Below are 43874 nucleotides of genomic sequence, written 5' to 3'. Positions count from 1 at the left end.
TAGCTTAAGTAATATCCTTAAAATTCGAAATGAGGTGTAGTTATGTCAAAAATCAGCAAGGTTGTATTAGCAAGTACCCTAGCACTCACTGGAATTGTTGGACTGTTCCCGGTTAATATTTCCAAGGCAAATGTTGCAGATTCTCAAGCAGAGGTTGCTAGTATCACTCCTCAACAAACTTATGCCGATGCGAAAAAAGGGCAGTCAGCCAAAAGTAGTAATATTAACGGTGCTGGGCAATATGGCCGTATCAATCTTACTATAGAAAACAATGTAACTTCCGCTACCGCTCGTGTCATGAAAGTGGTTAGCTGGGGATTTGATCAAGAAGTCGCTTCGGTTAGTATTAATTACGAGGATTCCTATAATGGTATTAGAAGCGCAACAAAAGATGTTTGGTTAGAGTCGGGTACGCTCTATTACATCGAGCTAAATGTCTCTCAAAACCAAAATGCAAGTGCTGGACTCAGCAATTATACTTGGTAATCTCGATAGACTACTTTTAGCTATGTAGGATATGTCATTGTAAAAGATACAGATAAAAAAAGTCTGTTAGTCATAGAAAATGATGAAACGAAGTCGAATGACAGTACAAACTACGAAGCAGAGTGGCACTTCCCAAAGAATGATAGCAAGTCAGATAAAACGACCATTACTCCGTAAACAAAGAGTGATGGTCGTTTTGTTATCTTCAACGATTCCTGTCGGAAATTCCACAATATGATATAATCTTCCAAAATAAAGGGCTTTACCAAACATGCGGAGGAACAAGATGGAGCAAAAGAAATATACGGACATCATACGTCTCGGCCATCAAACGACAGAAGGTGTATTCAAGGAAGGCGATTCCATTATCATTCAAGAAAAGCTTGACGGAGCGAATGCAAGCTTTCGATACGATGAAGAAACAAACTGCATCCGGGCATTCTCTCGAAATATGGAATTGCATGAGGAAGAGAATCTGCACGGCTTTTTCCAATGGACACAACAGCTCCCGAAAGAGGAAATCGTGGCGGGCATGGTTTACTTCGGAGAGTGGTTGAATCCGCATAAAATCAAATATCCTCAGTATGAAAAGCAGTTCATTATATTTGATATGTACGATACCGCTGCCTGCGAATATGTGGATTTCCCTATCGTGGAAAGGGAAGCGCAGCGGCTTGGCTTGCATCTCGTGCCGGTCTTTTATCGGGGGGAATACCAAGGGGAAGAGCATCTCAAATCGTTTGTCGGCAAAACAGCGCTAGGTGGCAAGCTTCGGGATGAAGAAATCGGTGAGGGCATTGTCGTGAAAAATGCCGATTACCGGGATCATTTTGGACGGCAGCTATTTGTCAAAATCGTCACGGATGTATTTTGTGAAGTCAAACGTCAAAAGCCACCGAAAGACCCGAATCAACCGAAATCGGAAGAAGTGTTGTTTGTAGAGCAGTATGTGACGCTCGCACGTGTGGAGAAGTTTCTCTACAAATTGATTGATGAAGGTGTACTGGAAGAGACATTTGACGTAAAAGACATGGGGGTTATCCTGAAAAATCTGAATCTCCGCATTTATGAAGATCTCCTCAAGGAAGAGGCGGATGCCCTGCCTGATGGATATGATGAGAAGGAGCTCCGCAAAGTGATTAGCAAAGTGATTCCGCTTTTTGTGAAGGAGATTTTCTCGGAGAAAGCGGCAGGTAACCCATGACTAAAAGTTGATTTCAGTTGACGTGCCCCGCTGTCGTAACGTTTTGGGCAAAATGTGGTATGATAGTGCATGAAGGGGCGTGAATCGGTGAACGATCTGATCAAAACGCAAGAAACAGCCATACTGGTTGGTTGCTATTTAGATAACCGGGATGAAGAAAGAACCCGTCTTTCCATGGAAGAATTGCATGAGCTGGCCGATACTGCTGGTGTAGAAGTATTGGACGTCATCACGCAAAATCGGGACCGGGTTGATTCTGCCTGGTATTTGGGGACAGGAAAAATTGATGAAATCGCGCAGAGAGCCGAAGAACTGGATGTGGACGTCATCATTTTCAACGATGAGTTGTCTCCGAGTCAGACTCGTAATTTGGATAAAGTTTTTGATTGCAAAGTGATTGATCGCACGCAGCTCATTTTGGATATTTTCGCAGGACGTGCACAGTCGCGCGAAGGGAAAATCCAGGTAGAGCTGGCGCAGTACAACTACTTGCTGCCGCGGCTTGCCGGGCAAGGGAAACAGCTTTCCCGTCTCGGAGGCGGTATCGGTACGCGTGGTCCGGGTGAAACCAAGCTGGAAAGTGACCGTCGTCATATTCGCAAGCGGATCAGTGAACTCAAGCAACAATTAGAGGATACCGTTCGGACGAGACAATTGCATCGGGAGCGTCGGAAGAAAAACAATGTGTTCCAGATTGCGTTGGTCGGTTATACGAATGCTGGGAAGTCGACGATCCTCAACAAGCTTACGAATGCAAACACGTTGCAGGAAGACAAACTGTTTGCCACTTTAGACCCGACGACTAGGCAATTGGAGTTGCCGAGCGGACTCGATGTGCTTTTAACAGATACGGTTGGTTTTATTCAGGACTTGCCAACGAGTCTGGTCGCTGCATTCCGTTCGACACTGGAAGGTGTGAAGGAAGCGGACCTCATCCTGCATGTGGTGGATAGTCATCACCCTGATTTTCAAGTACACATGGAAGTTGTAGACAAGATTTTGCGCGAGCTAAAAGCAGAAGAAATTCCGCAGCTAGTCGTTTTCAACAAGGCAGATATGCTTGCAGAGGGTTCTTACTTGCCGCGTGCAGACGAATCGATTCTGATTTCTGCCATGCGGGAAGATGACCTGAAGCAACTGCTCAGCCGGATTGAGTCATTTGCTCTGCAATCTTTCAATGAGATGAAGCTGCGCGTTCCTGTTGAGCGCGGAGACATTCTCTCCCTTCTGCATCGGGATGGGGTAGAGATGGAACAAGAATTTAATGAAGAGGAAGCGGCCTACTTGATCACCGTCCGTGTGAACAAGGATAATCCGATATACGGCAAGATTGCTCCTTTCCTCCTGGATAAACCAGAGACTGTTGAAGAGAGTTGGTAAGTAACAGATGTTTTCATATTTTTCCCATGGAGAAAAGCTTCGCCCCCTCGTAATGGAGGTAGAAGCGACGATCTCAGAGAGACATCGTCAAATTTCTGCTTTGGTGGATACGAATCAACTGAAAGTATTGCGTTCCTTCCAAAAGCATGAAGTCAATGAATTTCATTTTTCAACATCCACTGGCTATGGCTATGATGATTCTGGACGTGCAACGTTAGAATCGATTTACGCCGAGGTGTTTGGTGGAGAAGCGGCATTGGTGCGTAACCATATAATCTCGGGTACGCATGCGATCGCAATTTCTTTGTTTGGCATTCTTCGTCCAGGCGACGATCTTCTCTATATTACGGGCAAACCGTACGATACGCTTGAAGAAGTAGTAGGTGTGCGCGGAGAAGGGCAAGGCTCACTCAAGGATTATGGCATCGGCTACAGCTATGTGCCTTTGACGCCAGAAGGTGAAATTGATTTTGTCGCAGTTGCACAAGCGATTACACCAAAGACGAAGGTCATTGGGATTCAACGTTCGCGAGGCTATGCAGATCGACCTTCTTTCACCATTGCGAAAATCCAAGAAATGATTCGGGTTGTAAAAGAAATCAAGCCTGATCTGATCGTATTTGTAGATAACTGCTACGGAGAGTTCACGGAGGAGCAAGAGCCATTGCACGTAGGTGCAGACATCATGGCAGGCTCTCTCATCAAAAACCCGGGTGGCGGCCTAGTCAAAACAGGTGGTTATATAGTAGGACGCGAGGATTTGGTTCAGCTTGCTTCGTATCGGATGGCAGCACCGGGAATTGGCGCAGAGGGTGGTGCATCGCTCTATTCGCTACTGGAGATGTACCAAGGCTTTTTCTTGGCTCCACACGTAGTGGGAGAAGCTTTAAAGGGAGCGGTATTCTCTTCGGCAATGCTGGAACGTCTGGGCTTCAAAACAAATCCACTGTGGCATGAGCCGCGGACTGACCTGATTCAATCCGTGGAATTCGGCAGTGCGGAACGACTGATTACGTTTTGCCAAGGGATACAAAAAGCAGCACCAGTTGATTCACACGTCACTCCATATCCAAGCGAAATGCCTGGATATGCTGATCCTGTGATTATGGCAGCAGGTACGTTTATTCAAGGGGCGAGCATTGAATTCTCAGCAGATGGCCCGATTCGTCCACCGTACTTGGGCTTCGTTCAAGGCGGGTTGACGTACTCGCACGTAAAAGTGGGGATTTTGACGGCGTTGAACGGGATGCTGGAAAAAGGCTTACTCGAAATACCGGGTGAATAGGATAAAATCGCAAGGATTGAACGGCATTCTCTGGATGAAGGAGGATGCCGTTATTTCATGTAAAAAAACGTACATAACTTTCTGTGTAATATTATCTAACATCTATTGACAGGGATTTTGTTATAAAATAGAATAAGACTAAGAAATACGAAACAGGAGGGACAAGTCATGAGTGATGACCTTCGCCGGAATATGGCCCTCTTTCCCATTGGGATCGTCATGAAGCTGACGGATCTCACTGCGAGGCAAATCCGTTATTACGAACAAAACGACCTGATTCAGCCCGCCCGCACAGAAGGGAAGCAGAGGCTCTTTTCTTTCAACGACGTAGATCGCTTGTTGGAGATTAAGGCTCTGATTGAAAAAGGACTGAATATTGCTGGGATCAAGCAAGTCCTGCAAATGCAAGAGCCTGCTTTGGAACAAACAGAGATTACGACGACGTCCGAAGAGAAACGCAAGGACATGTCCGACAAAGAGCTGCATCAGCTCCTAAGGCAACAGATTATGTATCGCGATGCCACTCGCCATGGCGAGGGTGCATTGATACGTGGAGAGCTTTCCCGCTTCTTCCACTAGATAGAAAGCTGATATAGAGACAGGAGGAGAGAAATGTGAGCAAGTTTACAAGAGAAGACATCATGCGCATGGCCCAAGAAGAGGACGTAAGGTATATCCGACTGCAGTTTACCGACCTGATGGGGATCATTAAAAACGTAGAAATCCCGCTGTCCCAATTGCCAAAAGCACTCGATGGCAAAATGATGTTTGATGGTTCTTCCATCGAAGGCTTCGTTCGCATCGAGGAATCCGATATGTACCTGGTACCTGATCTGGATACATGGGTTGTATTCCCGTGGGGCAATGAGTTTGGTAAAATTGCACGTCTGATCTGTGATATCCACATGCCAGATGGCTCTCCATTCGAAGGAGATCCGCGCTACATCCTGAAGCGTGCCTTGAAAGAAGCCGAAGAAATGGGCTTCACAGCTTTCAACGTAGGTCCAGAGCCTGAGTTTTTCCTATTCAAGCTGGATGCAAAAGGTGAGCCAACGCTGGATCTGAACGACCAAGGCGGATACTTCGACTTTGCTCCACTCGACTCCGGTGAAAACTGCCGTCGTGATATCGTATTGACGTTGGAGAAAATGGGCTTTGAAGTGGAAGCATCTCACCACGAGGTAGCTCCAGGTCAACACGAAATCGACTTCAAGTATGCAAATGCACTCCAAGCAGCTGACCAAATCTTGACGTTCAAACTGGTTGTTAAAACGATCGCACAAAAACACGGTCTGCATGCCACGTTCATGCCAAAACCGCTGTATGGTGTAGCTGGTTCCGGTATGCACGCGAACCAATCGCTGTTCCGTGGTAAAGAAAATGCTTTCTATGACGAGTCTGATGTAATGGGACTGAGCCAAACAGCGAAGCATTATCTGGCAGGTATTTTGCAGCATGCTCGCAGCTTTACGGCGATCACGAACCCGCTCGTAAACTCTTACAAGCGTTTGGTTCCTGGTTACGAGGCTCCTTGCTACGTAGCTTGGTCTGCGAAAAACCGTTCTCCATTGATCCGTATCCCTGCTTCCAGAGGCTTGAGCACGCGTATTGAAGTACGTAGCCCAGACCCAGCAACGAACCCATACTTGGCGTTGGCAGTTATGCTGAAAGCTGGTTTGGACGGAATCAAAAACAAGCTTACGCCACCTGCTGCTATTGATCGCAACATCTACGTGATGACCGAGCAAGACCGCGAAGCCAACGGAATCGAGAACTTGCCTGCTACTTTGAAGGAAGCAATCGAGTGCCTGAAAGCAGATCCGGTGATTTGCGAAGCGTTGGGCGAGCACGCATTGGTGCACTTTATTGAAGCGAAAGAAATTGAGTGGGATATGTTCCGCACACGCGTTCACGATTGGGAGCGCGAGCAATACATGACTGCTTATTAATAAGCGAAACCCCTTGTGCCTTTATGGTCAAGGCCCCGTTTAGTGGACAGTAAGAAAAAAACGGGCCGTTAAGCCACTAGCTGGCGTCTGAATTCAACAGGCGTCAGCTTTTTTAATTTTCTCTGCGGGCGGAAGCTCTCCATCGAGGCATTGTCATAACAGTTGCCTCTTCTAGACATGCTGATTTGGGCGCCAACCTTTGGCAGCATGTCGTGGTAAGCGTAGGACGTGTATTGGAATCCTTGATCGCTGTGAACGATCAGTCCAGTCACGCCTTTCGTCTTTTCAAAAGCTTTCTCAAAGGTCTGTAGGACCAATTGATTGTCCTCTCCGAGTTTCCTATACTTCCGCATCCAGACCTTTAGTCGGTCCTCATCATGAATTTTCAATTCTTGCAATATCACCCGTTTGGAAACACCCTTTAATCTCATCTGAATTGCGTGCAACTTAAGTTATTCACTATAATGCTTAAACTTCTGCCCATTCTTTGCTGGCATAAAAATACACCCCCTAAAGTTTTCATCGGTAAACCGTAGGGGTTTTCCAATGTCTACTTTAAGGGGTGCACTTCATTTAAGGAGACGGGTTTTTAACTTTTGTCTACGGAATTTGCGGGTACACGAAACAAATACTTTATTTGACTACGAGGTACAATTCGTAGCCAACGATTCGCTACTTCTGATTATCTTCAGGAAGTAGCGAATATTCTAAACCCATAAAACTAGCTACAGAGAGCTCTTCTTCGTTTATGACCTGAAATCGGTAATTAGCAGGAGACAGTAGCGCCTGGTTATCAGCTTCTGTCAAATTTTCTTTTAGCTTTAGCTGTTGCGAAATCGTATACCGATTCTCTTTACTGTTTAACTCAATTTGAACGTGTGAAGGAGTCTCAGCAAGCAAACTTTTAATGGTCTCGTTACCTGGCATATCTGCAAACGTAAAGTAAATGGGTTTTTCTGTATGCATCATTTTTTCTCTCAATTCGTCCGAAATTAAGATTCGTAATGTAAGTTCTGCTGAATTACCGTTTTTTGTTATTTGAAGCACGGATGTTTTCAAATTCTCACCAGTAATTTCTTCGAAATAATCGTAGACGCTTACATATGACTTCTCTTTAGGGACTGTTACTGATGAACTACTCTCGTTACAGCCACTAAGAAGAACGATGAACAGAAGGAGAAGGATATGGAGAGATCGGATCATAGATCTTTTGATTTTTTACTAGAATACTCTTTGTACGAGTATTTGACGTTAACGTAGTTAGAATCTACTACTCTGCCTTGAAAATATTCGACTATGTTTCCAGTTGTTTTTACGGCTTTTGATCCGTATTCAACAGTTGTAATTGTACGCTTTGGTATGACCCAACTGTGGGTTGTTTCTATAGTGTCTTCTTTTCCAAATGAAACTTCTGCATTAATCCCCACTTTTCCCTCTATTAACCTCCAGTTGACTTTCGACTCGGCTTCCAGACCTATTTTTCCGGTCAGAAATGTTTTTCTTGTAACCTTCCTTGAAAAGGTATCGTTCTCGTTACTATCGTTCTCAATATCAGCTTCATAAGATTTTGATTTGTATAGGTCCTTCTTAGACTGTTCATACACTTTGCCAGTCATATCATTGCCTAAGGGACCAATCTTAGATGAATCACTCTTTGAAAGGGCATTTGTAAAATCATACTCTACTGGGTTCTCATATACATGTTCAACAATTTTTAGTTTACCTATTTTAATAGGCTCACCTTGAGATACTGCGAAGGCAGAACCAGCCCCAGATACTACTAAACTGCTAAGTAAGACAGTTGCGATAGAAAAAGACTTAATATTCATTCTCTTCCCCCTAGTATATTTAACGCAATTTTCAATACCGGAATCATCATAACATATATTTCCAATTAATGTATATAACTGGATTGTTTTGTGCTTGGAGAGCTTGAGCCGACAATGACAATTAGGAAGCAGCGAGCGTGGTTCCTTTCAACTCAGTAGATTAACTGCTTGGATAAAAGCGGGAGGGGTTCGTGATCCTATTAACAAACAAGCATAATAGAAAAAACAAATACTAAATGAAGACAAGAGCCCTCCAATGTTGAAGGGCTCTAAGCAGCATTATATCGGGCTTTTCTACCACAAAATGATGAAAAGATTTGATGTCATTTGAAACAACACTAGGTGAAACGGTTGATTTTATGCGATTTCTAGGGGGTATTAAAACCAATTGAAAGCCAAGAATATGTTCCGCACACGTGTTCACGATTGGGAGCGCGAGCAATACATGACTGCTTACTAATAAGCGAAACCCCTTGTGCCTGTAGGTGCGAGGGGGTTTTTCAATTTGTGTGCAAATTTCATTTTTTAAGAGGTTTAACATTTTTGCCCACGGTTTGCCCACTATTTGTTTCTGAGTACACACTTTCCATGTAGTTATCAAGCTTGTCCATGTCTTGAGACGTGTTTTCGTCACGGAGCGGGTTAAGGAGAACGTGCGGACGGTCGTTGCTTCTAATGAGTCTGTAGCCGTTACGACAATCTTGTTACACATTACGGGTTTGTAAATCTTATTTCTCCAGAAACAGGTATATATTGATTGTTATTATCTTTACTGCGATTTTTGATTTCAAAATAGTATTTGCCTGCTTTAGGGATTCTGAAGGTATGAACCATAGAATTCCTATTTCCCGTCCTTGTAACCTCGTGAACTAGTTCATGATTGGTTGGATGGAGGATGCCACAGACTGTAAGTTACTTCAGTATTCCCAGCCTGGATTGAGTAACATATAACGTGAATCTACCTGAATTACTTGCATCAAAGTGCTTACTCTTCGGTAGTCAGCACATTGGTAAATGGAAAATATGTGTTGAAGCAGGTTGAGGAGAAACTTGCTTGTTAAATGTATTTTCTTGTTGAGCAAAAGCGGAAGGGGCACTGATGGCTAATACAGCAAAAGCCAAGATCACAGACAGAAACTGAAAACGATAGTGATGTGGTTCGGCGGAATTATTAGCTGTTTTCGACTCCAAGTAACGACATAAGAAAACGACCTCTCCATACGACTACAACACTCCTTTTTCTAGGAACGTAAAAAAGCAGAACCTATAAAAGAATGGTAATGAAAAATGAACCGAGCCATACTGAAACACTTGTTAGGCAATACCTCCAGATACTTGAGGACTTTCGGGCAAAAAGAAAATTGGTTCCCAAACAAATTAATAAGTAAATCAGGATAACCAAATACCCTAAGGGACTAGTACTTGGAGACCGGCTACCATCAAGTGCACCACCAGTCATTATGACAAATATGAGAACATAGACTCCTGCGATCCCAAGGAGGATGTTCAAGGCGACAGCAGATAACTTCATCCACAAAGGTATTCACCTCAAAAAAGTTGTTATTAGTTTGACGCGCTTTCATCAATAATGTTGTCTTATGCTACAAAACATAATACTCATCTTGTAATTAAGTCTCGTCATCTGCCAGTAATTCCCGGAGCATCCGTTCCTTGTTATTTAGAAACTCTTTATAGTAAAAATAATGATCAGTTTCTTCTAGTGATTTCATCTGAATACCACTAGCAGTTAACTCGTATATCACACTATCCGGATAGGCCATGAGAATGGGAGAGTGAGTTGATATAACAAATTGGGAGTTTGTTTTGATTAGAGAGTGGATTCTAGAGAGCATAGCCATTTGACGGAAAGGTGATAATGCAGCTTCTGGTTCGTCCAATATATACAGTCCATTGCCACTAAATCGATGAAGAAATGTGGCAAAGAAAGCTTCTCCATGAGAGAGACGGTGCAGAGACTTGCCGCCATATGAGTCAATAATCGGTCTACTATAGGAAGGAGCTCGATCCATCTCGTCGATATTTGTAGCCAGATTGTAATAGGTTTCGGCTCTGAAAAAGAATCCATCTTTTGGTTTTCTAAAACCTCGAATGAGCCGTATAAATTGGTGTAGCTCAGAATGAGTATCTTGAGTAGAAAAAGAAAAATTAATAGTTCCACCTTCTGGATTAAATCCTAAAGCAACGGCAATTGCTTCAAGGAAGGTAGACTTACCCATACCATTTTCACCGATGATATACGTCACTTTAGGATGGATATCTAGACTTTCAAAATCAGTAAGAAAGGGAAGATTAAATGGGTAGGACAAAAAAGAGGGAACATTTTCTCTTTTCAAATGTATGCTACGTAAGAATGTGTCTTTTGAACTCGTTGTCAAATTTCTATGCTCCTTTCTTTACTATTTTTTATTTCATTCATTATACGCGAGCACTTCGAGGGATCAAAGTTCGTGTGCTTCCATAAAAGAAAGCTGATTTATCAAAATGTGTAGGGAAGAAAGATGGACCTTATAACCAATACCCTATCCAGTAAATTGCTCCGCTGATAACGACTAATGCGATGAAAAACATTATTCTAGCTCTAACCTTTTTGGGACTGGGAGAAAAGATAATTTCCGCTCCAACCCACAAGAAAAGGAGCAACGCTAATAAAACTTTAGATAGTAGCAACAATGTAAATCACCTCCAATTTATGGTTAATTATACCTTGTATTAGCTTGGAGGAATGCTGGTTATAACCAATTTAACACGAAAGTTATTGAGGGAAACGAGGTAAGAAAGGATTGAAAAAGAAAGGGAATATGTATAAGCCCCGTTGGTTTGGGGCCTTGAACCTAGCAATTGCAAGGGAAAGGAAAGAGGTTTATTACGAAATTTAATGGAATGGTGATGATGGTGAACGTTTCATTGCTACCAGTGTAGACCCGAACGCGAAAACCATTTGGTCCGACACTGAGAAGACAGCCGGTAAATGTATCAAATATTGTTTTTACTACAACAATTCTGTTGATTAATCGGACTGCTTTTCTACGATTCTTTCTTTGTATGTCCAAGGACACTTTTCTCGATGAAGTTGTAACACCTTTTTGTGCCGCCAATTCTGACACCTCCTTTTAAACAATCTTTAATACTATATGGTATAGAGAATGCAAATGGGGGAAGCTTGGCAACTGATACAAGCCTACGGTAAACGCAAATGTGCGAATTGATGCGCAAATTCATTTTAGAAAGGCTTATCCAAATTAAAGACAAAGTTTAAAGGGCGATTATGTAAAAAGGGCAGCTTATATAGCCGCCCATAAACATTGAAAATTACTCGCTACTGCAAGCAACAATTACTAAAAGGACGAAGAGAACCAAAATTAATGAAAAGTCATCAAAAAAGCCAGCGCTCATTAATGTCACCCCTTAATTGTAATTAAGGATAACCCTAAAATTAAGGTATGTCATATAACGAACTATGTATGGGCGTTTGTACAAGAAAAATAAAATGGGTGTAAGAAATGTCATTTTTATGGTGATTAACGCAAAGTGTACTTAGTCAATGACGAAGAAATCATCAAAAATCTCTCCGCGGTATCTTCACTTTGGTCGTTTACCTTTCATTTCCCGCAATAGTTATGGAAAAAAGCCCTTTAATAAAAGGGCCAGTAATTACGATAAGTATCTGTGTCGAAAACAACATCAATCTGAATGCCAGATTTTTTGTTCACTCTGCTTTTACGCAATAGCGAACATACTCTTCAATTCATGCAGTCTGTGTTTCTTTCCAATCATGACCGAGTGCTAATCAGTCGTTATAGCAACAAATGATAACTACGATTTTACAACAATTGAAGTTAACAAAACCGTAATTGTATGAGTAGGCTTCAATTGTACTTTAGATGACCAAGAATGTTGATGAGCTTGCCAAATGGGTCGCGGACGTAGAAACGCCGAACACCCCATGGCTCATCTGCTGGCCCATATTCAATTGGAAACCCTGCTTTCTTCATCCGTTCGAGCGCTGTATCGACGTCATCAACTTCAATTGATAGATCGGGAGTAAGAGTGTGGGAACCTCCCTGTGAAGCAAAACTAATTTGAACGCTCATTTCTTCGGCAGTCCCGTAAGTTGCGATCCAACCATGATCCATCAATAAATTTAGGCCGAGCACGTCCTGATAAAAGCATTTAGCTGCGGCGATATCCTGACTCTCTATATTGGCGACGATTCGTTTGACCTTCATTTCGTACCCTCCCGAATTATTGGGTTTTTGATAATCTATTGATTATTTTATATGAAATATACGTGAACGTGATTAACAAAACACACGATTTGTTACATGTGCAACGGTATTACTGGATAAGATCTTTTTGAGCCAAATCAATTGCGACAGCTATGGCAGTTGTGATGCGATTTCGGCGAATGCGTCAAATAGCCCCCACCTTTATCAAGATGAGGGCCGTCTAGACTGCTGCCGGTTGATAAACTATCGTGGCAACTTGCGATTGCTTCCTCTTCAACGGATTTACTGTTCGTGTTGTGCAATAGAGGTGCAACTTGAAACTCTGTCCAAAATAGTTCGTGCTTACCTTTACTGCTTCTGGTCGTGCAGGTGCGTCATCAGAGTGTCGAGCGCATCTGACCAGAGGTCGTACATGTACTTATCTCCGGGGTGATCGGCGACTCCGTGTAGGTGGAAGATCATCTCGGTGCGGTCGCCCTGTGCGATGAGGGTTAGGGTCACGACAGGGGAGTTGGGATCGTTGACGAGCTGTTCGAAAGGTACGACGTCGAGAAACACGCCTCCGGTGGGATACTCCTCGCCGGTCTCCAAGTTCACCATCATGTATCGATAGTTAAATATCTCCTTGATCAAGGTTCTCATTAAATATGACCGCAATGTGTCGTCATTTCAAGCTGCTTGGAAAGAGCATTGAAGAGATTGAACGGATATGTGTAGGGTCTTAACAAAAGAGAATTAGAGAATAGGTGGACCCCTCGAATTTGAGGGGCATGTACACGTCAAATTTGAGACAGGAGTTAAAGACCTGTAACGCTTGCGCTATTACGCCGGAAATTAGCAAGGAGCCCTATCTCTCTCCGCACACATCACATTCAACCAAGGTCTGGAGACTATCTCTTACATCACAAGCAGTTGGACTCGACAGCTCTTCATTTTCTCACGTTCTTCTTCCGGATATACCAGCCGCGTTTATGAAAGGAGATGGACCTGTAATTCTGGGCCAGTCTGATGATTCGTTTACGAGTAAGTGATGCCGGTTTTGAAGATAAGCTTTTGTTAAGGGAACTTCTTACAACCAGATGACCGGGGTAGTGAGCTTTCACGAAGTTACCGTAAGTTTCGAACTCGGAGAAGCCGGCATAACTCTGCTTGTTGGTTTTCTTAATAATCGCCCAGTACCACCTAGTTTTATGCCTGGCCTCAATTTTAGACTTCAGCCGGGAGAGCTTCGATTTGTCGAACAGCATATAGTGGGCAACGAAAGAGCGCGAAGCGGTTGCCCTGGTTCCCATTAATTTCTTATAGGTGCGAAAATACTCGGGACGACTCCAGTTACGGCAGTAAAAAACGGTTTTCCCGTTGACGAGAAAAACATGAGGGCGGATGAGAATGGTGTCGGCGTCAATCACAAGATAATACCTTTGCTTGGTCAAGTTTCCTCCCGCCAATTTTAACAATTGTTGGAGTAGCCAGCCCGAGCGATTGGTACGTTTGGTTTGGTAGTGAATGTTTTTTTTTGTAATGGGGAGGACGCGTCTTTCATTGATGAAGGTGCAGTTTTTACGCCGGCAAAGGGCTTGGATTCGTTTGCTTGGTGGCGATACAACCATGATCTTACCGACCGGATGCTTCACTTGCTTCCGTATACTGTCAATGACATAGGGAAGAGTGCCAAGGTCTTTCTCAATAGCTGGGATCAGGACATCAATTTTAATAGAGCTGTTGAAAGTGCTTTTCGCTGAACGTGTCAACTTCTCAACTCCTTTTCGCTTAGCAGCTTTAAGCATATGTGTCTAAACAGGTTAGCCAGAGTGTCCGACTTTCCAGATAGAATATGATTTTCTTCCTTAAGGTGAATATGACAGATATGGAAATCCTGAGAAATGGATGTTTGTCTGAAATTCTCCTCACTTTGACTCGTCGGAATCGTTGACCTACAACAATGGCAGCTTGTTCCGACTTCGATGCTACTAACGGAATACATACGTTTCTTTGAGGGGAGACCGGAACAGATGGAGCTAGCAGAAAACCAGGAGCGCTGTGATAGCCGTGACGAAATCCGGCGAAAGCGGCAAATGAATGCATTCACATTTTAACAGTCTGTGTAGGGAGGAAAGCTCATGGCTCGAGTTGAGGTAACGGGTCGGCGGTATGAGCTGCCATCGATTAAAGGACAGGGTTGGGGGAGTTTCATGATTACGGCAACGATGCATTTCGTTGGGGGTACCTTGGGGAGTGTGACTTGCCAAAATTTATAGCTGATGCAGGATTAAGCCGAGGTTACATGTGAAGCAAATTGGCACCGAGTAAAGGCGTGGTATATCAAGGTGACGAGACTATCCATAAAATAAAATCAGAACCAATTCGGAGATGTAGCGAAGGCCTACTGACGGTGGAGGAAGCCAGAGAAGAATGGGAACTGGTTGCGTTAGAAAATTGTCGTCGAAAGTCACTCACATGTAGTGATACTGATCCGTATGGAGCTCGGGTTCTCTTCTCCGAATGTTCTGCCGGAGCATATCAGGATCACATGCAAGCGTGCCTGAAAAAGAGCGATTTAACTTAACAGTACCTACGAGAAGTGGAAAGACGTAAGAAACGTCAACACACCTCTTAACCAACGTAAGAGGTGTGTCTATTATCAAACTTTGTTAAAATGTAAATTTATTTGTCGAGTAGGGAACCGTCGGGAAATACATTCTTTAGAGAATCAGCAAGTACAATAATTTTATTCCATTCTATAAAACCCAAGGGGCCGCATCATAACAAAAGAGAAATTAAGTAAAGCTACTCAAGGAGCGAAACCGTAAAATAGAAAAATAAAACAAACATCAAAACGTATCCGGCCATTGTTGCAAAGGGGGTATACATTTTCCCGTGATAAACCCAACCGCCATGCCAATTGTGACAGCAATGATCGTCGCAAGTTGTAAATCACTCACCAGATATACTTGATGATCATGCTACTACCTCGACAAAGACATCTGACAGCCACTTTGACCACCTCCTGCAATAACATAAGAAGTGGTCAAAGGAAGTTGCCTGACGTTGGATCGGTATTTTCGCTAATTATTCGCAAATGGGTTGCATGATTACTTGCGTTTTGGATAGCGGAACCGGTGTGGGAGTGATGCGAGGCGAAAAGCGGTGCCGTATTCAGAAGGAGAAGAAATAGCGGTAATGGAGGATAATAATGTTGGTTAGAAGCTGTTAGTAGTGTTTGGGTTGCGCCAATGACCGGAATCTGAACAGTTACCGCTACTGTGGGTATTGTCGTTGGCCTTACGTAGAATCATCTCCATAATAGGTTAGTTGATTTTATGATTCTGTACCAAACCACTATTTATTTTAACAAGCAGTACCAGAACAGGTAGCGGTACATGAACGGAAATCATGGTCCGAATACAAACGATGCTGTCGATGGCTTGGTTCCGATTACGACAGTAGCATCGAACTCGTCAGACCTTGTCACCCGTGTAATCAGCCCGCAACGAGTGAAGATATCGACTGTCTGAGGTGTCTGACGCTCGCTTGTCTCTATTAGTAAGTGTCCACCAGGCGCCAGCCAGAGTGGAGCTGTAGCCACTATTCGTCTCTGGACGTCAAGCCCATCTGTTCCCCCGTCGAGTGCTATTTTCGCCTCATGTATGCGAGCTTCAGGTGGAAGAAATTCGATGGCTTTGGTGGGAACGTAGGGAGCATTCGCAACGATGATGTTAACGCGCCCCCTCAGTATGATAGGAAGAGGCTCAAATAAATCTCCTTCGTATACGCGCCCCCCTGCGGTAGTAATATTCCGGCGAGTGCATTGCACCGAGGCTGGATCAATGTCAGTAGCATACAATTCGATATGTTCCAAGTAAGCAAGAACCGCACCCACCGCCCCTGAACCGCAACATAGGTCAAGCACTACCGACTTTGGACGGATGAGGGCGGCAGCCTGTCTAGCAAGAAAGGCTGTACGTTGTCTGGGAACGAAAACTCCCTTATCCACAATAATCCGCAGTCCACAGAACTCAGCCCATCCGATAATGTGTTCGAGAGGCATGCCAGTTGTTCGCAGTTCTACCATGTCCGAAAGTTCAGTTGTTGTCCCTGCCGAAGCGATGAGTAACCTGGCCTCATCTTCAGCGAAAACACACCCAGCTTCCTGAAGTTTAGTGACGATAATAGAAAAAAATTGATCGTCATGATCCCCATAATCATTCAAAGAATAAATTCCCTCACTTCAGAATTGATGTCATTTTATGTATTAGATTTTATTTTATCTAAGGAGCCAACACAACACATGATTTGAAAAATAGGAGAGTTTGTGTGGGTGAGATCATTTCTGCATCCTGAATTTCAAGGTAATCACTGCTACCTTGAGGCAATAGTAACCACTTCAGTAGGAATTTTGAACTGTTTGGAGAATACGATGTATCAATCATTGGAATAGGGGGACGTTCATATGGGCTTATTAGACGGTCTAATGGGTAACGCTTCGGAAGTTAACATTGCAGATGTTCAAAGAGAGTATGCTCAAATCTTAGCGAAAAATGAGAACATAGAAAAGGCGTACAAATTAATTCGTGATATGTTTATCTTCACCAACAAGCGGTTAATACTGGTTGACAAGCAAGGCATTACTGGTAGAAAGATAGAGTACCACTCCATACCTTATAAAAGTATTAACCATTTTAGCATTGAAACAGCCGGAAATTTTGACTTGGATGCAGAATTGAAAATTTGGGTTTCTGGAAGTGCAGTACCGATCCAAAAACAATTTAACAAAAATTTGAATATTTATCACATACAGAGTGTGTTGGCTGAGTACATTTTGAATGAGTAGCAGACAGTGGTCGGAATTCAACCAGAGACTGGTTATTCAGTTTCGTTTGCATACAAATTGAGGAAGCTGCAATCTTCCCATTGCACAAGTCTAATATACTTGATAAGTACAACATTTTCCCACCAAACGGAAAATACAAACTATTTACCAATATTTATGCATGAACTAGCCGAACAATCAAACCGATAAAAGTAAGGTAATATGAAATCTAGTGTAGATTCTCTTGGGGATAAGGCGTACGACTTAATCTGTGCAGATGAGTCTGCGCTATTTTTTTGGCAAGAGAAGGTTTGCATACCTATATATACTTGTAGTAAATATTGATCTGATAACCTACTATATACATGACTACTTTTTTATTCACGTATTACTTCTTGTGAACCCCAATTTGCTTAAAGCAATTGGGGACTTTTTTGTATCGAGGTGACTACAGGTTTATTTCATTTCTCCGATGCGGCTCGAACAGGTAGATAAGTCGTTATTCGAGCCGTTACATTTTACATAAATATCATGCTGTACAAAAATAGCCTGAGTGAGGAGCTAGGCATTCATGAACGAAGAACGGACGTATTCGATTGCAGAGCGGACGGGACTTTCTACGGATACTCTTCGATATTACGAGAAAATAGGATTGCTTGCTTCGCCGAAGAAATCATGCAAGGAGTAGATTTAGCCGGTAAGGTTGCGATTGTGACTGGCGGATATTCTGGTATTGGCTTGGAGGTATCGAGGGTATTTGCGAAGGCAGGCGCCCAAGTGGTCGTACCGGCCCGTTCGCAGGACAAAGCCAAAGTCGCAATGGAGGCCGTTCCTGAAGCGGAACTAGGCGAGCTTGATCTTGCCGATATTTGGCGACTTTACCTTTTTGACTTAGTCAGAGTCTTCAAAAACTTGAGGCACCTTCCTTTTAGATAGGAGGTGCCTCGCCGTGTTATTTAGTCAATTCCATCCCTTCAAAGGATTGGATCTTATTGAATGCTACATTATCTTTTCTAGAAGTAAATGGCCCCATGGTAAAGTCCTTATCTTTGGACCATTCTTAGTATAAATAGAGAGAATGTTCGTTTTTCAACATGCATATCAATTGATGCTTTGAAAATAGGGAAGAAGGTGATTCTTGCTATTTGAATGCTGTTCTTCTTGTATTAATCATCGAAAAGATAGGCGCTCAATAGCACTCCAATGATATTTAATTTGATTTGCTAGCGAAAGCTGAAGAGGGACCAAAAACTGGGGCTAATCTTGACGGGTGCAGCTTGTGGCTAAGGCCAAAAAATTCACAGAAGTTCATAATCAGTGGGCTCCACTTCTCGGGATCGATGTAGTTCTTCTCGCCAGTCATTAGGATTTGTTCATCAACATGAACGCGTATTATCTTTACTTCAATAGCTTTTAAAGAGCTGGGCAGTTCAAAATTATGGACTTGTTCTACCACTGCCTCTAATTGCACTGGGCATTCAGCAACGCGTGGAGGCCGAATCAGGTCCGAATCTTGAGGGGTGAGCCTAGCCGTTCCGAATTTATCCGGTTCAAATCGATATCCCACATTAGCCTTGCGCTCCGGGACAGGATTTCGTCCAGTTAGTAAAGCTAGACGATCCACCGCATGAGCAAGATCAGGCGAAGGAAGATTCAAAACACATTCGCGTTCGCGCAACAAATTGGTAACGGTTTGAGATGAGCTACTCATTCCAAGCATGCAAGATTGGTTAAGCCACCATGCAGAAGACATAGGGGTAAGGTTGACAGAATTGTCCTCATTTAATGTACTGATGAGTACAACTGGCGTCCCAAAGTATAGAATTTTTGGTTCAACTACCTTGTGCATAATCGTGCTCCCTCCACTATGAAAAGAAATGTTTTCCATCGTCTCAAATAAGAGACCTATTTCAAATTATAATGACTATTCTTTTCGTTATTTTGCTGTTTCATTTCAATTGAAAGGGAGTAATCAATGGCTTGCGTGATCCAGAACATTCCCCAATCTGCAACATGGGACAACTTCGTTTCGTTATAAACATAAAAAATATAAAAACATTGACATATACGCTAGAATATGTGATTATCTTCTCTGTCACTTATAATGATAATCATTATCAAACAATACTTCACACCAAACATCACGTGACAAGGAGAAATGAACGGATGAAAATAGGAACACGAATCGTACTGGCCTGCTTGGTTGCAGTAGTCACTGTCGTATCAGCGGGTTGCGGAAGCAGCCAAATGGCTTCGGAAGAACCCAAGAAGTCTGAGACACGCGTAGTCAAGCACTTGATGGGGGAAGTGACAATCCCGGCGGAACCAAAGCGGATTGCAGACGTATCGGGGGCAGCGGAGGAACTATTAATTTTGGGACACAAGCCGGTTGCTACGGCCAATACATACAAGACAAAAATCATGTCCCACGTAGCGGATAAGCTGACAGATGTAAAAACGGTTGGCTGGATGTGGGATGACTCTATCAATCTGGAAGCGGTGGTAGAAACCAAGCCAGACCTGATTATTATGAATAACCGCCAGCAAAAGATGTACGAGCAACTATCCAAAATTGCGCCGACAGTCGTTCTGGAGACAGACATGGACAAATGGCGTGATAAGTTTAAGGAAATCGGCCGCTTGCTTGGACAAGAAGAGGACGTGAACAAGTGGCTGGCTGGCTATGACGAGAAGACGAAAGGGATGCGCGAGCAACTCAAGCAAGCGTACGGCGACCAGACCTTTATGTTCCTGGCTGTAACGCCAAAATTGTTCCGCGTCTACGGAAACTATGGGTATGCAGATATCTTGTTCACTGATCTCGGCCTGAAGCCGGCAGAAGGAACACCTACGAATAAAACAATGGAAATGATCGAGCTGGAAGGACTTACGAATTTTCAGCCAGATCATATGTTCCTCGTCAATTTCGGCGGAAAAGCAGATGATGTTTACGCAGAACTGAAAAAGAGCCCAGTATGGAAAAGCAACAAGGCAGTTCAACAAGGCCATCTCTACGAAGTAACCAATGAAACATTCAACATCAAAGCCTTTGGCCCAATTGGAAAGGAAATCCTCTTAGAAGAGATTGGTAGCATGTTGCTGAAAAAACAATAACCATGCGATTGACACAAACGATAGGGACTATTCGAAAGGTGTTTCCCTTATAAGCGAAACCCCTTGTGCCTGTTGGTGCGAGGGGAAAAAATCCCGCGAGATCTTCAGCGACGGCAACGATCGTAACACTCTTCATCCAATCGCTTAAGTCTAGATACAGGAGACATCACGTGTATTCATGAACGTCATCAAGGTAAGATGCAAGCTTCGTTCTGCCTCACTCTTGAGGAAAAGGAAAAAGTGGCCATTCGACTTTTCACAGGATGAATGAGAATGGACTAGGCGAAGAGGTTGACGAAGAAAGAGCGATGCAAATATGTATAAAGCCCGTCTTCACAATCAAGACGGGCTAAAAGCTATTCATGTTTTATTGAATCGTAAAAGTAGCTACGATAACATTTTGATCCTCATAGGAATAGGGGGCTTGAAATTGTACGTAGCGATACCCGTCCGCATCAGCTTTAATAATGATACCTGTCGTACCGCTCCAAATCTGTTTATTTTGAGCATTATAGACTGTGTAATTCGCAAAGCTACCTTTTGCACTGATACGGAGCTCCTGCCCTTTCTTTAGATAAATCGCTTCTTTTGGACTTAACTGCCCAGGAGTAAGGGAGTAATATTTGGTGAATTGTTGTTCTTGTTTTTGCTGCTCCAAGGTTACTGTGTCTGCTTCACCTTGTACTTGAGCATTGGGAGAAGCGGAAGCATATACAGGTGCGCCAGAGAGGAGTAAAGCAAGCATCGAAATAGAGAGAAGCTGTTTTTTCATCCTAGTACACTCCTTTGTATCAATTGTGATCAAATTCTAAATGCAGGAACTAAAGGTAATTATACTCAAATTGAATGAAATGGTAAATAATTACATAAAAAAGATGATTGCTCGCCTATGCAGCATTTCTCTTCGGCAAAAGGAATGCATCTCGAATGCATACTTATTAAAGCTAATTAGCAAGCGAACTGGCAATTTTCTCGACTTACCTCCATATAGTGACCAAACAATAGAATGTGCTTTGTCTCAGGTATGATTACACATTTGCTTCTCGTTATGAACGTAGTCTTCGATCGAAGTGAAAACGATGTCTGGTTCTCAGGGTTTCTCAACAACCGAGGGAACTTTCTACAATTTGTAAAATATTGATCTATCAACTATTGGAATTCATGCCTATGAGAATACGATAGTGGCAGGCAATGAAAGAGGCGCTAAGCTTCAATACGCTTAGCGCCACGAGGAGCGGTTATTTCAGTACATTCAAAGCACGACGTAGTTTCTTTGCAAACTCTAAGGGTGGCTCAACAGATTCAAGATGCAAATACATGAGACGTGGCTTGTCGAAGAGCCAGTGATTGTGCAGGGCAGTAACGATAAACCCTTGTTTACGAACAGCGTCAATAAACTCTTGGACTTCGGATTGAAGGAGTGTAAATTCACCCGTATTCAAGGTATTTCCTTCTTTATCGAGGGATTCAATGGTAATTTCGTGCTCAGTTTCATATGGCTTGCCCAAGATTGTTGCATGGAGATTACGCTTAATCGTGATAGAACAAGTATCATTTGACATGCCTGTCCCACCCAGAATTTTGGCTATACGATCGCATAAACTTTTCGGTATCTTCAAGTGTGATCCTCCTTTTCTTGTTTTCATGCATTTTATGTAGAAGAGAATAAGAAGTTCTGGACAGAGGTAAAAAAGGGTGCATGTACAAGTGAAAAAGATAACGATACCAAACATACTGGTAAGAAGCAGGGCTAGCTCTATGAAAAACGAACGGAATGTAAAGGTTTTATGGGGGGGAATAAATGAATTTTCAGTTGATGACAATTCCAGATGCAAAGCAAGTTACAACTTGGAAATATCCGCAGGAATATTCCTTTTATGATATTGATCATAGTCCAGAAGCACTTCAAGAACTATTAGACGGACCTATTATGCAGTTCGAGATAATCATGGTCAGCTTACGGGCTTCTTCTGTTTCGGGCTTGATGCACAAGTCCCAGAAGGTCGCAAGCAAAATCTTTACAAGGCCGAAAATGTGTTGGATATCGGGCTGTTGCTAGCTTTAATCGTAGAGCAATCAAAGTATATTCAAGAGCGAGATGTAAAGAAACGGCCTCATTCGTAAACAATGGGACTCCCTTTATCGTGATGACGATGGAAATGGAGAATCTTGGATAGGCAGAGTACATGGTTGTACAAAAAATGCCCCTAGCAAGGGGCACGAAAGATTCTAACCATTACAATAGCAAAAACAACAGCAACGAACTTTTTCATAATAAACACCTCATAATTAGTTTCGCTAATATGTGAAGATTAAATAATATTCTGAAAGTATGTAGTTTAAACAAAACAAATAAAGCGATCCAGCAGGCTAGCTGATCGGGAAAGGGTTGCGTCCCTCCACATTGACTACGCTGGAAGAACGGTATGAAAAGCCTTGAAAACAAGGTGCGGCATTTCAATGATTTCGCTATCAATCTGGAGGATAGCAAGCATAGGATAGACCTAGAATGCAAGCTGGTAGGAATATTATGAACAGTATTGCAAGGGATAGAGGCGTATCTGAACACGCTTACATGAGTACGAGTTGGTAGGTTCCTTACATGAAGACGTGAAAGGCGTTAAGCCGCTCGGGGAAAGAACCGGGCGGCTCTTTTGTTGAAATCGTCGTAGGACAGAGTGTCCAAATCCAACCTCTCCACCATACTGCACTCCTTCTACTAAAGGGTAACGCGGGAGGAGTGGACAAAAAGATGGGCTCAAAGCTTACTGATGTCAAAGAGGGAGAAAGAGGGCAGCTTAGCCGCCCATAACATTGGACAGAAATTAGCACTCATCACAACTGCAAGCAACAATTGTTAATAAAACGAAAAGAACTAAAACTAAAGCAAAATTGTCGTCAAAGAATCCCATCGATATCACCCCTTCAAGTGTATGAGGAATAACCTCAAACTCAAGCTATGCAAACTGAGGAGCTATGTAAGGGCGATATCACAGTAAGTGGAAAATTTGGGCATGCAACAAACTGTCACTTGTCATGTCCAACAGTTCAAGAATGTTATTTCAGCAGGGGGATACACGACGAAAAAAGCTATGCCTTAGCCTCATTCAGGTCATGGCATTTAGGATTGCCTTTTTGAAACGTAGCTCCCTCTACCAAGGGCATAAGCATCTGCCATGATAAATAATGCATGAGTCTCCGCAAGGCTCAATTGAATAATTTGAACCTAACATTTTCATGAGCTTCTTCAGCATGATCATTCACCTCCCTGGTAGGCATTTCCATGTATTACCATCTTATCGTGAGTAAGTGATTATAAGAACATGAATTTTATTTCATATATTGTGTCCGGTGTCATAGTTTTAAGCTGGTATTCGGAGATTTACGCTGCATCAAAATAGAAAAGAACATGATCGCTGCAGAGAATATGAAGCCAATAACACTCATCAGCGCATCATAGGGGTGATACTGATAGGTAAATACTTGAGCAGTAGAGAGCCCCCACAAAAGTGTAGGAATTGATAGGAAGATATGTATTTTTCCATGATGCGTGAACCTGACATAGGTAAGAGTCAATGGAATATCACTTGAAAGAAGTGATTTATTGGCCAAAAGAATAAAGAACCAAAAAGCAAAGGCCAAACTAATTTTTAAAGCCAGTTAGAAGCTAGTTGCTCGTAATTTAACCAATGAAAAAAAGAAAAACATCATGCCGATCGTTAAACAGTCGGTGCATGATGTTTGATTTAAATAAAAACCGATGCAGAATTTACTTTTCATATATCTCATTGTATCTTTAGTCCGTTTCTTTCCAAGCGCCATCTCAGTCTTTATTGGATGTGTTGGTGTTAAACGCTATAAATCGGCCATCCGCAATACCCGTCAGCTTCGCATGGTACACGTTGTTCTTTTGCGCTGCTAACACCAGGTAATGAAAGCGATAGAAATAATGCAGTAGCAATACCAAACAGAGCAAATTTTTTCATAAATCTTCCCCCTAGTAAGTTTGACTTCCCAAAAAAGTTTACGCGCGGTGAGCTGCTCATGTAGCGAAACGTATCCAACCATTGTGTACAGTGTTCCGGTATAAAAAACGAACGAAATTAGGATGATAGGTAGACGGAAAAAGACCATCCCTCTGCGGCGCACATAGCTTTTGGGACGGTCTTTTTAAGTACTATCTAATATTACGCGGGACACATGCAATGTTTTCCTGCTGGTATACACTCCCGTGGGCATGGGCGGATTGAGTTAGCACCAATTTTTTGAAGTAATTTCTTTAACATTGTTATTCACCTCCTGAAATGGAAAAATAAAACTTTTCCTTTAATAGTAACACACGCGCACTCTAATTAACATGCAAAATATCAAAAATTCAGAAAATACGTCGATGTCGTAGTTATTAAACTACGAATTGTGATAACAGAGAGGGGAAATTGTTGCATGCTGACTGATATCTGCGACAATGTAAGCATTATCGTTCGATGATCGCTAACTTGAATCAGCAGCTAATCATGAACAAACGTTTAAGGGGGAGTGATATAGTTGATATAGGGTATTTGAAACTCATCACAAACTGACGTATAATCGGTATTATTTATTAATCACTAAAAGGGAGGCGATCTTGCAATGACGTCAGTCAATCGTAAAACGGAAATCATTTCTGCTGCCATTGAAGTCTTTGCTGAAATCGGATATTTCCGGGCAACAACAGCGCAAGTGGCAGAGCGTGCAAAGATTTCCCAGCCGTATATTTTCAAGTTTTTTGCATCGAAGGAAGCTTTGTTACAGGCAGCCTTGGAGGCGTCGTGGGAGCGGATCATAGACTCTTTCCGTCTCGTTGTGGAGTCCGCATCCAAAGAGCAATTGGAAACAGATTTAATCAAGGCATATGAAAAGATTTTGGCTTCCCATCAAAATGAGATACTTCTTCAAATGCAGTCCCAGACGATTCAAGAGCCTTCGATTCGAGAGGCAATGCGCGAAGGGTTTCGGGAGGCTCGTCAGATCGTCCTAACAGCTTTTCGTGAAGCGGGCATTGCGAGCCCAGAAGAGAGAACGCTTATTTTCCTGGCAAGAGGAATGCTGTGTAATATTTCAGCAGCTTTAGGCATGCCGGAATTGATGGAGGTGTAACGGAGAAAAAGTTGCGACAATTAGTTATTGACTAATCACTAACTAACGAGTTATAGTTCAAATTAGTTAGTGATTGATCAATCACAAATAAAACGAGTGGAGATGATCCCAATGAAAAAAGCGATTGTAGTCGGGGCGACAGGCGGAACGGGAGCGGCAATTTTGGCGGAGCTAATCAATCGAGGGGTTGAAACGATTGCTTTTGGGCGTTCTCTACAAAAGCTAGAGCAAATGGCGTCAGAGCTGGGGAATCCAGAACATTTGTCACTGGCCGTCGGGGATGCATTCCGGTCTCAAGACATCGTAGCAGCATCGGAGGGAGCGGATGTACTATTCCATTGTGCAAACGTCCCTTATCACGAGATGGTAAATAAGCTGATCCCACTTGGCGAAGCGATCATGGAAGCCGCCAATAAGAGAGGTTTGAAGGTTGTTGCGGTAGACGGCATTTATCCATACGGGAGAAAGCAGATGGAACCAGTGACGGAGGAGCATCCAAAGCAACCGCATACGAAGAAAGGAAAAATCAGGCTGGCATTTGAACAGATGCTGTTTAGCAGTCGCTGGGATCATGCACGAACGATGATTGTCAGATTACCGGATTATTACGGACCTACTGCTAATCAGGCATCGTATTTGGGTTCCACACTCGAGGCAATTGCGGTTGGAAAACCGGGGCTTTTCATTGGGAATATGCATGTTCCTCGCGACTTTGTTTACTTGCCGGATGCGGCGAAGATGATTGTAGAGTTGGCCAGTCGAGAGTTTGCCTATGGACAAAACTGGCACATTCCAGGTGGAGGCATCATTTCCGGTCGAGACATCGTCCGAATCGCCCAAAAAGCAAGTGGCACCGTGAAACCTGTCATTCCTCTTGGGAAAATTGGTTTGTCTTTGCTGGGGATGTTCGTCCCGGTGATGAAGGAGGTTGTCGAGATGCTATACTTAACCGAAAAACCATTGATCCTTAGCGGAGAAAAATATGAACGGCTTATTGGACCGATCCCAGTAACCAATTTCGAGGAGGGTATTACGGCAACGATCAAAGATTTACAGAATCGTACTTCCATGAAATAAATGATAGCTGGTAGTTATTGATTAATCACTATCATATGATCTGAAAAAAATCTTTAAATATTCCTTTACAGGAATATTCTCTTCGGTGTATATTTTACCTAACAAGATGATCACAATAACGCTGAAGGGGATGAGAGGAACGTAGAATCCATTATGTAACGAGGTGAGAGACATGTCAGGGATGAATCCGGGCATGGACATGGCGACGCTGAGTGCTTTGGCTGAACCGAATCGTATGAAAATCGTCGAACTTTTGCGCGACGGTCCTCTAACTGTAGGGGAAATCGCAGACCAACTGGGGCTTCGCCAGCCCCAAGCCTCGAAGCATTTGAAGGTGCTTAGTGATAACGGGATCGTGGATGTGAAGGCCGAGGCCAATCGCCGAATTTACAAGCTCAGGCCCGAGCCCTTCCGAGCGTTGGATTCTTGGGTGAAGTCGTTCCAGCGTGCTATGGAAGAAAGATTTGATAATCTGGAAGACTATTTGCGGGAATTGCAGAATAAGGAAAATACTTGAGAGCCATTCAAATGAATGAGGAGGAATTACTATGTCAAGAAACACAATGGTTTCAAGGGTAGAGAACGAGCGGGTGTTGGTACTGGAGCGTGTATTTGACGCGCCCAGAGAGCTCGTGTTCAAGATGTTTAAAGAGCCTGAGCATCTCAAGCGTTGGTGGGGACCGAAAGGCTGGGAACTCCCGGTTTGTAATGTCGATTTCCGTCCAGGCGGTGTTTGGCACTACTGCATGAAATGTGTAGATAAGAATCAAGGTGATTTTTACGGTATGGAATCTTGGGGCAAAGGCGTTTATAAGGAAATGGTTGAGCCAGAGAAAATCATTTATACCGATTACTTTTCAGATGCAGAAGGCAACACCAATGATACTATGCCTTCGACAGAGGTTATGATGGAGTTCATCGATCTGGGTGGCAAGACGAAGCTGGTCAGCCGTTCTGAATATGTATCTGCGGAAGCCCTCAAAACTGTCATGGACATGGGCATGCTAGAGGGTATCACCCAAACGTGGGATCGTTTGGAAGAGAGTCTGTACGAGATCAAGTGAGGGACATATCGAAAAGGCCGCCTGGGATGGAGACCCGGCGGCTTTTTCATTTTCGTTGCAGATTTACTTCACCATCAGCGAGATAAAATCGTTTAACTTATCCAACGAAATCATATTTTGATTGCATGTCACACTGTCTTGGCAAATGTAGTTTCCTTTTTTCAAATACGTTCCATCTCCAGAACCTTTGGCTTCGAGGACGAACATGCCGAGTTCCTCAAAGCGATTACAGAGCGCACAGACGCCTTTTTTATTTACGTTTGTAAACTGTCCGTGAATGCCGATCAGTTTTCCTTCGTGGTAAGCGACAATATATTTCTTTTCCGTCGCAGTGTCTAGCCAGCTCACATAAGAGATTTCTGAAAAATCGATCTCAGCTAAATTCGAGACTTTAAGCTTCTTTACTTTAGGAAAGAGCTTCTTAATGGAAGTCTCTGTGAGAGCAGGGAATGGAATCACAAACGGTGAAAGCTGCTGCAAAAACTGCTTTCCTTCTGCCTTTTCTTTAATCGAATCAATCGGATGCAAAATTTCTTTTTGTTCTTCTGTCATGTTCGGGAACAACTGAAAGATTTCTTCATGGGCAATTTCTTTGCGAGCCCGAATCACGTTGACATCTGTACTGGTCGCATAGGCGTTCATGATTGCTTGAACACGCGATTTAATGAAGTGATACTGATGCGTATGGATAAAAGGTTCCATGTTGCGGTTCCTCCTGTTTCTGTCTTGTAAGGTGGGTTCCTCTTTACTTTAGTGTGTTTGCAAGAAAGGAGAAAGGGAAAGGACATTTCCCAAAAAAACTCGCCATAAAAAAGCACTGACAACCTGAATGGAAAGGTCGTCAGTGCTTTATAAACGTCTATTTGGTATACACGATTTTTTTAATCGTCTCTGTAGACAAAAAGTATTCCTCCGCTAACTGAGAAATAGCCGTCCCGGCCCGAAAACTGCTTTTAATAGCCGTATTCCGCTCATCCAGGAGTTTTCTCCCGCCTGTGCGCGTTCCCCATTTTTGATGGGTTACTTTTGTCTTTGGAATATAAATGGTTTCTCCTTGCACGTACTTTTGAATTTCTGCAAGTAACGATTCAGGAAGGATTAAATTTGCTTTCACACATTTCATTTCTGCTCGCTCCTTATTTATAGATAGGCAAATAAGGGGCAAAGCCAAGAAATAGGAAATGAGATACGCAAATGAAGGCGATGATTCGATTAAACGTAAGACCACCTCATGCAAAGTATCGCCTCACTATTTCTAGGCTTTGCATGAGCCGCTGCGGTATGTGGCAAATTGAGAGCATTCGCCATTGGTACACCCCCCTCGAGGTCCATTTAAAAAACGGTGTCCCTTTTCCTTTTCGGAAAGGGAGTATTTGTAATTATATAAGAAAATGACGTTTTTGTATAACGATACTTACAAAAATGTGAGCGGATATGGAATGCTCATTTACAACCTTTTGAAAGTCCAATATAGTAAAGGTATCTAATGTGAAAAGAGGTTTTGATTGTATATGATGAAACTGATAATCGCTAAGTAAAATTCGAATGAATTTTATATGGGAAAAGGTTACATGAAGGGCGTGCCCTTGGTTTATTTTTTATACCTTTTTTCAAGAGCGATTAGAAGGCCATTATATCTCATCAAAACAAATTTCACGTTTGTGCATGATATCTATTCTGTTTGGGATAGGTATCTTCATTACAACGATAAATTTGACCATGAGAAGAGAATTCTTCTTGTGGTCTTTTTTATTGGAAAGAAGGGATTGCTGAAAAGAAATGAATGATAACAGACAGCACAAACAACAGAATGGGAGGTTTTTACATGAGTGAATATCGATTGATTAGCGACTACAAGCATATCAAAACATATAAGGAAAGCTTTCATGACCTCGCCAAACAGATCTTTCAGCTCGATTTTAAAGAATGGGATAACAAGGGCTTCTGGAATGACAGCTATGTCTGCTATTCCTATTTGGATGGGGATCAGGTTATTGCTAACGCTTCTGCCAGTAAGATGATCGTGACATCCAATGGGAAGGACTATCAGGCACTTCAGATCGGAACGGTCATGACGCATCCAGCTTACCGCAACCAAGGGTTGGCAGCGAAATTGATGAACCATATTCTTGAAACATGTGAGCAGGAATACGATTTTATTTATTTGTATGCCAATGATACCGTACTCGATTTTTATCCGAAGTTCGGATTTGAGAGAGTACAGGAAAGTAGTTTTCGCTTAATGGCATCTGATTTAAAAGAGAAAGTAGGACAAAAATCAGTCTTGCGCAAGCTAGATGTTGATAACGAGGCTGATTTTATCGTCATGAAGGAGTTTGCTGCTAAACGTATCCCCGTTTCATCGAGACTGGCCGTCAAGGATAGCGAGCATCTGTTGATGTTTTACTTTCTTCTTGTTTTTCGGGATGCGATCTATTACGTCGAGGAGGAGGATGTGATTGTCTTATTGGAACGAGAAGACGACCAACTGCATGTATTTGATCTTGTAAGTAAAAAGCCAGTTGATACAGAAGCGGTCATTTCCCATTTGGTAACGGCTGAGACAACGATCATTCATTTTCACTTTATGCCGGATAGTGAGAATGAGAAAATCCAATCTGTTTTAATGACAACGACGGATGACGTCTTATTTGTTCGTCCCTCGTTAAAAATGGAGACAGAACATTTTCGTTTTCCACTTACTTCACACGCATAAAAGGTTTGAAATGACACATCAGGTGAAACAGTAAAATAGAAGGGATGAGCAGACGTCCAGTATGGAAGGATGTGAGGGGAAAAGCATGTGCGGCCGTTTTACTCTCGTAACGAACTTGGAGAAATGGAAGGAACGATTCCAAATCGAAGTCATTCCATTTGATGCAAAGCCACGGTACAATATTGCACCAGGTCAGTTCATTCCAGCGATTATTGCTGATCGTGGCGAACGACGTATGGGTCAGTTGAGATGGGGGTTAGTGCCGTCCTGGGCTGCCGATGAGAAGAGCAGCTACAAAATGATCAATGCGCGTTGCGAGGCATTAAATGAAAAGCCCGCATTCAAACAGCTTTTTGCCCGAAAACGATGCATCCTTCCTGCTGACAGCTTTTATGAGTGGATGAACGCCATCACAGGGAAGCAACCGATGCGGATCATGATGAAAACCGAGGAACCATTTGCTTTTGCTGGCCTGTATGATACGTGGATGAATCAAGAGGGAGAAAAAGTACATACCTGCACGATCGTTACAACAAAGGCAAATGAGCTCATCGAGAATATACATAATAGTAAGATCTAATTACATACTTTGTCATACAGATGCTTCAAATCACAAAAATTATATAATGTGGTACATAATATGTGTATACCTGATCATTAAAACGAAATGAGGTTCTAAAATTGAATGAAAAATCGATTTCGACTTTATCATAAACCAGAAAGTATACAAAGCCGTTTTTCTATCCTTGTTTTGGATGAAAATTCGGAACCTTTTTTACCACTTATGTATTATTATGATGATCAAATTGGTCGGATAAGTAGAAGCTCAGTTACTACATATCTGCATTTGTTAATACCTTTTTTTGATTGGTTGACAGACCAAAGTAGTTATCAAGGAAAAACAATAGAATGGAAGGATTGCACGGCTGCTATCCAAGTTGCTATTAGGGACTACCTTATATCTGAAATGAAATGTAAGGTAAGAGATAAAAATGGCATAGAAATGGTTTTTTTGACTCAACAAAGTCCTCAGTCTATACGTATGTTTTTATCAGGTCTCAAAGGCTTTTACCGATCTATGATTCGATTAAAGCAATATACACATCCGCATCCTTTATTAGAATCAAATGCACCCCTCTTTAAAGAATTAGCTTTTTCCCTGAATGGTCAAAGAAGTAATCGACCAAGATTACCTGACATTGCCGGGACTGAAAACCCAAAAGAATATCGTAAGTATACAGATTCTTATTTTAAAGTAGTTAATGAAGAATGGAAGCCACATATCCTTGATGATCCGGAGTTGCCTGCCAAAATATTAATTGCGGGAAAGTTAGCCAGATGGAGTTTGCGAGAGGAAATCATACGTCGGTTGTTATTTGAAACTGGGGCAAGAGTCTCAGAAATTATTGAAGTAACAATCGGTGATTATCGAGCAAGATCCTCTATTCGAGAAATGAATACATTCAGTAAAGGTAGTCATGGCAGGAGGATTAAATTTTTGGCTTTTAGTCATGAAACTGCTATTTTATTAAAACGGTATATCAACGGAGAAAGAAAAGGAAATGATCGAGATCATTTATCCTTCGATACATTGCCTGATAATGCCCCACTGTTTCTAACAACGCGTGGTACACCTTACACCTATTCATCTTGGTACCCACACTGGAAAAAAGCACTTCTAGAAAGTGGTTTAAATGTTAACCCACATAAAACTAGACACTGGTACGTTACGCAGATGCTTAGAACTATCTATGAAACGTCCATGTCTGACGGTGAGACACAACGCCGTATTAATGAATTGATTAAATATATGAAATGGGAAAGTAACACAACGATTGATACATATGAACATTACTTTGATGTAAAGCGACATATAGTTGCGCAAGACTTTCTTTTTCAGAAGATGAAAAAGGACGAGCAAGTATATATTAAGCAGAAACGAAAAAAATGTCTTAAGCAAGGCTGCCAAAAATCTAAAGATACCACTTCAATTATTTCGGTTTCTAATGACGCAAATGATGAGGAAATCCGCGATCTAATTGAGGGATTGGAGTAAATATGAAGGTTCAAGAACCCAAACAAGTTAGTGAGCTTTTTATAAACAGTATAGCCGAGCATCTTCGCGATTTAAGGGATAAGAATGGTATTTCACTATGGCAACAGGTACACCAAAAAAATATTAACTATTTTAATAAAAACTGCATTGGCTATCCTTGGACAAATCATTTGGCATTAGTAATGTTAGTTAGAGCTCTTAATAATCAGGATCCTCACTCAATTAAATGTACACAAGTATCCCTACATTCGCGTTTTAAAGATCTTTTCGCCTATTTTGATTTAACCACAATGGAACAATGGGAGCCTGACAGGCATATGTACGAATACTTAAAGAAAATAGTCCTCCCAGAGCACACAGATCATCAGAGGTATCGTTTCTTTGTCAATTATCATGCCTCACTGATTTTAGAAAACCAATGGTTTACTACAAAATTAAGTGAACAACAGAAAACAAATATAAAGCCCTTTCTACTCCCGATAACGCTTATAAACAAAGAAGAATTTTCATTTAGTAGGACAATTATTGAAAAACAGCAAGCCTGGCGAAAAAATGAAACCGATGCGATTGTACCCCATTATGTCAAAATTCGTGCTGAAGCACATTTACGATGGAATCGATTAAACCGATTAAGGAATAAGTATAGAGAAGTCGTCAACAAGATAACTTCCAAAACAAGTTTACCCATAGAATTTTGGTATGATGACATTGACACTAACCTAGAACATCAGAATGGAGAACGGTTTTATTTTCGACTCTGGGATAGAAGCTCCTTTGTGTTGGCACATCCCGAGAATTATAGCTCGGATACCCTTGGTCATGCGAAACGAAGAACCAGTTCTTATGCTAAAGAAGAGTTTTTCTTGGAGTTCATTAAGGCTGAAGATGTAAAGACCGGATCAAGTGTTGGATGTGAGGGTTTTTGGTTCTCCGATCTACTTTGTTATAAAGTTATTGGCAAATGGTATGCAGGTTGTCCTGATGAAGAAAAAGATATTAAGAAGCAGTTTTTACTCCAATGGGGATATGGAGACGAGCATAATAAAGAGCTATATCCTGCTCCTTTTGATGCAGAAATAGGAGGTCTTTTAAAACAAGGTCAATTTGTAACGATGAATCAAGAGAACGCCGAAGGCGTTTTAATTAATGTTGAGCCACTATACGCTGCAGCAACTTTTGGAGTAGCAGCCGTTGATATATTAACAACAACCGGTGCGCGTGCAAATGAACTGCTTCAGATTAGCTCCACAAAAGAGTGTATAGTCGTAGCTAATGACACATCCTTAGTGCCCCCACTAAAAAGATATATTTTGCGAGTTGTACCAAAGGGCCGCGACACATTAGAAAATTATTATGTTAGTGAGGAAACCATTAAACTCCTTTCAAAAATCAAGAGTCTTTTAAGAGAACATTATCAACAAGAAAAGATACCCTGTGTTAAGTACAGAGATCAGAGAGACCATTTGTTTGACAGTAAACCTTATTTTTTTCAGTATAAACACAAGCATTTCAACAAAAAAATCATAAATATCTGTGTTCGATTTCTTTTGCATGGAATTGTTATGAAAACTCCAGAAGGTAAACAAGTAACACTTAAATCACATCTCTTGAGACATGCGTTCGCAACCCACGCCGTTCAGGTCGAAAAGTTACCGATTGATGTTGTCGGTGCATTGCTTCATCAGAAAAACTTAAGGGTTACAGAATATTATTCAGAGCCGACACCTAGTATGATTTCACAACACGTTCATGATTGGCTCAGCGTTACCGCCACCCATCTTAATGTCAGTGAAGCTATTTTAAGAGCACCTACAGAACTGCAAGAAACGATTAAAGAATTGAGCACAAAAGCCGGTACGCTTACACAAGTAACCGGGGGTATTTGCTCAATTGATGCCCTATGCCCTATTAAGTTTGCTTGCGTGGGGTGTAGTGCCAAAGTACCCGTTCCAGAAAAGAAGAATGAAATAGAGGACATGAAGTCTTGGGCAATTGAAAGTAAAGCTTTCTTTGATAAAAAAGGTCAAATACTAGAATCCAGAAAACTAAATGAAGTGATTCGAAATTGTAACAAGGAACTGCAAGAAATTGAATCGATAGTAGGGTACCGAAAGGATGAAAAATATGACCCAGAGGTTAGAATTAGAACGCCCCTGGCTTCAAAAAAACTATTCTAATAAACAAGAACGAACACTTAATTTAGTAATTAAGGGAGTGGACTTTCTTAAACAAAATCAGAAGGTTGTTAGTTTAGCAAATCTTGAACATGCAACGAAGGTTATTGATCCAATGGGAAGAGGAGTTCATCGGAACACGATAAGAACAAACGTTATAGCATATGATTACTATAAAAATCATAGCTCTTCTTACCAGAAGAGATCCCAAATAACAAATAAACGGGGTTCGTCGCATTTAAATGTGGATTCTAACGTGAATTTTGAACATATTAAACCTGAACGTAATCTTGAGAATGTAAAAAAGAGATATCGAAAAATGACAAAGCAAGAGTTAATTAATAAATTAATTCAAGCAGAACAACATATTGCGGAGAAGCATAAAGAATGGCTCATTAACCAATTTGAAAAGTTGAAGTAACTGCAAGATACCTATTTATTTAAATGATTTACGCAAAGTATATTATTCCATGTTTGCAAGCAAAAAGCCGGTTATTCCTTAGCATAGGATAACCGGCTTTTCATATGTTTCTTAATGTACTTTTTCACTATTGGATGTTCAGAGAAAATAAAGAAGTCGACTGATGTTGTTGATCTGAGATATTTCAGTATAAAAAAGTTCATTCAATACCATAGAAAAAATAACAAGCTATCCAATCTTTCCATACAGAAAAGCCAGTCATAAAACACGTTAGTTCAACAATTTTCCGGTTACTTATGATACAGTGCGGCGTATTGTGTCTCAGTATAACGCTTTGGAGAAGAGTGAAGTGCGATTTGTGGTTGTCGAATTTACCACTTGCGCGGATATGTTTTCGTTTCTTGACAGATAAAACTTAGTTGAAAAACCTTCGATACTGCTCTGGTTTTATCACAAGTGGTTTCTTATATTTTCTTCTCCAATTTGTATTAATTTATTCAATAAATCGCTTGTGATAACTGGCTTAACCCGATTGGAGATAATGTTTTGATATTCATTATGGATTTTTATTCCTTTGTCTTTTCCATAACACTCAACAAACGGGTTTTTATTTGCTTCATGTGTAGAAACAAAAATTTTCTTTAAATCCTTATCCATTGTACAAAACAAGAAAACTTCATTTGAGTGGTTATCTTCCCAATACAAGGTACTCCAGAAAGATAGATAAGTTAAATCCCATGCCTGATTTCTACATTTCTTTAATATCTCATCGACTTGCTTAATGTTAATCTGTTTAATTTTTCGTGAAAACAACATACACGCATAAACCAAGGTATACTGACAAAACAATAAGTTATTATTGTTCCACTTAATGAACTCAATCAACTTTTCAGTATTTCCTAATTCTTGATTTGCTAATAGAAAACTTATATGTAGCATTTCAGCATAGTGCATCTTATAATGGTCGCTCTCAACATTAAATATATAAGAATTCAAGTCTTTTGAAAGTGTCATCTGTGGTATGGTTTCTGTAATCCCCAAGGCTAGATCTAGCCACTGAAGAGGAGAATAAAAATTAAATAACTCAAGGAATATATTATTCTCTTTACTAGCCTTCAAATCATCATTTAAATTGTAAGCATATTCATTAAGTGCAATCCCTGCAGTAATTCTCACTCCATTAAAGTTAGCCCAAAACATGATGCTTCCTATTACTTTTAGGAGATAACTATCATTAAGAGTACCGTGTAGACACAATTCAATAAGTTTAGTGAGGATGTTTCTATCAAGGATTAGAATAAATTCTCTGCCATTGTAATTTGTGAAATCAGGAATTCCTTTAGGAGAAATTCTGGGATGGAATATTAGTTGGTTTTGGAGGAGGAACATCGTTACTTCTTTAATATGTTCTTCAGAGATCTTAATAATCTTCATATCTTCTCCTCGTTTTTATTTTTAGTAAGATTCAATTTGTAGATAACATCCTGTATTCACGCCGTCTGACGTCAGTCGGAAGTGTTCTGCTTGCTAAAATTGTAATCAATCTGTGAACCGAAGTCGTCAGTTTGATGTGCGAATAGGTGTTTAGCTAGTGAAAAATAAAGCCATAGCACAGAAAAAGAGGACAATAATCTACCCGAATAGGTAAAGAGCACATCTTTCTGAAATGTGCTCTTTCTTGTTTTTGAAATTTTATCTTGAATCAAATGCTTTTAGAACATCCTCTACAAGCCTCGAGATGATCTTCATTTCATTAATATTGCGTTCTTTCAAAAGTAAACCAATATAATCGGCTATCTTGTCTTTTTCTAATTGATCACTTGATTTGCTTTTATGGTATGTGTCAAACAATGCCCCTGGATGCACATCCAATGCTTCTGCGATACGTTCTAACGTATCAAGGGAAATATTCTTTTCTCCTCTCTCAATAGAGCCAATGTACGATTGAGGTTGATGTACTCGTTCACCCAATTGTTCCTGCGTTAATCCCCTATTTTTTCTTAACAACCTAATTCTGGTACCAACATGAGATGCTATGTTAGGCAAATCTCCACCACCTCTCTTTATCAGAGTAGGAAAGTGGACGATGTGGTTGAATACACTCTATGCATATATTTCTAATTGATTTTAGATGTTTTAAAATCTATATTGGAAATTAGAATATCGATTTTAAGGAGACTATCATCATGAATACACTACCTAGCCAAATTGTCATTGAAAATGTCTTGCAATGCAAAATTCGAGGTAAAGTAGCCTATCAAAGTCATTTCCCTGCCTCAGTAGGGCTTCAGCTAACTTATGTTAAACCATTTGATTCAACTATTGTGAAGGGATATCAACGGCCAGTAGACTTAAAGCGCTGTAAAGACTTCTCTAAATACTTGTCTATGGGAGAAGATGCTCTTTTTACGCCTATTCTTTTAAATGCCGCGTCAAATTGGGAATTTTTTAGCTACGATCGTCAACGGCCCGCATATGGTCGACTCATATGTAGAGGAAAGGCGTCACTAATGGATGGTCAACATCGTATGGGTGGGATTCAAAATTATATTCGGGAGACAAACGCCGACTTAAATGTACCTTTTCTTGCGTTTCATTGTTTGGACGAGGATGAAGAGATAAAGTTATTTGACACTATCAACACAAAAGCAAAAGGAATTGGTACATCACTTAGCAAATTCTTACGTCGCGATTCAGATGACATTAGCTGGGTTGCTACGGAATTAATTGCACTAAAGGAAAGCCCTTTTTTTCATATCGGAAGCATTATTGGCAAGCGTAGCAAGGGCCGTCATGTGACTCTACAAAATCTATATAGATCGCTACATTACCTAACGTCGGATAATTTGCTGTCTAGTTTATCCAAAGAGGAGAAACTTGCAGCATCACTGTGTTATTACGATACCATAAGACAGACATTCTCTGATGAATGGAATGATTACAAAGGCTATAGGTTAGTTCATATTGTTTGCTTAGATGCACTCTCTATTGCCGGACGTGACGTACTATCCAATTGTCTTGTAAATGGAAAGAAGCAATTAGATCACTCTGAAATTCAACGACATGTAAAACGATTATCATTAGATTGGTCAGTTGAAGGGCCTCTAAAATATCTGAAAGGTATAAGTGGTTCCAGAGCGTTAGCCTCAAACTAAAAAGAACAAATGCTTCCCGAATAAAGGGAAGCATTTTTTTAGTGGCTTCGATATCAAAAAGAAAACTATAATAAAGAATAATTAAAATAACGAATCTAGTTTGTAAAAAACAACTATGCTCATACCTTTTCATTGACTGTTCGAATAGTCTCCTGCTTTTATACCTGATTCCTATTTTTTTCGATTCCTCACACGATTCATCATGATAAGTTAAGTGTTTTACTGGTACTAGACTACTATTTTTATTACTGAACAATCTGAATACATGGCTTGTTAGTAATGACAAAGGAAAATGCCGAAATATGTAGAATTATTAGGTGGAATTTATTGTTATTTTTATGAGGGAGAGTGCTCAATGCGGATTAATAAAGTAAAAATAAAGAATTTTAGGCTTTTAAAAGACGTAGATCTAACACTCGAGCAAAAAACAACTGTAATAGTTGGACGCAATAATTCTGGTAAGACCTCTTTCACTGAGGTTTTTAGACGGTTGTTATCAGATAACACTCCAAGATTTAACTTAGAAGACTTTTCAATCTCAGTTCAGGATGATTTTTGGAATGCCTTTATTCTAATGAAACAAGGGAAAGAGGATTTAGAAATCAGGGAAATCCTTCCGTTTATAGAGGTAACACTCTCTCTCAATTATGATATAGAAACTGATGATTTTGGTCCGCTTAGTGAATTTATTGTAGATCTTAATCCAAGCTCCACAGAGGTAATCGCAAACATTAAGTATCAGCTGAAGGATGGAAAAATCAATTCGTTTTTTGAAAATCTTCACTTCTCAGGAGAGTCGGATAAACTAGCGGATGAAAAGAAAAACTTCTTTAGAATGATGAAAGAACGGGTACCTCAACTGTATTCCGCGTATATATATGCTATAGATCCAGGAGATGATACTAATCAAAAGGCTATAGATATTTCTAAGTTTCGTACCCTTTTACAAACGGGATTTATTAACGCCCAGCGTGGTTTAGATGACACTACCCATAGAGATAGTGAGGTTTTAGGCAAGGTAGTCGAGCGTATGCTAGATATTGCAAAAACGGAGACTGCCTCACCAGAAGATAATCAAACTGCTTCAGCTCTAGAAGAAGCAGTTAAAGACATTCAGGAAAAACTTGATACTGATTTTAACGAACATCTCAATAAGCTGCTCCCAGCGCTTTCTCTCTTCGGATATCCGGGCTTAAATAATTTACCACTACATACTGAAACAACTCTTGATGTCAGAAGACTTTTAGAAAATCACACTAAAGTCCGTTACCCAGGAATAAATGGCATTAACCTTCCTGAAACTTATAATGGGTTAGGATCTAGAAATTTAATATATATATTATTCCAGCTCTTTGAGTTCTTTAAATCGTATAAAACTCAGAAAACAGCCCCTAACTTTCATTTGGTTTTTATAGAAGAGCCTGAGGCACATTTACATCCACAGATGCAAGAGGTCTTCATCAGGAAATTAACTGAAATTGCTGATGATTTTTCCAAAAGCTTTAACAATGGATCACCTTGGCCAATTCAATTTGTCATAACAACTCACTCTACACATATAGCTAACGAAGCACCATTTGAAGCAATAAGATATTTTTTAAGTACGAGATATGGGGAGATTTACACCCGAGTGAAGGATTTGAGAAAGGGTTTTTCATCTGATTCCAATAACGAAGAAGACAAGGAATTCTTACATAAATATTTAACTTTAACAAGGTGCGATCTGTTTTTTGCGGATAAAGCAATTTTAATAGAGGGTCCTACTGAACGGTTACTCATGCCAAGAATGATTAAAAAGATTGATGCAACAAAGCCACCTGAAGAAAGTTTATCTAGTAAGTACTTGTCGATCGTTGAAGTCGGTGGTGCTTATGCTCATCATTTTTTTGCATTCCTCAACTTTTTAGAGCTACGTACTTTAATTATTACAGATATTGATACAGTAAAACCAGTTGTTCAAAGTAACGGAACATATCGTAATAAATGTGTGGTGGCGGAGGGTACTCACACAAGTAATACGTGCATTAAAAAATGGTTTGGTGACAATGAGATAACACCAGAAATACTAATAAATAAATCAAATGAAGAAAAGTGTAACGGTTTTATACGTATTACCTATCAAGTTCCAGAAACAACTGATCCTGCAAGTGAAGAGATAACTAATGCAATTAACCAAGTTGCTGCAACTATAATTTCGGATATCGATATGCCAGATACCGATATTATGAAGGCTTCAGAGGGTAGTGAAACAATAGAGGTGGTGCAGGAATCGGTCCTGTTACAAGGGCCGACTGGAAGAAGTTTTGAAGACTCATTCATGTTAGCGAATAAGGATTTGTTTGGTATTGTAGGAAATACCAGTATAGAACTAGCACAAGATGCTTGGGAAAAAGCTAAAAAAATTGATAAGACCAACTTTGCTCTCGATTATGCTATTAATAACACTGAATGGAATGTTCCTACCTACTTAAAAGATGGTTTATGTTGGTTGGCCGCAAATCCTGAAGTAGGTGCTGGTGATACCCCTATAGATAGCACATCAACCGAGGTGAGAACAGATGAATGAGACGTTTACTATGAACCCTGCAGAAAAGGCTGCTAAAGAAGCTCTCGACCGTGTATACGCATGTATAGAGCAGCGAAAAAGCTTTGTACTTGAGGCTGGGGCGGGTGCAGGTAAAACATATTCGTTAATCCAGGCATTAAGATACTTAGTTCTAAATCAGGGCTATGCCTTACAACGAAAAGACCAGAAAATTGCTTGTATCACTTACACTAATGTAGCTAGGGACGAAATTGAATCTCGTACCGATCGTAATCCGGTGATTTTTTCAGCAACGATTCATGCTTTTTGTTGGTCATTAATTAAGGATTTTCAACCTAAATTACGTGAAATTTTACCACAACTGGATAAATGGCCTGATAGACTTAGCGATGTTGGAGAATTAAATAATCATTATATAAAATATGATTTAGGTTACCCAAAAGTTGAGGATAAACAAATATTACTTGGTCATGATGATGTTTTATCTTTAACGATACGATTTATCGAGGATATTAAATTTCGAAAAATATTAAACCATCGATTTCCTATCATTTTCATTGATGAATATCAAGATACAGATATAAAGTTTGTGGATTCTATAAAGAAACATTTCTTAGATTTAAATGAAGGACCGCTGTTCGGCTTCTTTGGGGACCATTGGCAAAAAATATATGGCTCAGGATGCGGTATTATTGAGCATTCAAATGTAGAAAATATAGGTAAGCGAGCTAATTTTCGCTCGAGTAAGACAATTGTTGAATGTTTGAACCGAATGCGACCTGACTTAACGCAAGAAGTAAGTGATCCTTCTGTGGAGGGTTCAATACTTGTTTACCATACGAATGATTGGCAGGGTGTACGACGCTCGGAATCTCACTGGAAAGAAGACCTTCCCTCTGACATTGCTCATATGTATCTTGAGGAGACTAAACGTGAGCTCACTAAAAGTGGGTGGGATTTTTCACCGGATAAAACGAAGATTCTTATGTTGACTCATAATTTACTTGCCCAAGAACAAGGGTATCGCAATATCGCGGATGTCTTCTCTCGAAACGAGTCATATATAAAAAAAGAAGATGACTATATTGCATTCTTTGTTAACACACTTGAACCAGTATGTGTTGCTTACGAAAATCGAAAGTTTGGTCAAATGTTTTCTGCTTTAGAGGGGAAAACGCTAGTTATTCGTTCTCATAAAGATAAGAATGAATGGGCAACCCATATGAATACACTTCTTTCTCTTCGTAAGAATGGAAACATTGGTATGGTTATTGATCATTTACGTAAAACGAAATTTCCACCTTTACCTGAAAAAATAGGACGAATTGAAACAGGTCTTGAATCGTGGAGTACCATGAAAGAACTGGATGAAAATGAAAAAAAAACATTTGAAAGGATTACTAAACTTAAAGCAATTGCTTATAAGGAAGTCATTGCTTTGGCAAATTTTATTGAAGAAAGAACGCCATTTGCAACAAAACATGGTGTTAAAGGAGCTGAATTCGATAATGTGTTAGTGGTTATCGGTCGGGGCTGGAGTATGTATAACTTTTCACAAATGTTGGAGTATGCTTCAATCGGTGTTCCATCCGGAAAAATGGACACCTACGAACGAAATAGAAATTTGTTTTATGTTGCGTGTTCACGTCCAAAGAAACAGTTGGCACTTCTCTTTACACAAAAATTATCAATTCATGCAATAGAAACCCTATCTACTTGGTTTGGCAAGGAGTCGTTTCGTTCTTTGGTGCTAAACCACGGAGACGAGATATCAGAACAAGGGTAAAGCTTTTACTGAATAATGATATAAACTATAAGGTAACACTTTATGTTACTTAAGTGTTCTTACCTTAAGATAAAACTGAAGTGAATACCATTGTTAACTGATGCTGTTGATCAATAATAAAGACATTTAATTTAGTCTAAAGTTGTTTAATTATGATAAAAATATCCGTCAATGAGTGGCGGGATTCCGTGGTCATTGGAGCTAATTTAATGAAATTGTATAATTTGTACAATGAAAAAATTCTATCAATTGATCGTAAAAGCAGGGGGTAATGATGGACAGGACGGAAGTTATAGCAATATCCAAAATCGCGACACTAATCAGTGAGGAAAAAATCATCAGAACCGATGATAACTCAGTGTGGGATAAAATACTATCCAATGCGGGACAAAGCGAATTATATGAGCGGTATGAAGAAAATTTGCAGCCATACACTTACAATGGAAAGTATGAGAATCCCAATCGGAAGTTTAAGGAGTTTTTCACGGCCATCAAAACGATTCTTAAGACCGTATACATGGAATCAGAGAACAGTGGAGAGTTCCAAAAACTCATGGAGGCAATCGTAGATGCCATCGACTTTAACCTTATCCTAGAAGGAAACCATGAGGAACTAGAGGAAGGCAATTACTATTACAATTTTAAGCAGTACATGGAACGTGTAGACGATCGGTTGGCGAAATTAGCGATGGAAACCATGCCATCGCCCGCTTACAAGGAATTCGTCTTAAACTTGAACATACTAAATCTGGACATCCAATTCGAAAACCGTAAGCTTAAGTTGCGCCCCTTGACGGAAGACGTAGAGCATGCTAATCAAACAACTAGCGTCATTATGGACTGGTTGAAGCATGATCATCCAGCCATTGCGGATGTTTATAAAGAGGCGCTCGAATCATACTCTAACGGGCAGCCAGTGTCATGCATTGCCAGTTGCCGTATCATCATGACAGGCCTGTTTTCGGAATCAAAGGACGAGCAGACTAAGTGGGCCAATGGGCTTCGGAACGTTAGTACGGATCAAAATATCCAAAACGTAACCGCAAAGGATATTATAGACAATAAGGCCAATCGAAACTTCAACTATCCTAGATTTCGATCGATCTATGGCCTCTACGTGATGACATGTGACTTAGGAGCGCACAATCTGGAGGGACCAATTATAGACGGAAGCGTACAACGCGAAGTCGCAACTATGAATGACGCGCTCCTCTGCTTACGAATGACACAGGACGTTCTCTTATGGGTTAAAGCAACGAAGCAAAGGTGAAGCCTTAATTGGGGGACAAATAGCCGAAATCGAGACATCAACTTCGAGGGGAACTGCCCCCCAGATAAATAGTTTTTAAACAGCATTATTTCTAACCCGGCCCGAATAACAGTCCGGGTTTAATGCATTTTTTGCCTGCGATTTAGTTAATTTTAATATCAGAGAACAGA

Annotated in this window: 44 protein-coding genes; 25 read left to right on the top strand and 19 right to left on the bottom strand. The window is 40.9% G+C overall.

All coding sequences use genetic code 11. The annotated features are described in order from the left end of the window. The first annotated feature begins 42 nt into the window (after positions 1-42). The 6 genes from HP568_RS18480 (at position 43) to glnA (ending at position 6304) form a co-directional block, all read left to right on the top strand. On the top strand, positions 43-486 hold the full coding sequence (locus HP568_RS18480) for a hypothetical protein (RefSeq protein ID WP_173629882.1): 444 nt from the start codon (positions 43-45) through the stop codon (positions 484-486). A gap of 286 nt (positions 487-772) precedes the next feature. After that, complete coding sequence (locus HP568_RS18475; protein ID WP_173629881.1) at positions 773-1690, top strand: RNA ligase family protein; 918 nt, start codon at positions 773-775, stop codon at positions 1688-1690. Between the two features lie 87 nt (positions 1691-1777). Then, on the top strand, positions 1778-3070 hold the full coding sequence (gene hflX / locus HP568_RS18470; RefSeq protein ID WP_048033361.1) for a GTPase HflX: 1293 nt from the start codon (positions 1778-1780) through the stop codon (positions 3068-3070). A gap of 7 nt (positions 3071-3077) precedes the next feature. Continuing rightward, positions 3078-4355 carry a methionine gamma-lyase family protein gene (locus tag HP568_RS18465; RefSeq protein WP_048033360.1) on the top strand — a complete coding sequence of 426 codons (1278 nt, stop codon included), beginning with the start codon at positions 3078-3080 and terminating at the stop codon, positions 4353-4355. A 168-nt stretch (positions 4356-4523) separates the two neighbouring features. Next, on the top strand, positions 4524-4934 hold the full coding sequence (locus HP568_RS18460) for a MerR family transcriptional regulator (protein WP_007719086.1): 411 nt from the start codon (positions 4524-4526) through the stop codon (positions 4932-4934). 35 nt (positions 4935-4969) lie between these two features. Beyond that, positions 4970-6304, top strand: coding sequence for a type I glutamate--ammonia ligase (gene glnA, locus HP568_RS18455; RefSeq protein WP_048033359.1), 1335 nt, complete (start codon positions 4970-4972; stop codon positions 6302-6304). Between the two features lie 68 nt (positions 6305-6372). Here the strand turns inward: glnA and HP568_RS18450 are convergent, their stop codons facing one another. The 8 genes from HP568_RS18450 to HP568_RS18415 form a co-directional block, all read right to left on the bottom strand. Next, entirely contained in the window at positions 6373-6657 is a 285-nt protein-coding gene (locus tag HP568_RS18450) for a DDE-type integrase/transposase/recombinase (protein WP_375154941.1), read from the bottom strand. A 319-nt stretch (positions 6658-6976) separates the two neighbouring features. Then, positions 6977-7351: a hypothetical protein gene (locus HP568_RS18445; protein ID WP_235617491.1), complete on the bottom strand. Its 375-nt coding sequence runs from the start codon at positions 7349-7351 to the stop codon at positions 6977-6979. A gap of 152 nt (positions 7352-7503) precedes the next feature. Next, positions 7504-8133 carry a hypothetical protein gene (locus tag HP568_RS18440; RefSeq protein ID WP_173629878.1) on the bottom strand — a complete coding sequence of 210 codons (630 nt, stop codon included), beginning with the start codon at positions 8131-8133 and terminating at the stop codon, positions 7504-7506. A 1628-nt stretch (positions 8134-9761) separates the two neighbouring features. Beyond that, on the bottom strand, positions 9762-10529 hold the full coding sequence (locus tag HP568_RS18435) for an AAA family ATPase (protein ID WP_173629877.1): 768 nt from the start codon (positions 10527-10529) through the stop codon (positions 9762-9764). Between the two features lie 934 nt (positions 10530-11463). Continuing rightward, complete coding sequence (locus HP568_RS18430) at positions 11464-11547, bottom strand: YjcZ family sporulation protein (protein WP_082195952.1); 84 nt, start codon at positions 11545-11547, stop codon at positions 11464-11466. Between the two features lie 473 nt (positions 11548-12020). After that, positions 12021-12380 (bottom strand): VOC family protein, encoded by a 360-nt coding sequence (locus tag HP568_RS18425; RefSeq protein WP_048033355.1) that lies wholly within the window; start codon positions 12378-12380, stop codon positions 12021-12023. 348 nt (positions 12381-12728) lie between these two features. Next, positions 12729-13022 (bottom strand): SRPBCC domain-containing protein, encoded by a 294-nt coding sequence (locus HP568_RS18420; protein ID WP_173629876.1) that lies wholly within the window; start codon positions 13020-13022, stop codon positions 12729-12731. Between the two features lie 287 nt (positions 13023-13309). Continuing rightward, positions 13310-14131, bottom strand: coding sequence for a DUF6492 family protein (locus HP568_RS18415; protein ID WP_048033354.1), 822 nt, complete (start codon positions 14129-14131; stop codon positions 13310-13312). Between the two features lie 369 nt (positions 14132-14500). On the opposite strand from HP568_RS18415, the gene HP568_RS18410 reads away from it, so the two are divergent. After that, complete coding sequence (locus tag HP568_RS18410; RefSeq protein WP_173629875.1) at positions 14501-14638, top strand: hypothetical protein; 138 nt, start codon at positions 14501-14503, stop codon at positions 14636-14638. 1133 nt (positions 14639-15771) lie between these two features. Here HP568_RS18410 and HP568_RS18405 read toward each other — a convergent pair. After that, positions 15772-16590: a putative protein N(5)-glutamine methyltransferase gene (locus HP568_RS18405; protein ID WP_173629874.1), complete on the bottom strand. Its 819-nt coding sequence runs from the start codon at positions 16588-16590 to the stop codon at positions 15772-15774. A 240-nt stretch (positions 16591-16830) separates the two neighbouring features. Between HP568_RS18405 and HP568_RS18400 the strand changes: the two genes are divergently transcribed. From HP568_RS18400 to HP568_RS18390, 3 genes are all read left to right on the top strand, one after another. Then, positions 16831-17211 (top strand): PH domain-containing protein, encoded by a 381-nt coding sequence (locus HP568_RS18400; protein WP_048033352.1) that lies wholly within the window; start codon positions 16831-16833, stop codon positions 17209-17211. 550 nt (positions 17212-17761) lie between these two features. After that, entirely contained in the window at positions 17762-17878 is a 117-nt protein-coding gene (locus tag HP568_RS18395; protein ID WP_254551335.1) for a MerR family DNA-binding transcriptional regulator, read from the top strand. Then, positions 17866-18126: an SDR family NAD(P)-dependent oxidoreductase gene (locus HP568_RS18390; RefSeq protein ID WP_254551333.1), complete on the top strand. Its 261-nt coding sequence runs from the start codon at positions 17866-17868 to the stop codon at positions 18124-18126. The genes HP568_RS18395 and HP568_RS18390 overlap by 13 nt, the downstream gene beginning before the upstream one ends. Positions 18127-18400: 274 nt before the next feature. Here HP568_RS18390 and HP568_RS18385 read toward each other — a convergent pair whose 3' ends face one another. Next, positions 18401-19039 carry a flavin reductase family protein gene (locus HP568_RS18385; RefSeq protein WP_173629873.1) on the bottom strand — a complete coding sequence of 213 codons (639 nt, stop codon included), beginning with the start codon at positions 19037-19039 and terminating at the stop codon, positions 18401-18403. Positions 19040-19356: 317 nt separating this feature from the next. Between HP568_RS18385 and HP568_RS18380 the strand changes: the two genes are divergently transcribed. Next, positions 19357-20304, top strand: coding sequence for an ABC transporter substrate-binding protein (locus HP568_RS18380; RefSeq protein ID WP_173629872.1), 948 nt, complete (start codon positions 19357-19359; stop codon positions 20302-20304). Between the two features lie 367 nt (positions 20305-20671). Here HP568_RS18380 and HP568_RS18375 read toward each other — a convergent pair whose 3' ends face one another. Both HP568_RS18375 and HP568_RS18370 read right to left on the bottom strand, forming a co-directional pair. Further along, positions 20672-21076, bottom strand: coding sequence for a hypothetical protein (locus HP568_RS18375; protein ID WP_048033348.1), 405 nt, complete (start codon positions 21074-21076; stop codon positions 20672-20674). A gap of 466 nt (positions 21077-21542) precedes the next feature. Then, the gene (locus HP568_RS18370) at positions 21543-21923 is read right to left on the bottom strand and encodes a DUF1259 domain-containing protein (RefSeq protein WP_053079598.1); all 381 of its coding nucleotides are present in this window, start codon (positions 21921-21923) and stop codon (positions 21543-21545) included. A 182-nt stretch (positions 21924-22105) separates the two neighbouring features. Here HP568_RS18370 and HP568_RS18365 point away from each other — a divergent pair, with 182 nt between their 5' ends. Then, a complete protein-coding gene (locus HP568_RS18365; protein WP_048033346.1) occupies positions 22106-22363 on the top strand; it encodes a hypothetical protein in 258 nt (85 codons plus the stop codon). A 766-nt stretch (positions 22364-23129) separates the two neighbouring features. Here the strand turns inward: HP568_RS18365 and HP568_RS18360 are convergent. The 3 genes from HP568_RS18360 to HP568_RS18350 all read right to left on the bottom strand — a co-directional run bounded on the left by HP568_RS18360 (position 23130) and on the right by HP568_RS18350 (position 24290). Beyond that, positions 23130-23216, bottom strand: a complete 87-nt coding sequence (locus tag HP568_RS18360) for a YjcZ family sporulation protein (RefSeq protein ID WP_016743434.1) — start codon at positions 23214-23216, stop codon at positions 23130-23132. A gap of 442 nt (positions 23217-23658) precedes the next feature. Continuing rightward, entirely contained in the window at positions 23659-23946 is a 288-nt protein-coding gene (locus tag HP568_RS18355) for a hypothetical protein (RefSeq protein WP_254551331.1), read from the bottom strand. 206 nt (positions 23947-24152) lie between these two features. Continuing rightward, positions 24153-24290, bottom strand: coding sequence for a hypothetical protein (locus HP568_RS18350; RefSeq protein ID WP_157966789.1), 138 nt, complete (start codon positions 24288-24290; stop codon positions 24153-24155). Positions 24291-24933: 643 nt separating this feature from the next. Here HP568_RS18350 and HP568_RS18345 point away from each other — a divergent pair. From HP568_RS18345 to HP568_RS18330, 4 genes are all read left to right on the top strand, one after another. Next, a complete protein-coding gene (locus HP568_RS18345) occupies positions 24934-25440 on the top strand; it encodes a TetR/AcrR family transcriptional regulator (protein WP_048033345.1) in 507 nt (168 codons plus the stop codon). 111 nt (positions 25441-25551) lie between these two features. Continuing rightward, a complete protein-coding gene (locus tag HP568_RS18340) occupies positions 25552-26517 on the top strand; it encodes an SDR family NAD(P)-dependent oxidoreductase (RefSeq protein ID WP_173629871.1) in 966 nt (321 codons plus the stop codon). A gap of 172 nt (positions 26518-26689) precedes the next feature. After that, a complete protein-coding gene (locus tag HP568_RS18335; protein ID WP_173629884.1) occupies positions 26690-27034 on the top strand; it encodes an ArsR/SmtB family transcription factor in 345 nt (114 codons plus the stop codon). Between the two features lie 31 nt (positions 27035-27065). Next, entirely contained in the window at positions 27066-27581 is a 516-nt protein-coding gene (locus tag HP568_RS18330) for an SRPBCC domain-containing protein (protein ID WP_048033343.1), read from the top strand. Between the two features lie 63 nt (positions 27582-27644). Here the strand turns inward: HP568_RS18330 and HP568_RS18325 are convergent, their stop codons facing one another. After that, a complete protein-coding gene (locus HP568_RS18325) occupies positions 27645-28283 on the bottom strand; it encodes a FusB/FusC family EF-G-binding protein (protein ID WP_048033342.1) in 639 nt (212 codons plus the stop codon). Between the two features lie 157 nt (positions 28284-28440). Beyond that, positions 28441-28704: a CD3324 family protein gene (locus HP568_RS18320; RefSeq protein WP_007718970.1), complete on the bottom strand. Its 264-nt coding sequence runs from the start codon at positions 28702-28704 to the stop codon at positions 28441-28443. A 702-nt stretch (positions 28705-29406) separates the two neighbouring features. Here HP568_RS18320 and HP568_RS18315 point away from each other — a divergent pair. The 5 genes from HP568_RS18315 to HP568_RS18295 all read left to right on the top strand — a co-directional run bounded on the left by HP568_RS18315 (position 29407) and on the right by HP568_RS18295 (position 34948). Then, entirely contained in the window at positions 29407-30297 is an 891-nt protein-coding gene (locus HP568_RS18315; protein ID WP_173629870.1) for a GNAT family N-acetyltransferase, read from the top strand. Positions 30298-30358: 61 nt separating this feature from the next. Further along, entirely contained in the window at positions 30359-30877 is a 519-nt protein-coding gene (locus tag HP568_RS18310; protein WP_254551329.1) for an SOS response-associated peptidase, read from the top strand. 105 nt (positions 30878-30982) lie between these two features. Beyond that, a complete protein-coding gene (locus HP568_RS18305) occupies positions 30983-32353 on the top strand; it encodes a tyrosine-type recombinase/integrase (RefSeq protein ID WP_173629869.1) in 1371 nt (456 codons plus the stop codon). A gap of 2 nt (positions 32354-32355) precedes the next feature. Further along, on the top strand, positions 32356-34530 hold the full coding sequence (locus HP568_RS18300; protein WP_173629868.1) for a site-specific integrase: 2175 nt from the start codon (positions 32356-32358) through the stop codon (positions 34528-34530). Beyond that, on the top strand, positions 34478-34948 hold the full coding sequence (locus HP568_RS18295) for a hypothetical protein (RefSeq protein ID WP_173629867.1): 471 nt from the start codon (positions 34478-34480) through the stop codon (positions 34946-34948). Before HP568_RS18300 ends, HP568_RS18295 begins: the two co-directional genes overlap by 53 nt. A 450-nt stretch (positions 34949-35398) precedes the next feature. Here the strand turns inward: HP568_RS18295 and HP568_RS18290 are convergent, their stop codons facing one another. Together HP568_RS18290 and HP568_RS18285 are read right to left on the bottom strand one after the other, a co-directional pair. Then, positions 35399-36382: a hypothetical protein gene (locus HP568_RS18290; RefSeq protein WP_173629866.1), complete on the bottom strand. Its 984-nt coding sequence runs from the start codon at positions 36380-36382 to the stop codon at positions 35399-35401. Between the two features lie 258 nt (positions 36383-36640). Further along, positions 36641-36994, bottom strand: coding sequence for a helix-turn-helix domain-containing protein (locus HP568_RS18285; protein WP_173629865.1), 354 nt, complete (start codon positions 36992-36994; stop codon positions 36641-36643). Positions 36995-37134: 140 nt separating this feature from the next. On the opposite strand from HP568_RS18285, the gene HP568_RS18280 reads away from it, so the two are divergent. From HP568_RS18280 to HP568_RS18265, 4 genes are all read left to right on the top strand, one after another. Further along, the gene (locus HP568_RS18280) at positions 37135-38103 is read left to right on the top strand and encodes a DGQHR domain-containing protein (RefSeq protein ID WP_173629864.1); all 969 of its coding nucleotides are present in this window, start codon (positions 37135-37137) and stop codon (positions 38101-38103) included. Positions 38104-38458: 355 nt separating this feature from the next. Next, a complete protein-coding gene (locus HP568_RS18275) occupies positions 38459-40669 on the top strand; it encodes an ATP-dependent nuclease (RefSeq protein ID WP_173629863.1) in 2211 nt (736 codons plus the stop codon). After that, complete coding sequence (locus HP568_RS18270; RefSeq protein WP_173629862.1) at positions 40662-42434, top strand: UvrD-helicase domain-containing protein; 1773 nt, start codon at positions 40662-40664, stop codon at positions 42432-42434. The genes HP568_RS18275 and HP568_RS18270 overlap by 8 nt, the downstream gene beginning before the upstream one ends. 271 nt (positions 42435-42705) lie before the next feature. Beyond that, positions 42706-43704: a hypothetical protein gene (locus HP568_RS18265; RefSeq protein WP_217366656.1), complete on the top strand. Its 999-nt coding sequence runs from the start codon at positions 42706-42708 to the stop codon at positions 43702-43704. The last annotated feature ends 170 nt before the right edge of the window (positions 43705-43874 follow it).

The organism is Brevibacillus sp. MS2.2 (assembly GCF_013284345.1).
Taxonomy (GTDB): Bacteria; Bacillota; Bacilli; order Brevibacillales; family Brevibacillaceae; genus Brevibacillus; species Brevibacillus brevis_C.
This window is presented reverse-complemented; position numbering and strand designations above follow the sequence as displayed.

Excerpts from the sequence above, each read along its gene's own strand:
- HP568_RS18360 (WP_016743434.1), bottom strand. The coding sequence starts at position 23,216 with ATGGGATTCTTTGACGACAATTTTGCTTTAGTTTTAGTTCTTTTCGTT.
- HP568_RS18440 (WP_173629878.1), bottom strand. The coding sequence starts at position 8,133 with ATGAATATTAAGTCTTTTTCTATCGCAACTGTCTTACTTAGCAGTTTA.
- HP568_RS18400 (WP_048033352.1), top strand. The coding sequence starts at position 16,831 with ATGGGCTTATTAGACGGTCTAATGGGTAACGCTTCGGAAGTTAACATT.
- HP568_RS18465 (WP_048033360.1), top strand. The coding sequence starts at position 3,078 with ATGTTTTCATATTTTTCCCATGGAGAAAAGCTTCGCCCCCTCGTAATG.
- HP568_RS18365 (WP_048033346.1), top strand. The coding sequence starts at position 22,106 with ATGAATTTTCAGTTGATGACAATTCCAGATGCAAAGCAAGTTACAACT.
- HP568_RS18450 (WP_375154941.1), bottom strand. The coding sequence starts at position 6,657 with ATGCGGAAGTATAGGAAACTCGGAGAGGACAATCAATTGGTCCTACAG.
- HP568_RS18385 (WP_173629873.1), bottom strand. The coding sequence starts at position 19,039 with ATGCACAAGGTAGTTGAACCAAAAATTCTATACTTTGGGACGCCAGTT.
- HP568_RS18410 (WP_173629875.1), top strand. The coding sequence starts at position 14,501 with ATGGCTCGAGTTGAGGTAACGGGTCGGCGGTATGAGCTGCCATCGATT.
- HP568_RS18295 (WP_173629867.1), top strand. The coding sequence starts at position 34,478 with ATGACCCAGAGGTTAGAATTAGAACGCCCCTGGCTTCAAAAAAACTAT.
- HP568_RS18395 (WP_254551335.1), top strand. The coding sequence starts at position 17,762 with ATGAACGAAGAACGGACGTATTCGATTGCAGAGCGGACGGGACTTTCT.
- HP568_RS18270 (WP_173629862.1), top strand. The coding sequence starts at position 40,662 with ATGAATGAGACGTTTACTATGAACCCTGCAGAAAAGGCTGCTAAAGAA.
- HP568_RS18340 (WP_173629871.1), top strand. The coding sequence starts at position 25,552 with ATGAAAAAAGCGATTGTAGTCGGGGCGACAGGCGGAACGGGAGCGGCA.
- HP568_RS18275 (WP_173629863.1), top strand. The coding sequence starts at position 38,459 with ATGCGGATTAATAAAGTAAAAATAAAGAATTTTAGGCTTTTAAAAGAC.
- HP568_RS18380 (WP_173629872.1), top strand. The coding sequence starts at position 19,357 with ATGAAAATAGGAACACGAATCGTACTGGCCTGCTTGGTTGCAGTAGTC.
- HP568_RS18325 (WP_048033342.1), bottom strand. The coding sequence starts at position 28,283 with ATGGAACCTTTTATCCATACGCATCAGTATCACTTCATTAAATCGCGT.
- HP568_RS18330 (WP_048033343.1), top strand. The coding sequence starts at position 27,066 with ATGTCAAGAAACACAATGGTTTCAAGGGTAGAGAACGAGCGGGTGTTG.
- HP568_RS18290 (WP_173629866.1), bottom strand. The coding sequence starts at position 36,382 with ATGAAGATTATTAAGATCTCTGAAGAACATATTAAAGAAGTAACGATG.
- HP568_RS18335 (WP_173629884.1), top strand. The coding sequence starts at position 26,690 with ATGTCAGGGATGAATCCGGGCATGGACATGGCGACGCTGAGTGCTTTG.
- HP568_RS18300 (WP_173629868.1), top strand. The coding sequence starts at position 32,356 with ATGAAGGTTCAAGAACCCAAACAAGTTAGTGAGCTTTTTATAAACAGT.
- HP568_RS18350 (WP_157966789.1), bottom strand. The coding sequence starts at position 24,290 with ATGAAAAAATTTGCTCTGTTTGGTATTGCTACTGCATTATTTCTATCG.
- HP568_RS18310 (WP_254551329.1), top strand. The coding sequence starts at position 30,359 with ATGGAAGGATGTGAGGGGAAAAGCATGTGCGGCCGTTTTACTCTCGTA.
- HP568_RS18430 (WP_082195952.1), bottom strand. The coding sequence starts at position 11,547 with ATGAGCGCTGGCTTTTTTGATGACTTTTCATTAATTTTGGTTCTCTTC.
- HP568_RS18420 (WP_173629876.1), bottom strand. The coding sequence starts at position 13,022 with ATGAGAACCTTGATCAAGGAGATATTTAACTATCGATACATGATGGTG.
- HP568_RS18280 (WP_173629864.1), top strand. The coding sequence starts at position 37,135 with ATGAATACACTACCTAGCCAAATTGTCATTGAAAATGTCTTGCAATGC.
- HP568_RS18320 (WP_007718970.1), bottom strand. The coding sequence starts at position 28,704 with ATGAAATGTGTGAAAGCAAATTTAATCCTTCCTGAATCGTTACTTGCA.
- HP568_RS18390 (WP_254551333.1), top strand. The coding sequence starts at position 17,866 with ATGCAAGGAGTAGATTTAGCCGGTAAGGTTGCGATTGTGACTGGCGGA.
- HP568_RS18265 (WP_217366656.1), top strand. The coding sequence starts at position 42,706 with ATGATGGACAGGACGGAAGTTATAGCAATATCCAAAATCGCGACACTA.
- HP568_RS18305 (WP_173629869.1), top strand. The coding sequence starts at position 30,983 with ATGAAAAATCGATTTCGACTTTATCATAAACCAGAAAGTATACAAAGC.
- HP568_RS18460 (WP_007719086.1), top strand. The coding sequence starts at position 4,524 with ATGAGTGATGACCTTCGCCGGAATATGGCCCTCTTTCCCATTGGGATC.
- HP568_RS18315 (WP_173629870.1), top strand. The coding sequence starts at position 29,407 with ATGAGTGAATATCGATTGATTAGCGACTACAAGCATATCAAAACATAT.
- HP568_RS18475 (WP_173629881.1), top strand. The coding sequence starts at position 773 with ATGGAGCAAAAGAAATATACGGACATCATACGTCTCGGCCATCAAACG.
- HP568_RS18480 (WP_173629882.1), top strand. The coding sequence starts at position 43 with ATGTCAAAAATCAGCAAGGTTGTATTAGCAAGTACCCTAGCACTCACT.
- HP568_RS18375 (WP_048033348.1), bottom strand. The coding sequence starts at position 21,076 with ATGAAAAAACAGCTTCTCTCTATTTCGATGCTTGCTTTACTCCTCTCT.
- HP568_RS18345 (WP_048033345.1), top strand. The coding sequence starts at position 24,934 with ATGACGTCAGTCAATCGTAAAACGGAAATCATTTCTGCTGCCATTGAA.
- HP568_RS18425 (WP_048033355.1), bottom strand. The coding sequence starts at position 12,380 with ATGAAGGTCAAACGAATCGTCGCCAATATAGAGAGTCAGGATATCGCC.